The sequence below is a fragment of the Weizmannia acidilactici genome, from assembly GCF_008974225.1.
GTDB classification, from domain to species: Bacteria; Bacillota; Bacilli; order Bacillales; family Bacillaceae_C; genus Weizmannia; species Weizmannia acidilactici.
This window is the reverse complement of record NZ_BKZR01000031.1, coordinates 1-43,059: the sequence shown is the minus strand read 5'-3', so window position 1 is coordinate 43,059 and position 43,059 is coordinate 1. Positions and strand designations below refer to the sequence as shown.

Annotated in this window: 37 protein-coding genes, 2 tRNA genes, 3 pseudogenes and 2 riboswitches; of the genes and pseudogenes, 30 read left to right on the top strand and 12 right to left on the bottom strand. The window is 45.6% G+C overall.

Features of this window, described 5'->3' with window-relative positions; genetic code table 11:
* Positions 1-133: 133 nt before the first annotated feature.
* The 18 genes from rpsF (at position 134) to GBH70_RS11720 (ending at position 18,302) form a co-directional block, all read left to right on the top strand.
* Positions 134-421 (top strand): 30S ribosomal protein S6, encoded by a 288-nt coding sequence (rpsF, locus tag GBH70_RS11805; protein ID WP_151681237.1) that lies wholly within the window; start codon positions 134-136, stop codon positions 419-421.
* A gap of 62 nt (positions 422-483) precedes the next feature.
* Complete coding sequence (gene ssb / locus GBH70_RS11800; RefSeq protein WP_151681236.1) at positions 484-978, top strand: single-stranded DNA-binding protein; 495 nt, start codon at positions 484-486, stop codon at positions 976-978.
* Between the two features lie 48 nt (positions 979-1,026).
* The gene (gene rpsR, locus GBH70_RS11795) at positions 1,027-1,266 is read left to right on the top strand and encodes a 30S ribosomal protein S18 (protein WP_151681235.1); all 240 of its coding nucleotides are present in this window, start codon (positions 1,027-1,029) and stop codon (positions 1,264-1,266) included.
* A gap of 160 nt (positions 1,267-1,426) precedes the next feature.
* The gene (locus GBH70_RS11790) at positions 1,427-2,368 is read left to right on the top strand and encodes a YybS family protein (RefSeq protein ID WP_151681234.1); all 942 of its coding nucleotides are present in this window, start codon (positions 1,427-1,429) and stop codon (positions 2,366-2,368) included.
* Between the two features lie 55 nt (positions 2,369-2,423).
* Positions 2,424-4,397: a DHH family phosphoesterase gene (locus GBH70_RS11785; protein WP_151681233.1), complete on the top strand. Its 1,974-nt coding sequence runs from the start codon at positions 2,424-2,426 to the stop codon at positions 4,395-4,397.
* A complete protein-coding gene (gene rplI, locus GBH70_RS11780; RefSeq protein WP_151681232.1) occupies positions 4,394-4,837 on the top strand; it encodes a 50S ribosomal protein L9 in 444 nt (147 codons plus the stop codon). The genes GBH70_RS11785 and rplI overlap by 4 nt, the downstream gene beginning before the upstream one ends.
* A 234-nt stretch (positions 4,838-5,071) precedes the next feature.
* A complete protein-coding gene (dnaB, locus tag GBH70_RS11775; protein ID WP_151681231.1) occupies positions 5,072-6,427 on the top strand; it encodes a replicative DNA helicase in 1,356 nt (451 codons plus the stop codon).
* A 183-nt stretch (positions 6,428-6,610) separates the two neighbouring features.
* Positions 6,611-7,900, top strand: a complete 1,290-nt coding sequence (locus tag GBH70_RS11770; protein WP_151681230.1) for an adenylosuccinate synthase — start codon at positions 6,611-6,613, stop codon at positions 7,898-7,900.
* Between the two features lie 234 nt (positions 7,901-8,134).
* A tRNA-Asp gene (locus GBH70_RS11765) sits at positions 8,135-8,210 on the top strand.
* Positions 8,211-8,257: 47 nt separating this feature from the next.
* A tRNA-Phe gene (locus tag GBH70_RS11760) sits at positions 8,258-8,330 on the top strand.
* Between the two features lie 488 nt (positions 8,331-8,818).
* Positions 8,819-9,529 (top strand): response regulator YycF, encoded by a 711-nt coding sequence (yycF, locus tag GBH70_RS11755; RefSeq protein ID WP_151681229.1) that lies wholly within the window; start codon positions 8,819-8,821, stop codon positions 9,527-9,529.
* Between the two features lie 4 nt (positions 9,530-9,533).
* Positions 9,534-11,354: a cell wall metabolism sensor histidine kinase WalK gene (walK, locus tag GBH70_RS11750; protein ID WP_151681228.1), complete on the top strand. Its 1,821-nt coding sequence runs from the start codon at positions 9,534-9,536 to the stop codon at positions 11,352-11,354.
* Complete coding sequence (locus GBH70_RS11745) at positions 11,351-12,640, top strand: YycH family regulatory protein (RefSeq protein WP_151681227.1); 1,290 nt, start codon at positions 11,351-11,353, stop codon at positions 12,638-12,640. The genes walK and GBH70_RS11745 overlap by 4 nt, the downstream gene beginning before the upstream one ends.
* Positions 12,627-13,406 carry a two-component system regulatory protein YycI gene (locus tag GBH70_RS11740; protein ID WP_151681226.1) on the top strand — a complete coding sequence of 260 codons (780 nt, stop codon included), beginning with the start codon at positions 12,627-12,629 and terminating at the stop codon, positions 13,404-13,406. The genes GBH70_RS11745 and GBH70_RS11740 overlap by 14 nt, the downstream gene beginning before the upstream one ends.
* A gap of 16 nt (positions 13,407-13,422) precedes the next feature.
* Complete coding sequence (yycJ, locus tag GBH70_RS11735; protein ID WP_151681225.1) at positions 13,423-14,217, top strand: exodeoxyribonuclease YycJ; 795 nt, start codon at positions 13,423-13,425, stop codon at positions 14,215-14,217.
* A 233-nt stretch (positions 14,218-14,450) separates the two neighbouring features.
* The gene (locus GBH70_RS11730; RefSeq protein WP_151681224.1) at positions 14,451-15,725 is read left to right on the top strand and encodes a S1C family serine protease; all 1,275 of its coding nucleotides are present in this window, start codon (positions 14,451-14,453) and stop codon (positions 15,723-15,725) included.
* A 308-nt stretch (positions 15,726-16,033) separates the two neighbouring features.
* Positions 16,034-16,513, top strand: a complete 480-nt coding sequence (gene rlmH, locus GBH70_RS11725; RefSeq protein WP_151681223.1) for a 23S rRNA (pseudouridine(1915)-N(3))-methyltransferase RlmH — start codon at positions 16,034-16,036, stop codon at positions 16,511-16,513.
* Positions 16,514-16,799: 286 nt separating this feature from the next.
* Positions 16,800-18,302 (top strand): malate:quinone oxidoreductase, encoded by a 1,503-nt coding sequence (locus GBH70_RS11720; RefSeq protein WP_151681222.1) that lies wholly within the window; start codon positions 16,800-16,802, stop codon positions 18,300-18,302.
* A gap of 373 nt (positions 18,303-18,675) precedes the next feature.
* On the opposite strand, the pseudogene GBH70_RS11715 reads toward GBH70_RS11720, so the two are convergent.
* Positions 18,676-18,885: pseudogene (locus tag GBH70_RS11715) on the bottom strand (transposase); the annotation flags it as partial.
* A 248-nt stretch (positions 18,886-19,133) separates the two neighbouring features.
* A riboswitch (SAM riboswitch) is annotated at positions 19,134-19,238 on the top strand.
* Positions 19,239-19,478: 240 nt separating this feature from the next.
* Between GBH70_RS11715 and GBH70_RS11710 the strand changes: the two are divergent.
* The 4 genes from GBH70_RS11710 to GBH70_RS11695 are packed head-to-tail and all read left to right on the top strand — an operon-like array spanning position 19,479 to position 22,418.
* The gene (locus tag GBH70_RS11710; RefSeq protein ID WP_151681221.1) at positions 19,479-20,138 is read left to right on the top strand and encodes an amino acid ABC transporter permease; all 660 of its coding nucleotides are present in this window, start codon (positions 19,479-19,481) and stop codon (positions 20,136-20,138) included.
* Positions 20,119-20,808 carry an amino acid ABC transporter permease gene (locus tag GBH70_RS11705; protein WP_151681220.1) on the top strand — a complete coding sequence of 230 codons (690 nt, stop codon included), beginning with the start codon at positions 20,119-20,121 and terminating at the stop codon, positions 20,806-20,808. The genes GBH70_RS11710 and GBH70_RS11705 overlap by 20 nt, the downstream gene beginning before the upstream one ends.
* Positions 20,801-21,538: an amino acid ABC transporter ATP-binding protein gene (locus tag GBH70_RS11700; RefSeq protein WP_151681219.1), complete on the top strand. Its 738-nt coding sequence runs from the start codon at positions 20,801-20,803 to the stop codon at positions 21,536-21,538. Before GBH70_RS11705 ends, GBH70_RS11700 begins: the two co-directional genes overlap by 8 nt.
* Before the next feature lie 31 nt (positions 21,539-21,569).
* Positions 21,570-22,418: a cysteine ABC transporter substrate-binding protein gene (locus GBH70_RS11695; RefSeq protein ID WP_151681218.1), complete on the top strand. Its 849-nt coding sequence runs from the start codon at positions 21,570-21,572 to the stop codon at positions 22,416-22,418.
* A gap of 19 nt (positions 22,419-22,437) precedes the next feature.
* On the opposite strand, the gene GBH70_RS11690 is transcribed toward GBH70_RS11695, so the two are convergent.
* From GBH70_RS11690 to GBH70_RS11670, 5 genes and pseudogenes are all read right to left on the bottom strand, one after another.
* On the bottom strand, positions 22,438-23,580 hold the full coding sequence (locus tag GBH70_RS11690; RefSeq protein WP_151681217.1) for an alanine/ornithine racemase family PLP-dependent enzyme: 1,143 nt from the start codon (positions 23,578-23,580) through the stop codon (positions 22,438-22,440).
* Positions 23,580-24,656, bottom strand: a complete 1,077-nt coding sequence (locus tag GBH70_RS11685) for an N-acetyltransferase DgcN family protein (RefSeq protein WP_151681216.1) — start codon at positions 24,654-24,656, stop codon at positions 23,580-23,582. Before GBH70_RS11685 ends, GBH70_RS11690 begins: the two co-directional genes overlap by 1 nt.
* A 275-nt stretch (positions 24,657-24,931) precedes the next feature.
* Positions 24,932-26,059 carry a carboxynorspermidine decarboxylase gene (nspC, locus tag GBH70_RS11680; RefSeq protein WP_151681215.1) on the bottom strand — a complete coding sequence of 376 codons (1,128 nt, stop codon included), beginning with the start codon at positions 26,057-26,059 and terminating at the stop codon, positions 24,932-24,934.
* Positions 26,059-27,258: a saccharopine dehydrogenase family protein gene (locus tag GBH70_RS11675; protein ID WP_151681214.1), complete on the bottom strand. Its 1,200-nt coding sequence runs from the start codon at positions 27,256-27,258 to the stop codon at positions 26,059-26,061. Before GBH70_RS11675 ends, nspC begins: the two co-directional genes overlap by 1 nt.
* 1,078 nt (positions 27,259-28,336) lie before the next feature.
* Positions 28,337-29,797 (bottom strand): annotated as a pseudogene (locus GBH70_RS11670) (alpha-amylase).
* A gap of 364 nt (positions 29,798-30,161) precedes the next feature.
* Here GBH70_RS11670 and GBH70_RS11665 point away from each other — a divergent pair.
* From GBH70_RS11665 to GBH70_RS11635, 7 genes and pseudogenes are all read left to right on the top strand, one after another.
* Positions 30,162-30,992, top strand: a pseudogene (locus tag GBH70_RS11665) (MMPL family transporter); the annotation flags it as partial.
* Positions 30,993-31,076: 84 nt separating this feature from the next.
* Complete coding sequence (locus GBH70_RS11660; RefSeq protein WP_151681213.1) at positions 31,077-32,504, top strand: amino acid permease; 1,428 nt, start codon at positions 31,077-31,079, stop codon at positions 32,502-32,504.
* Between the two features lie 17 nt (positions 32,505-32,521).
* Positions 32,522-32,722 (top strand): hypothetical protein, encoded by a 201-nt coding sequence (locus GBH70_RS11655; RefSeq protein WP_151681212.1) that lies wholly within the window; start codon positions 32,522-32,524, stop codon positions 32,720-32,722.
* A gap of 58 nt (positions 32,723-32,780) precedes the next feature.
* A complete protein-coding gene (ytxJ, locus tag GBH70_RS11650) occupies positions 32,781-33,104 on the top strand; it encodes a bacillithiol system redox-active protein YtxJ (RefSeq protein WP_151681211.1) in 324 nt (107 codons plus the stop codon).
* A 57-nt stretch (positions 33,105-33,161) separates the two neighbouring features.
* Positions 33,162-33,207: riboswitch (PreQ1 riboswitch) on the top strand.
* 119 nt (positions 33,208-33,326) lie between these two features.
* Positions 33,327-33,827 carry a preQ(1) synthase gene (gene queF / locus GBH70_RS11645; RefSeq protein WP_151681210.1) on the top strand — a complete coding sequence of 167 codons (501 nt, stop codon included), beginning with the start codon at positions 33,327-33,329 and terminating at the stop codon, positions 33,825-33,827.
* A 12-nt stretch (positions 33,828-33,839) separates the two neighbouring features.
* Entirely contained in the window at positions 33,840-34,490 is a 651-nt protein-coding gene (locus GBH70_RS11640) for a queuosine precursor transporter (protein ID WP_151681209.1), read from the top strand.
* Positions 34,491-34,624: 134 nt separating this feature from the next.
* Positions 34,625-36,121 carry an aldehyde dehydrogenase family protein gene (locus tag GBH70_RS11635; protein ID WP_172967475.1) on the top strand — a complete coding sequence of 499 codons (1,497 nt, stop codon included), beginning with the start codon at positions 34,625-34,627 and terminating at the stop codon, positions 36,119-36,121.
* A 58-nt stretch (positions 36,122-36,179) separates the two neighbouring features.
* On the opposite strand, the gene GBH70_RS11630 is transcribed toward GBH70_RS11635, so the two are convergent.
* Genes GBH70_RS11630 through deoC form a run of 3 tightly spaced genes read right to left on the bottom strand, consistent with a single transcriptional unit; the run spans position 36,180 to position 37,834 of the window.
* Positions 36,180-36,410 (bottom strand): hypothetical protein, encoded by a 231-nt coding sequence (locus GBH70_RS11630; protein WP_151681208.1) that lies wholly within the window; start codon positions 36,408-36,410, stop codon positions 36,180-36,182.
* 26 nt (positions 36,411-36,436) lie between these two features.
* Positions 36,437-37,114 (bottom strand): ribose 5-phosphate isomerase A, encoded by a 678-nt coding sequence (gene rpiA / locus GBH70_RS11625; protein ID WP_151681207.1) that lies wholly within the window; start codon positions 37,112-37,114, stop codon positions 36,437-36,439.
* Between the two features lie 15 nt (positions 37,115-37,129).
* A complete protein-coding gene (gene deoC, locus GBH70_RS11620; protein ID WP_172967476.1) occupies positions 37,130-37,834 on the bottom strand; it encodes a deoxyribose-phosphate aldolase in 705 nt (234 codons plus the stop codon).
* A gap of 441 nt (positions 37,835-38,275) precedes the next feature.
* Here deoC and poxB point away from each other — a divergent pair, with 441 nt between their 5' ends.
* Entirely contained in the window at positions 38,276-40,000 is a 1,725-nt protein-coding gene (gene poxB, locus GBH70_RS11615) for a ubiquinone-dependent pyruvate dehydrogenase (RefSeq protein ID WP_151681205.1), read from the top strand.
* Positions 40,001-40,052: 52 nt separating this feature from the next.
* On the opposite strand, the gene GBH70_RS11610 is transcribed toward poxB, so the two are convergent.
* The 3 genes from GBH70_RS11610 to uraA all read right to left on the bottom strand — a co-directional run bounded on the left by GBH70_RS11610 (position 40,053) and on the right by uraA (position 42,751).
* Positions 40,053-40,568 carry a DinB family protein gene (locus tag GBH70_RS11610; RefSeq protein WP_151681204.1) on the bottom strand — a complete coding sequence of 172 codons (516 nt, stop codon included), beginning with the start codon at positions 40,566-40,568 and terminating at the stop codon, positions 40,053-40,055.
* Between the two features lie 135 nt (positions 40,569-40,703).
* Positions 40,704-41,120, bottom strand: a complete 417-nt coding sequence (locus tag GBH70_RS11605) for a YjdF family protein (protein ID WP_151681203.1) — start codon at positions 41,118-41,120, stop codon at positions 40,704-40,706.
* A 350-nt stretch (positions 41,121-41,470) separates the two neighbouring features.
* The gene (uraA, locus tag GBH70_RS11600; protein WP_151681202.1) at positions 41,471-42,751 is read right to left on the bottom strand and encodes a uracil permease; all 1,281 of its coding nucleotides are present in this window, start codon (positions 42,749-42,751) and stop codon (positions 41,471-41,473) included.
* Positions 42,752-43,059 lie beyond the last annotated feature (308 nt).

Below are 43,059 nucleotides of genomic sequence, written 5' to 3'. Positions count from 1 at the left end.
GGCCTTAAAACATACATTGATTTTGCCTGCGTATTATGGTATACTTACGACTTGTGAGTAATGAACGCATGAACCATTGCTCCTTGCCCTTTTCCAAAAAGGGCCGCATAGTCCATAAGGAGGTGACAAACAGATGAGAAAGTACGAAATTATGTACATTATCCGCCCGAACATTGAGGATGAGGCGAAAAAAGTGCTTGTTGAGCGTTTTGATAATGTTTTAACATCCCAAGGTGCGGAAATCATCGAATCAAAAGAGTGGGGTAAACGCCGCTTTGCATACGAGATTAAGGACTTCCGTGATGGTTACTACCATATCATCAACGTGAATGCTGAACCGGCTGCGGTCCAGGAATTCGACCGCCTTGCAAAAATCAACGGCGATATTATCCGCCACATTGTTGTAAGAGAAGAAGAATAAGATTTGAATATACACACGTTTCACGTGAAACGGACTTTGAATAATGAGAGGGGTTGATTCTGATGTTGAACCGTGTTGTCCTCGTAGGCAGGCTGACAAGAGATCCAGACTTGCGCTATACGCCGAGCGGAGTAGCGGTTGCCACTTTTACTCTCGCTGTGAACCGGACGTTTACGAATCAGCAGGGGGAAAGGGAAGCCGATTTTATCAATTGTGTCGTTTGGAGAAAACAGGCTGAAAATGTGGCTAACTACTTGAAAAAAGGAAGTTTAGCAGGCGTTGACGGCCGCCTCCAGACACGCAATTATGAAGCCCAGGATGGCCGGCGCGTGTATGTGACTGAGGTGGTGGCAGACAGCGTCCAGTTCCTTGAACCGAGAAGCGTTAGTCAGGAACGCAGCAGCAGCCAGGATTACGGGAATAATCAGGGGAATCCATTTTCCGGTTACAACCAAAATCAGAATCAACGTAACCAAAATTATTCAAAGTTTGACGAAGATCCATTTTCAAATGATGGACAACCGATTGACATCTCGGATGATGATCTTCCATTTTAACAGGGGATTATGCCCCCGCTGAAATCAAATTAAAGGAGGGACATGAAAATGGCAGGTGGACGCAGAGGCGGACGTAAACGTCGTAAAGTATGCTACTTTACGGCAAACCATATTACCCACATTGACTATAAAGATGTGGATTTGCTGAAAAAGTTTATTTCTGAGCGCGGCAAAATTTTACCTCGCCGTGTAACAGGAACAAGCGCAAAATACCAGCGCAAATTGACCACTGCGATCAAACGTGCGCGCCAAATGGCGTTGCTCCCGTATGTCGCAGATGACAAATAATATGAATAAAACAAAATAAAACAATTGGATTCTTTCCTTTTGTGTTGAAAAAAGACATCCTGTAAAGGTTGTCTTTTTTCATTCCATAATCTTTTTGTTTCATGTGCCGGTTATGGTAAAATGAGGGGAAATGACAGGTTATTTTGAAGGGAGCATGCATGTGAAAAAAACAAAAATGCTGACTGAAGGGGCGATGCTTGCAGCGGTTTTTGGGGTATGCCTGCTGATCGCGCTTTATGTCCCGTTAATCCGGCTCGTCGCTATCATTTTTCTTGTGTTGCCTTTTATCATTTTTTGTTCCAAATACCCTTTGAAATATATTATTGTGTTTTCTGCCGTGTGTTTGCTCGTTTCTGCATTGATGGGAACTGTGGCTTCGCTGCCTGTTGCCGTTTTATTCGGAAGCACCGGTTTTGTAATGGGATACTGCATCCAACTGAAAAAGACCAAATTTTTTACATACGTTGCATCCAGCCTGATGTTTTTGACCGGTATGATTACCATCATGTTCTTTTCTTTAAAATTTTTTCACTTGAATATTATCGCGGAAAACTTAAAGACGATGCAGCAGTCTATCGAACAATCAAAAGCGATTTTATCGGCATTGGGACAAGAGTCTGCTTATAAGGAAAGATTCGCGCAAATGGCCGATTCCGTAAGTTTGGTTTATACGGTTTACTTGCCGAGCTTTCTTTTGCTGTCCGCCTTTATCATGGTTTTGATCTTGGTGGCAATCAATTTTCCGATTGCCAAACGCTTTGGTGTTCCTGCATCGAAATGGAACCCTTTTCGCGAATTGCGCCTGCCGAAAAATATTTTATGGTATTACATCATTGTCATGGCTGCATACTTGCTGATGCGCGCGGATACAAGCAGTTTTTTGGCAAAAGCGGTCCTTAATTTGATGCTGATATTTCAAATTCTTATCCTGCTGCAGGGATATTCCCTATTGAACTTTTTCAGTTATACAAAAAAATGGCCAAAAGGCATATTTGCTTTAGCGGTGATTTTATCGCTTATGTTCAGCCCGCTTCTTTATCTTGTCATGATATTCGGTATAATGGATTTAGGGTTTGATTTCAGGCAGATGATTCAAAGGTGATACATAGATTGAAAAAAAAGCCTTTTCTTAGTTTCTCTATATAGGAGCTGAAGATATGCCTTCTTACTACAATAAACGGTTAATGCGCTATCCGTTATACGGTTTAATTGCGGTGTCTTTGGTTCTGCTCGGCATCATATTCTTTTATTATTGGTGGATTACGGCAGCCGGCCTTCTCGTGCTCGGGGCGTTATTCTATTATGCCTTCTACGTGGAACAGAGGTCCAATGAGGAAATTGAGCAGTACATCTCTACCCTCTCCTACCGTGTCAAGCGTGTCGGGGAAGAGGCGCTGATGGAAATGCCGATTGGAATTATGCTTTATAATGAAGATTACATCATTGAATGGACGAACCCGTTCATGGCTTCCTGCTTTAATGAAGATACGCTTGTCGGGCGTTCCCTTTATGATGTCGCGGAAGTGCTCGTGCCTTTAATTAAGCAGGAAATGCATTCCGAGACGGTCAGCTTAAATGAAAGGAAGTACCGTGTCGTCCTCAAATTGGAAGAGCGCCTGCTTTACTTTTTTGATATTACCGAGCAGGCCGAAGTGGAACAATTATATGAAAATGAACGGACGGTCATTGCGATTATTTATTTGGACAACTACGATGAAGTCACCCAGGGAATGGATGACCAGTCCGTCAGCAGCCTGAACAGCCTTGTCACCTCTATTTTAAACAAATGGACGATGGAATTCGGTCTGTTTTTTAAACGGATCTCGTCCGATAAATTTATCGCTGTTTTCAATGAACGGATTTTGCATGAACTGGAAAATAATAAATTTGCGATTTTGGATGAAGTACGGGAAGCAACTTCCAAACAAAATGTTGCGCTGACGCTGAGCATCGGGGTGGGCGCAGGGGTCCCTTCCCTGCCAGAACTTGGGGAATTGGCGCAATCAAGTCTTGATATTGCACTCGGGCGCGGCGGAGACCAGGTTGCCATTAAACAGGCGAACGGAAAAGTAAAATTTTACGGCGGTAAAACGAATCCGGTCGAAAAACGGACAAGGGTCAGGGCCCGCGTCATTTCCCATGCATTAAGGGAGCTTATGATGGAGAGAGATAAGGTAATGATCATGGGCCATAAATTTCCGGATATGGATGCTGTTGGCGCAGCGATCGGCATCCGCAAAGTCGCTGAAATCAACCAAAAAGAAGGCTATATCATTTTAAATCTGAATGAAATCGATACTAGCGTCAAGCGGCTTCTCGATGAAATCAAACAATACCCGGAGCTGTATGCGCGTTTCATTACACCGGAAGAAGCGCTTGAAATGGCGACCGACGATACGCTGCTTGTCGTGGTGGATACGCATAAGCCTTCACTCGTCATAGACGAAAGACTTGTCAGGCGGATTGAAAATGTCGTTGTCATTGACCACCATCGCCGCGGGGAAGATTTTATCAAAAATCCGCTGCTTGTCTACATGGAACCGTATGCTTCTTCCACGTCCGAGCTCGTAACGGAATTAATGGAGTACCAGCCGAAAAATGGAAAAATCAATATGCTTGAAGCAACTGCCCTTCTTGCTGGTATAATAGTGGATACTAAAAGTTTTACACTGCGGACGGGATCGAGGACGTTTGATGCGGCATCGTACCTGCGCGCACAAGGCGCCGACACTGTCCTTGTACAAAGATTTTTAAAAGAGGATCTGCGTTCGTATATCCAGCGTTCAAGGCTTGTCGAAACGGTGAGATTTCCGCTGAACGGCATTGCCATTGCAAAAGGAAAAGAAGATGCCATTTATTCGCCGGTTTTGATGGCGCAGGCTGCCGACACAATTTTAACGATGAATGGGGTCGATGCGTCCTTTGTTATTGGCCGGCGCAGCGAGGATGAAGTCGGGATCAGCGCAAGGTCACTCGGAAATGTCAATGTGCAGGTGATCATGGAAGCCATGAACGGCGGCGGACATCTTTCCAATGCGGCAACACAATTAAAAAATATTACTGTCGCCGAGGCGGAAAAACAACTGATCCAAGTGATCGAAGAGTATATGGAAGGGAGCCATCAGTCATGAAAGTCATTTTCCTGAAAGATGTAAAAGGCAAAGGAAAAAAAGGCGACATCAAAAATGTTGCAGACGGTTACGCCCATAATTATTTGTTTAAAACCGGGGCAGCAATTGAAGCGACACCGGCCAACTTAAAAAATATGGAAGCACACAAACGGAAAGAAGAAAAGCTTGCACAGCAGGAACTGGAAGAAGCAAAAAAACTAAAAGAAAAGCTTGAAAACCTGACCGTTGAACTAAAGGCAAAATCGGGTAAGGACGGGCGCCTGTTCGGTTCTGTTACAAGCAAACAAATTGCCGAACAGTTAAAGATGAGTTTTGGCATTAAAATTGACAAAAGGAAAATAGAATTGCCGGAAGCGATCCGCACATTGGGCTATACGAAAGTTCCGGTAAAACTGCATCATGACGTAACCGCAACGCTCAATGTCCATGTCTCCGAATAGAAACGTATTTTACCAGCTTCTTTTTGTCCGTCCGCGTGTTACAATAGATTTATGTGCAGAAAAATGTGGTCATTTTGTCGCGATCACATTTTTTCTATTTGGAAGGGAAAACCCAATTCCCCTAAAGGGTTTTTCATCAGGACGTTAAGCCGGCTAAACTGCCATCGCCTCTCCGGAACCCTTGTATTTACAGCAGGGGCCCGGATATATATTCGTTAAAATGGAGGGTTCAAAATGAATGAGTTGGCAGATCGCATTCCTCCCCAAAATATAGAGGCAGAACAAGCGGTGCTCGGTGCCATATTTTTGGAGCCTTCTGCATTTATTACGGCTTCGGAAATTTTGACGGCGGAAGATTTTTACCGGAACGCCCACCAAAAAATATTCCAGGTTTTTGTGAAGCTGAATGATGCCGGGAAGGCTGTCGATCTTGTGACGGTCGCGGAAGAATTATCCGCCACCCAGCAGCTGGAAGATGTGGGCGGTCTGTCGTACTTGAGCGAACTGGCGACAAGTGTCCCGACCGCAGCCAATATCGCCTATTATGCCCGGATTGTTGCCGAGAAATCTTTGCTGCGGCGGTTGATCCGGACGGCAACGAATATCGCCCAGGAAGGCTATACGCGGGAAGATAATGTCGATGAACTGCTCGATGAAGCCGAACGCAGCATTATGGAAGTCGCCCAGCACAAAAACGCCGGCGATTTTAAACATATTAAAGATGTACTAGTGAGCACGTATGACAATATTGAAATGCTCCATAACCGGAAAGGCGATGTCACTGGTATCCCGACTGGATTTTACGAGCTTGACCGGATGACGGCCGGTTTCCAGCGGAATGACCTGATTATCGTGGCGGCGCGCCCGTCTGTCGGGAAAACGGCATTTGCGCTAAATATTGCGCAAAATGTCGGAACGAAGACAGGGGAAAATGTTGCGATTTTCAGCCTTGAAATGGGTGCGGAACAGCTTGTGATGCGGATGCTTTGCGCGGAAGGAAATATCGATGCGCAGCGCCTCCGGACCGGTGCACTGACGGATGAAGACTGGCGGAAACTGACGATGGCAATGGGAAGCCTCTCCAATTCCGGCATTTATATTGACGATACGCCGGGTGTGAGGGTGAGCGAAATCCGCTCAAAATGCCGGCGGCTGAAACAGGAGCACGGGCTTGGCATGGTGGTCATTGACTATTTGCAGCTGATCCAGGGCAGTGCCCGTTCCCGTGAAAACCGGCAGCAGGAAGTTTCTGAGATTTCCAGATCGCTGAAAGCTTTGGCACGGGAACTTGAAGTGCCGGTCATTGCGCTTTCCCAGCTTTCCCGGAGCGTGGAGCAGCGCCAGGATAAGCGCCCGATGATGAGCGACATCCGCGAATCGGGGAGCATCGAGCAGGACGCCGATATTGTTGCCTTTCTTTACCGGGAAGACTACTATGAGCAGGATACCGAGAATAAAAATATCATTGAAATTATTATCGCTAAGCAGCGGAACGGCCCGGTCGGCACTGTCCAGCTCGCTTTCGTCAAAGAATATAATAAATTTGTAAATTTAGAGAGAAGATATGATGATGCCCCTGTCCCGGCATAGTTATTAGGCAAGGCAGCCCGAACCGTGGACGGGCTCCTTTTTATTTGCCGAATAGGATAATTTTACGAATAAAAATAACGATAAAATATATAAATGTTCGGGTTTTCGTTGACTGATGTATAATGAAACTGGTAAAATGGTGGATGAAAAGCATAATTTGCAAAAAATGCGGAGGTGCACACAATGTCGTCAGTTGTCGTGGTAGGAACACAATGGGGAGACGAAGGAAAAGGGAAAATTACCGACTTTCTCTCCGAAAATGCGGAAGTTGTTTCCCGTTACCAAGGCGGAAATAACGCGGGGCATACGATCCATTTCAATGGCGAAACGTATAAATTACATTTGATTCCGTCCGGGATTTTTTATAAAGATAAAATTTGTGTAATCGGAAACGGCGTGGTGGTGGATCCGAAAGCGCTTGTAGAAGAGCTTGATTATCTCCATGAGAAGGGGATTTCCACGGATAACCTGCGCATCAGCAACCGTGCGCATGTGATTCTTCCGTACCATATCAAATTGGACGGCCTCGAAGAAGAACGGAAAGGCAGCAATAAAATCGGCACAACGAAAAAAGGGATTGGTCCGGCTTATATGGATAAAGCGGCAAGGGTCGGCATCCGGATTGCCGATTTGCTCGATTACGATGAATTCAAAGAAAAATTAATCCGCAATCTGGAGGAAAAAAACCGGTTGTTTGAAAAAATTTATGAAACGGAAGGCTTCACTTTGGAAGAAATTTTGGAGCCTTATTACGAATATGGGCAGCATTTTAAACAATATGTCTGCGATACATCCGTAGTCTTAAATGATGCCCTGGATGACGGCAAACGTGTGCTTTTTGAAGGCGCCCAGGGGGTTATGCTCGACATTGACCAGGGGACTTATCCGTTTGTAACGTCTTCCAATCCGATTGCCGGCGGGGTGACGATCGGTTCCGGCGTTGGCCCGTCTAAAATCAACCATGTTGTCGGGATTGCAAAAGCATATACGACCCGGGTCGGAGACGGTCCATTCCCGACAGAGCTGCTCGATGCGACCGGGGACAGGATCCGGGAGGTCGGCCATGAATACGGCACCACAACCGGAAGAGCACGCAGGGTCGGCTGGTTCGACAGCGTCGTTGTCCGCCATGCGAGAAGGGTTAGCGGCCTGACAGACTTATCCGTGAACCTGCTCGACGTACTGACAGGTATTGAAACATTGAAAATTTGTGTCGCCTACCGTTATAAAGGGGAAATCCTTGAAGAGTTCCCGGCAAGCTTAAAAGTGCTGTCCGAATGCGAACCGGTTTACGAAGAACTGCCAGGTTGGACGGAAGATATCACCGGCTGCCGTTCACTGGACGAACTGCCTGAAAATGCCCGCCACTACCTGGAGCGCATTTCCCAGCTGACTGGTGTTCCACTCTCCATATTTTCAGTCGGCCCGGACCGCCTGCAAACGATTGTGGTACAAAGTGTTTGGCGCGTTTAATGAAAGGCGTTGTTTTTGGAGCTCCGCGGATCGGAGCTTTCACATACTAAATATTGTGGGTAATCAAAAAGTGCTGCTAGGACCGGCAGCACTTTTTTGATCGGTGATGAACAGATTGGTGTGAATGTTTGGTTGCATTTAAATTACATTTATCTAAAAAATTTGTAGAAATATGTTGCAATGTAAAATAAAGTTATGGTAATATTACATTTGTTGTTACAAAAAAACATCAATGGTCCCGTAGTGTAGCGGTTATCACGCCTGCCTGTCACGCAGGAGATCGCGGGTTCGATTCCCGTCGGGACCGCCATTTTTTCATTACATATCGATCACGGTTACATATCGATCACGGTTTTCGGCTCGGTAGCTCAGTCGGTAGAGCAAAGGACTGAAAATCCTTGTGTCGGCGGTTCGATTCCGTCCCGAGCCATTTACTAAAAAGCACTGCGATGACTTTAGACTCTCGTAGTGCTTTTTTTAATGAATAGGCGTCTGTTTGGCGGCGATGAATTTCATTTTTATGCGGCCCGTATCGGGTGCTTTCCTTATTTTAAATGCGCGGTAAGTCTGCAATCCGATCCAAAAGTAAAGGACAAAGGGCATTTACAGGCGCTTTTGTTAAAGATTTCCATGCAGCGCAGTTTCAATACGATTGGACAATTTTTGTGGAAGTACGTTAAAATTGTAATAGTATGGCTTAAACAGCCGTCCTGTTTATGATATGAATATTTTTTATATAGAGCATTGATGCCTCTAGAAAGTCTAGAGGCATTCCTGTTAGCCCGCGCTTCACATGGCCGCGGGCAGAGTGGCCATACGATATTGTAATTTTTTAACATAAAGATGATAGACAATTGTAGATAGATATTTTCTTTTCTTACTGAGAAACGACGTTATTTTCATAAAGGAGTAAGGACGATGGATAAAAAAATCTTGGTCGTTGATGATGAAAAGCCGATTGCGGATATTTTACAGTTCAATTTAACGAAAGAAGGCTATACGGTTTACTGTGCCTATGACGGCGATGAAGCATTGGAAAAGGTTGAAGAAGTGCAGCCGGATTTAATCGTGCTGGATATTATGCTTCCGAAGCGGGACGGTATGGAAGTTTGCCGGGAAGTCAGGAAGAAATACGAAATGCCGATTATTATGGTAACGGCGAAAGACTCGGAAATTGATAAAGTGCTCGGCCTGGAGCTCGGCGCGGATGATTATGTCACGAAGCCTTTTAGCACCCGCGAATTGATTGCACGCGTGAAAGCCAATTTGCGCCGGCACCAGCAGTCCCCGCAGTCCCCGGCTGAAGAAGAGGAATCGAATGAAATTACAGTCGGTTCGCTCGTTATTCAACCGGATGCTTATGTTGTCTCAAAGCGCGGGGAAACCATTGAATTGACGCACCGCGAGTTTGAACTGCTCCACTATTTGGCAAAACATATCGGGCAGGTTATGACGCGCGAGCATCTACTTGAAACGGTATGGGGCTATGATTATTACGGCGATGTCCGTACAGTGGACGTAACAGTAAGGCGGCTCCGCGAAAAAGTGGAGGATAACCCGAGCCACCCCGAATGGATTGTAACAAGGCGGGGTGTAGGCTATTATTTACGTAACCCTGAACAGGAGTAAGTAAATGAGGAAAGTCAAATTTTTTCAATCTATCCACTTTAAGTTTGTCTTGATTTATATGCTGCTGATTATTGTGGCAATGGAGATCATCGGTGTCTATTTTATCAATAAGCTGGAAAACCAGCTCGAAACAAACTTCAAAAAGTCCATATACGATCAGGTCAATGTGCTCGAATACAGTATTGAGGATTTGCTGACGAAAAAGCAAAACCAGGCCGCGGACATCACTTCGGAAGTGAGAAAGGTTTTGGGTGATTTCAAAAGCACGGATGTTTCTGAAATCCGGCTGATTGATGCGCACAGCGGTGTGATTTTAGGCACTTCTTCCAACAACCAGAGCATTGTCGGCCAAAAAACAACGGAGGACATTGTTAAACGGGCCCGTGTAACCGGCCAGCAGGAAGACCAAATTTATATGGACAAGCAGACCGGCGAAAAGATGTGGGTGCTCGCTTCCCCGATTAAATCAAACGGTGAGGTGATTGGGTTTATTTACCTTGTCTCCAAAATTGAAACGGTCTACCGCCAAGTACAGGCGATCAACCAGATTTTTATGACGGGGACTGCAATTGCAATGCTGATTACAGCAGTTCTTGGGATTATTATTGCGCGTACCATTTCAAGGCCGCTTAGTGATATCCGCAAGCAGGCAATGGCGATGGCGCGGGGGAATTTTGCCCGGAAAGTTAAAGTAAAAGGGAATGATGAAATCGGGCAACTGGCCTATTCGTTTAACCACATGACGAAAAAGCTGCAGGAAGCCCAGGCGAGCACAGAAGGTGAAAGAAGAAAACTTGATTCCATCCTCACCCACATGACGGACGGCGTGATTGCGACTGACCGGAGAGGGCGGATCATTTTAATCAATGAGGCGGCTGCTGAGATGCTGGATGTTTCACGTGAAACGGTGCTTTCCCAGCCGCTCATTTCCGTGTTGAAAATAGAAAAAGAACACCGGTTTGAGGATTTATTAACGGAGCATGATTCCTTGATTCTCGATTTCAGTACGGATGAAGAGCCGTATATTTTGCGCGCAAACTTTTCGGTGATCCAAAATGAAGCCGGTTTTGTCAGCGGTCTGATCACGGTTCTGCACGATGTAACCGAACAGGAGAAAATCGACATGGAACGACGCGAATTTGTGGCCAATGTTTCGCATGAATTAAGGACGCCGCTGACGACGATGAGAAGCTATTTGGAAGCTTTGGCGGACGGGGCCTGGAAGGATGAAAAAATTGCACCCCAGTTTTTAAGTGTCACGCAAAATGAGACAGAGCGGATGATCCGGCTTGTGAACGACTTACTGAAACTGTCAAAAATGGACAGCAAAGACGAACATTTAAATAAAGAATGGGTCAATTTTGTGGAATTTTTCCACCATATTATCGACCGGTTTGAAATGGCAAAACAGCAGAACGTCACATTTAAACGCAAACTGCCGAAAGCGGAAATTTTTGTGGAAATCGATGAAGATAAAATGACGCAGGTTTTGTATAACATCATTTCCAATGCATTGAAATATTCACCTGAAGGCGGCCAAATTACGTTTAAGGTAAAAGAGCTGAATGAAAAAATAGAAGTCAGCATTTCCGACCAGGGTGTAGGCATACCGAAAGAAAACTTGAAGAAAATCTTCGAACGCTTTTACCGTGTTGATAAAGCACGCAGCCGCAAGCTTGGGGGAACGGGGCTCGGGCTTGCGATCGCCAAAGAAATGGTGAAAATGCACGGGGGAAACATTTGGGCAAGCAGCAAAGAAGGGAAAGGCACAACCATTTACTTTACCCTTCCTTATGAACCTGCGCAAGAGGATGAGTGGCTATGAATCTTGAAAAAGCAAAAACCTTCATATTGACGTTGCTCGTGCTCTTCAGTGTTTTTTTAACGTGGATGATTTGGAACAATCAGCCGAATTATGATTGGCTGAATTTAAAGGACTTGGACAATATCGCGATTGCCAAAGAAAAAAAGGTATCCGATGTCGTCCTCCCCGTGAAGATCCTCTACCATGAAAATAGCCTGACAACCGGGACAGTCCATGACGGCGAGATTTCACGGGTCATGAATCTGCTCAAAACCTGGACTTTCGATATGAGCAGTTCACGCCTCCTGCCGAAAAAAGATCTTTACGGCTTAATGTCCGGCAAAAACAGGATTGAACTGGATTTTCCGAATCCCGTCCCGTTCAGCGTGTACCAAAACGTGTTGAATTTTGCCAACAAAAAAATACCGAATGGCAATTTTGACCATATTGTCGTGGAACTGAACAAGGGAACAAAAAATTTAAACCATGTTTACTTTATTTCTCTGGTATCGAATAAGGTGTATGAGGCCAGTACGGACCAAAAAGCGATCCAAGTTTTTATCGCCAAATTAAATGAGAATCATGATTTGTACAAGCCTTATGAAGAATTTTCCCTGTCCGGTTCGAGAAAAGTGTATTTGCCTGCCGGAAACCCGGTGATGAACCAATATAAATACGCAACAACGGAAATAGATATTGATAAATTTAAAAAAGCGCTGTTTGTGGACCCGAATTTTGTGAAAAGAGTGGCGGGTGAATATACGAATGGGATCAGCCTTTTGAGGACGGATGAATCGAATAAAGTCTTAACATACGTGAACCCCGGGGAAAATATCGGGTACAGTATGGATCCGAACCATCTTTTAACGCGGGCAATTGATTTTATCAACCAGCACAGCGGATGGACGGACCAATATCAATATTTCGAAATGAACGAGAAGGAAAATAAAGTCGTTTTCCGTCTCTTTAAAGACGGGTATCCCGTTTTTAACAATGACGGCATGGCGGAGATCCAGGAATATCAGGGAAAAAATGAAATTTATAAATATGTCCGTCCATATTACGCCCTATCGCTGAATCTGCCGATTAAATCCGCTGCTGTCCAGCTTGCTTCGGCCAGGAATGTGATCGCCCAATTACAGAAAGACCCTTCCATTCAAATGGATAAAGTGACGGATATTGCTGCCGGCTACCGTCTTATCAAAGAAGAGGGGAATGAAGGGATCGTTTCATTAAAACCTGCCTGGTATTATTGCTATAATGGGACTTGGAGAATGGTAGGGGGGGATGAAGATGGATTGGAGTAAGACGAAAACAATTTTTATCCTTGTTTTCCTGATCCTCGATCTATTTCTTTCCTACCAGTTGTATCAAAAACACGTGAAAAACCAGTTGGAAGTCATCGACCCAACCGGTGAACAAAGCTTGAAAGCTGCCAATATTACATATGTCGATCTGCCGAAAGGAAAAGAAAAGCGGCCTTATATCAGCGCCGAAGAAAAAGTTTTTACTACGAAAGACATTAAAAAATTGAAGAACCAACAGGCGAAAATTGTCAGCCGGAATAAAATCAGTGCTGCTTTTGACAAGCCGGTGAAGCTCGGCAAAAAAGTGGAGGCGAACCAATTGGAGGCGGTTGTGCGGGAAAATATGCTTTACGGCAGCCGCTATAAACTTTGGAATTACGATCAAGACCTGAACCAGGCTGTCTTTTATGAAACGTATAACGGCAAAATGATTTTTAACAATAAAAGCGCACAATTGACGGTATATTTGGATGATCAGAATGAAATCGTGTCTTATGACCAGACGTATTTAACCAATATAAAAAAATATCGGGAAGAAGAAGAAACTTTGTCGGCGATAAAGGCACTTGAAGCCCTGTACAAGAAAGGCATGCTGAAGCCGAACAGCAAAGTAACGAAAGCGGAACTCGGATACTATACAAGGGTGCCCGAGCTGCAGGTACTGGTGCCGACATGGCATTTTACTGTAGAGCATGATAATGAAACCGAGCACCTGTTTGTCAATGCCTTTGAAGGACAAGTCAATCAGCTGGAGAATGATCAATAATATTGGGGAGGATAACATGTCAATGCAATTTAGCGTACTCGCAAGCGGAAGTACGGGCAATGCAGTATATGTAGAAACAGAACAGCATGCCTTTTTAGTGGACGCAGGCCTGAGCGGAAAGCAAATGGAGCAGCTTTTCCGGCAAATCGGCCGAAATATTGCGGATTTAAGCGGGATTCTTGTCACGCACGAACACAGCGACCATATTAAAGGAATCGGGGTGCTGGCGCGGAAATACCAGCTCCCGATTTATGCAAATGATAAAACATGGTCGGCCATGGAAGGCATGATTGGAGAGATTCCAACCGACCTGAAGTTTTCTTTCGGCATGGAGTCTGTCCAATCGTTCGGGAGCCTGCAGATTGAATCATTCGGCGTTTCCCATGATGCCATCCAGCCGATGTTTTATATTTTCCATGAAAACGGAAAAAAATTAGTCATTATCACGGATACCGGGTATGTCAGCGATCGCATGAAGGGCACGATTGCAAATGCGGATGTCTTTATTTTCGAAAGCAACCACGATGTTGAAATGCTCAGGATGGGGCGGTACCCGTGGAGCGTCAAACAGCGCATTTTGAGCGATGTCGGTCATGTGTCCAATGAGGATGCCGCCCTTGCAATGAGCGAAGTAATCGGCGACCGCACAAAACGTATATACCTGGCCCATTTAAGCAAAGATAACAACATGAAAGAACTTGCGCGTATGGCTGTATCCCAAACTCTCCAGCAGCAGGGCTTGGCAGTCGGCGAAGCATTTGAGTTATACGATACGGACCCGAAAATCCCGACAAATTTAACTGCTGTGTAAAAGCAAAGAGTTTGAAAATCGCCTGATTTGGAAATACAATACGTGTCAGGGAAGTTTTCTTTTTATTTAGACGAAAAAGCAAATGATTTTTTAGTAATTTTTAATAATCGGCACTTATAATGAAATCAAGAATATTGGAGAGTCGGCGGCTAAAGCGGGGTGGTTTTACAGAAACGCTTGCGCTGCCCTTTCCTTTCAGATTTTTCTCACCTTTACAGAAAGGATGGTGCGCAATGGGATATTATGATGACGATCAAAACGGTCAAATGAGATCAAATGAGAGAGGGCGACGCGGAGCCAAATTCGGCTATTTTCTCTCCAGTTTAATCGGCGTCATTGTCGGGGCATTAATTGTAGCGCTCCTTTTCCCGAGCATTTTAGGGAAAACTGGGACGGAAACAGATTCCGCATCTGTTGAATCAAATTCTGCAGCGAATACAAGCACTGCCACGCCGACCACTTCAAAATCGGTATCCCTGAAAGTCACAACGGATATTACGAAAGCTGTCTCAAACGCGGAAAAAGCTGTTGTCGGCGTAACGAATATCCAAAAACAGAGTATTTGGTCAAACCAGGATTTTTACGGCCAGGATTCGAGTTCTTCCTCTTCCTCTTCCCAAGAAGCAGGATCCGGTTCAGGGATTATTTATAAAAAATCCGGGGATAAGGCATATGTGGTCACGAATTACCACGTCATTGAAGGGGCCAATTCTTTAGAGGTAACATTGTACAACGGCAAAAAGCTTTCCGCCAAATTAGTTGGCGGCGATAAATGGACCGACCTGGCTGTGCTTGAAATTGACGGCAGCAACGTGACAACGGTTGCCCAATTCGGCGATTCGGATGCATTAAAACTTGGGGAAACGGTCATCGCGATCGGGAACCCGCTTGGTGAAGAATTTGCTGGATCAGTGACGCAAGGAATCGTATCCGGGCTTAACCGCACTGTCCCAGTTGATATAGATGAAGACGGAACGGAAGATTGGCAGGAAGAAGTCATTCAAACCGATGCCGCGATCAACCCTGGGAACAGCGGTGGTGCTTTAATCAATATTTCCGGCCAGGTTGTCGGCATCAACTCAATGAAAATTTCAAATGAGTCTGTTGAAGGGATCGGTTTTGCGATTCCGATCAATTCGGCGAAAACGGTCATCAACCAATTGGAAACAAAAGGTAAAATTGTCCGCCCGGCGTTGGGAGTTGGAATTGAAAATGTCTCTGATATTTCGGCTTACCAGCAGCAGGAAACATTAAAACTGCCGAGCAATGTTACAACCGGTGTTGTAATTGGAGCAGTCCAGAACGGCTCCCCAGCCGATAAAGCGGGCCTGAAAGAGTTTGATGTCATCTATAAATTGGACGGCCATAAGATCGACAACATCATTGGATTGAGGAAATACTTGTATGAACATAAACAGCCTGGAGATAAGATGAGCGTCACCGTGTACCGGAACGGGCAATCGAAAACATTTACATTGACGTTAGCGACAGCTTCAGGATCCAACTAATAGAATGGGGAGGAAAGGCGAAATGCTTTTCCTTCCTTTTTTGGGATCATGTAGTGGGTTTCCTGTGTGGATAAGTAAAATAAGGCAATGAGGCCAGGATAAAGGGGCCATTTTTGAAGAAAAATGGTAAGGAAATAATAATATTTGTTGAAATTGCTCGAAAAAAAGAATATTAACAGCCTGTGAACAGCGAAAAATGATGGAATATATCTTGTATGGAACGGGTATTCCCACACAAAATGTGGATAGTTTTTGTGAATATGTGGATAACTTATGTCAATAGCTTGTGGGTAAGGTGGGGGTAAGTTGTGAATATCTCGATTCTTTCAGTAGGAAAATTGAAAGAAAAATATTTAAAACAAGGGATTGGAGAGTATTTGAAAAGGCTTTCTGCTTATGCAAAAGTGGACATCATCGAAGTTCCGGATGAAAAAGCGCCAGAAGTGTTGAGCGAAGCCGAGATGGAAATTGTGAAACAAAAAGAAGGCGAAAGGATTCTCGCCAAAATCAGCCCGGATACCTATGTGATCACGCTTGCGATCGAGGGTAAAATGAAAACATCGGAAGAATTGGCGGATATGATTGATCATTTGGCGACATACGGCAAAAGCAAAATCACTTTTGTCATCGGCGGCAGCCTTGGCTTAAGCCGTGAAGTCATGCAGCGGGGCAACGAAAGCCTCTCCTTTTCCAAAATGACCTTCCCGCACCAGTTGATGCGCTTGATTTTACTGGAACAGATCTACCGCGCGTTCCGGATTATCAGGAATGAACCGTACCATAAGTAACGTCGATAATGGGACGATGCAGGTTGTAGCGTAAACCAAAGCCTTAACCATTTTAAGAAGTTGAGTTAAGGATTTGGTTTTTTGTGTTTCTCGGTCTTTGCAAAAGACTTCTTCCTCATATTTCCATTGTCAAATTGTTTATCATTATTCTAAAGAATTATAATAAAATATGATATTATTATATTAAGACTCATAAAGCGTTTTCCCGGGTTGCACCTGCCATTTGTGTAACGGGAAGGAGCGCCTGGATCATATTGCAAATACAGGGGATAAGGAGAAGGTTATCATGAGTAACAGACAGGAAAAAACAGACGCTATCTTAATTGGTGCCGGAATCATGAGCGCGACTTTAGGAACATTGTTGAAGGAGTTAGCACCGGAATGGGAAATCACAGTGTTTGAGAAACTCGCAAACCCAGGGGAAGAAAGCTCAAACGAATGGAATAATGCGGGTACGGGCCATTCTGCGCTGTGCGAACTCAACTATACACCCGAGAAATCTGACGGATCTGTAGATATTCGCAAGGCTGTAAAAATTAATGAACAGTTTCAGCTTTCAAGACAGTTTTGGTCTTATCTTGTAAACAGCAAGCTGATCAGTAATCCGCGGGACTTTATCAGGCCAATTCCTCATATGAGTTTAGTTCAAGGGGAAAAAAATGTTACTTTTTTAAAAAAACGTTTTAAAGCGCTGTCAAGCCATCCCCTGTTTAAAGGGATGGAATTTTCAGATGACCCGGAAAAACTGAAGGAATGGATTCCGCTTATCATGGAAGGCCGTACATTGAATGAACCGATAGCGGCAACAAAAATCGATTTCGGGACTGATGTCAATTTTGGCGCTTTAACACGCATGTTGTTTGACCACTTAAAGAATACAAACGTCGAGGTCAACTACAAGCACATCGTGAAGGATATTAAGCGTACCCGCGAAGGCTTGTGGGAAGTGAAAGTGCATGATATCAAAAACGGTAAAATCGAATACCACACTGCAAAATTCGTCTTTATCGGTGCTGGGGGCGGAAGTCTGCCTTTACTGCAAAAAACCGGTATTCCTGAATCAAAACATATTGGAGGGTTCCCGGTAAGCGGATTATTTATGGTATGCAAAAATCCGGAAGTTGTAGCGCGGCATCATGCAAAAGTATACGGTAAAGCGAAGGTCGGTGCTCCTCCAATGTCGGTTCCGCATCTTGATACAAGATATATTGATCATAAAAAATCGTTGCTGTTTGGGCCTTTTGCCGGCTTCTCGCCAAAGTTCTTAAAAACAGGTTCAAATTTTGATTTATTAGGTTCTGTAAAACCGAATAATGTTTTCACGATGTTAGCGTCAGGTGCAAAAAACGTCCCATTGATAAAATACCTGATCCAGCAGCTTTTGTTATCAAATGAAAAGCGTCTGGAAACGTTACGGGAGTTTATCCCGAACGCCAAACTTGAGGACTGGGATATCGTGGTAGCCGGCCAACGAGTACAAGTGATCAAAGATACTGAGGCTGGCGGTAAAGGAACACTACAATTTGGTACGGAAGTTGTCACTGCCGCTGATGGATCGGTAGCTGCATTGCTTGGTGCTTCTCCGGGTGCTTCGACTGCTGTTCACGTGATGCTTGAGGTAATCGAAAAATGTTTCCCGCAACATATGAAAGCGTGGGAACCGAAAATAAAAGAAATGATTCCTTCTTATGGCGTGTCACTGGCGGAAAATCCGGAGCTTCTTCAAGAAATTCGTACTACGACAGCACAGACGCTTGGCCTGAGCGAAAAAGAACCGGTTTATCATTAATGCTTTGGATGCGGAACAAAGGGACTGAACGAAAAAGTTAAACAATTTTTCTTCAATGGACAATTGTTTCTACTTAAAGAATTGGAATAGAACATCATTGAAAATAAAACATAGAACCATTGATCAATCTTTGGATTGAAGGTTCTTTTTTCAATATTCGCAGTTAGAGAGGCTTCCGGAATCATATAATAAATGTAATGGCGAATGGATTTACTCTCTGCAGCTTATTCTTAAGTCAGTGTACAAAGCCCAAGCAATGACATTGACGAAAGTATCATTTCGATAGTATGTTTGGCCTGTTTTTTCAATAAATTAAAAAATGTTTTGGCTTTTCCGTAAAATTGTTTAAAGTAAATAGGGCTTGCTGAATGAATCAGATGCAAGCCAAAATTCGGTTATCAAAAGACAAAATAGTGTTTTGTAAAAACTTCAAAAAAAGAACTCTGAGCTTTCGCTCCAGGTTCATGATGAGAAATTGGAGAGCTACAACTGTTTCACTTGTCTCCTGAAGGCGTGCTCGAATAAGGTCCAGCCCGTATTTACGCTTGCCTTCACCAAATTTGCCTTCAACGGCATTACATTCAGAAAAGGTGCCCCCTTTCTTGGTTTTTTAGTTTTGGTTAAACTCAATTATACCAAAGGATGGGGCCCTTTTTTTATTTTAAATTACAATTTTACTTTCGTAATTGGGATCATATTTCTTTTTTACCCTTGCTGCAATCACCATGGCGGCTGTTCCTGTGTGAGACAAATCCGATAAAATCAATTGGAATATATTGATTTTTATATTCAGATTCAGTAAAATAAAGATGTTGCTAAAATAATGAATATTTCTTATCAAGAGTGGTGGAGGGACTGGCCCAATGAAACCCGACAACCAGCATTTTTAAATGTATGGTGTTAATTCCAGCAGATATCCATCTGTAAAGATAAGAAAACAACAACATACTCGAAAAGAGTAAAGTCGTTTTCTTATGCGGGAAACGGCCTTTTTTGTGTCTGCTGGATGGGAAAAGAAAGGAGGGAGGTGAAATTCGGAATATTCGACAAAGCAACATTTTTATCTCTACATATCTGGTTTGTTGAGTGCATGAGCACGGATTCCACCTAGTGTCTGCATTTTGCAGTCCAGGCTGTTCAACTGCTATATGGGATTTTGCCAAAAGGAGGGATGAGATGGACTGGACCGTTATACAGCAAAGCATGCCTATATTTATTAAGGGATTCTGGCTGACTTTGCGGCTTTCGTTTTTCGGCATTCTTGGTGCGGCCGTTGCAGGCTTGTTGTGCAGTTTTGTTCAGTATTTTAAGGTTCCGGTATTGCGGCAGATCGTTTCGGCTTATGTAGAATTGTCGCGGAACACGCCATTATTGATTCAGTTATTTTTCCTTTATTACGGTCTGCCGCAGGTCGGGATAAAATTTCCCGCTGAAATCTGCGGGATTATCGGCCTTATTTTTCTGGGGGGCAGTTATATGGCTGAAGGGTTTTCCGGCGGACTGAACGGCGTGCCGAAAACACAGGTTGAGTCAGGGCTCGCGATTGGGCTGAACCAGTTTCAGCTGGCACGCTATATCGTTTTTCCCCAGGGATTGATGCTCAGCGTCCCTGCGTTTGCCGCAAACGTCATTTTTTTAATCAAGGAAACTTCCATTTTTACAGTCCTTGCCATTCCGGAATTGACCAATACGGCACTTGACTTAATCGGTATGTACTACCACACAAACGAGTACTTGTCATTGCTCGTGCTGGCGTATGCTGTCATTTTAATTCCGCTGTCCATCATACTGACATGGTTAGAAAAGAAGGTGCGTTATGGGACATTCGGGAATTAATATCTTCTTTGAAGGAGCCAACTTTATACGGTTATTGGGCGGATTATATGTCTCGGCTAAAATTGCCCTTTTGGCCATTCTCTTTGGCGGTGTGCTTGGCATTGTTTTAGGGGTCTTGCGGACATTGCATAATCCGCTGCTGAGGATGATTCTGCGGCTGTATTTGGAATTTTTCCGCATTGTGCCGACCATTGTACTGCTGTTTTTGTTTTATTATATTCTGCCGCAAAGCTTTAACATTAATTTCAAGGCAGATACGGTCGGGACACTCGTATTCAGTTTATGGATGGCTGCTGAAATGAGCGATATCGTCCGCGGTGCGTTGATTTCCGTTCCCCGGCACCAAGTTGAAGCCGGAAAAGCAATCGGTTTAAATCCATTTCAGCTCTACCGGTACATCCTTCTGCCGCAATCGGTCCACTTGATGATTCCGGCTACCATTAATCTAATGACCAGAATTATTAAAACGACCTCCCTGCTGCTGTTGATCAGCGTGGTGGATGTCATCAATGTCGGGCAGCAGATTATTGAAGCCAACAGCCACCGTTATCAGGACGGCGCTTTCTGGGTTTACGGTTTTATTTTTATTTTATATTTTATTTTATGCTATCCGCTTTCCCGTCTGGCAAGGCGATTAGAGAGGAGGGGCAAGGTAGGAGCAAATGGCTGAACCTTTACTGAAAGTAGAACATTTACAGAAATCTTACGGCAATAAACGCGTGCTGGAGGACATCAGTTTTGAAGTCGATGAAGGCAGCGTCGTCGTCCTTTTGGGTCCGTCCGGGTCGGGAAAAAGCACATTGATCCGATGCTTAAACGGGCTTGAAGTATTTCAATCCGGATCGATTGTTTTCAACGGGGAAACCGTTCAGTCGTCGCAGAAAAACTGGCGCCGGCTGCGGCAGCAGATCGGGATGGTTTTCCAAAGCTATGATTTATTTCCGAATATGACGGTGATGGAAAATATCCTCCTTGGCCCGATGAAGGTCCAAAAGCGGAAGAAAGACGAAGCCGCTCGGCAGGCATTAAGCCTGTTGAAAGAAGTTGGGATGGAACAGTATGCAGAGGCTTATCCGCGCGAATTGTCCGGCGGGCAGAAACAGCGGGTGGCGATTGTCCGCGCGCTTGAACTGAATCCGAGACTGATGCTCTTTGATGAGGTCACCGCATCGCTTGACCCGGAGATGGTCCGCGGCGTTCTCGAAATCATTCTACGTTTAGCCAAAGAAAATATGACGATGATCGTCGTCACGCATGAAATGAATTTTGCCCGGCAAATTGGTGATAAAATCCTGTTTCTTGAGGACGGAAAAATTCTCGAGCAAACACCGGGCAGCCAATTTTTTGCCAGACCGCAGACAGACCGGGCAAAAAAATTCCTGGAAAGCATGGATTTCTAGAATATTTGTATCTCAGCTAGGAGGTAAGATTATGAAAAAGCATCGTTCATTGGTATCAGGTTTAATCTCATCTTTTGTACTGATATTGGTATTGGCGCTTGCAGGCTGCGGCAACAGTTCAGGCAGTTCATCAAGCAGCAACCCGTCCAGTGTATCCGCCATTAAGAAAAACGGCACGATTAAGATTGCCGTTTTCGGTGATCTTCCGCCTTACGGATGGGTGGATAAAAACGGGAACCGGACCGGTTATGATGTAGCACTGGCCCGGCAAATTGCCAAAGATTTAAACGTGAAAGTGAAATTTGTGCAAGTGAATGCCAACAACCGCGTTGATGCATTGAAATCCAACAAAGTCGATCTTGTATTGGCCAATTTCACCGTAACGCCTGAACGGAAGCAGGTTGTGGACTTCGCCAATCCGTACATGAAAGTCTCGATTGGCGTTGTTTCGCCTAAGAAAAATCCGATTACCAATGTGAACCAATTGAAAGGCAAATCTTTGATTGTAAACAAAGGGACAACGGCGGAAAACTATTTTACCAGCAAATATAAAGATATCTCTTTGCAAAAATATGATTCAAAAACAGAGCAGTTCAATGCGCTGAAAAATGGCCGGGCAGCGGCATTGGCGGATGATAACTCTTATCTGTATGCTTGGGTGAAAAATCATCCGGACTATACGGTCGGGATTAAAACGCTTGGGCCGAACCAGTATATTGCCCCTGCGGTGAAGAAAGGAAATCAATCGCTTCTGAAATGGGTCAATAAGGAAATTACGAAATTAAACCATAATGGCTTCTTTAAAAAGGATTACAACGAGAATTTGAAACCGTATTTCGGCAGCGACATCACAGCAGAAGATATTATTATCACAAAATAAGAAAAAACGGGCGTATGATTCATGCGCCCGTTTTTTCCTGCTTAGCGACACGGGAAAGGATAAACTGCTGCTTGTACCATTCGCGGGTCTTGGCGTCTGGATATACATAAGTTTTATGGACATACGGGGAAGTCATGGCCGTCAGCACTGCCCCGTAGTTCATGTAAAACCTTACTTCATCCCCCGGTTTAAGGATGGCATCTTTTGTATCGAGGATGATATGGTCGCTGCTGGATCCGAGGATTTCAAACGGTTGGACAGGGGTAAGGCCCGGCACGAGCACATCATGCCGCCCTGCCCCAACAATCGTCCTCCGCCTGTTTCCCCTGTCTTGGAAGGAAACCCGTTCCCCAAACGCATTTTTTCCAATCATCCCGTATGGCACGGATGGTTTGATTTTGGATTCAATGACTTCTGCAACGAAACAAAACGCATCCTGGTATAAAGACGGGATGGCACGCCCACCTGATGTTTCCCGGCCCAGTAAAATCGATTCCCCGAGCCGGATGTTATTGACGGCGCCGGCATCTTTCGTTTTCATCACCCAGTTGTAGTTGGCGGAATTGCCTCCGGAAACATAAGGAAGTTTGAGGGAAAACAGCTCCTGCATGGCACGCACAAAGCGGGAAAACTCCCTCATTTTTTGTTCTGTCGGCAGCACGCCTCCAAAGCAGGCGAAGTTTGTGCCGATCCCTGCTATTTCGATATCGGGATATTTCAGCACTTCGTGGATCATGGCAGGGGCATCTTTTAATAAAATGCCTTCCCTCAAATCCCCCATTTCCACCATTAAAATGATTTTGTGCTTTTTCTTCTGCCTTGCCGCTTCTGCCGACAACGCCCGGATGACATCGAGTTCCGTATTCATGCTGGTGTCTGCGTATTGAACGGTTTTTTCCACTTCACTGATGCCGGGGGAGCGCAATAAGATCAGGTCCGCTTTGATGCCGGCTCTTTTCAATTTTATGATATTGGCAATTTTTGAGTCTGCCAGGCTCGTAATGCCGCATTCCACCAAAGCAGCGGCAATCTTCAAGTCGGCAGCAACCCCTTTTACAACGCCTGTAACATCGATTCCTTTCCTTCCGTATATTTTTTTTAATGTTTTTGCATTGTGTTTGATTTTTTCAAGATTGATTTCTACCCGCGGCAAAAGCACCATCAGGAAACCACTGCCTTCTTCAGGGAAGGGAAGAAATCGATAATGGCATCAATCATTTTATCCGTGCCGGTTTTTAACACATCGGAAACAGGAAGATGGTATGTTTCTTCATATTCACGGATCGTCTCTTCCAGTTCGCCGTCTGTCATGCTTTCATGGTTCAGAGTAATCCCGATGACTTTTGTTTTTCCAAAGTGTTCAATCAAGCTGATTTCATCTTCTACTTTCGGCACTTCAGCAAACGGGAAATCTGACAAAATTTTCCTTTTTGGGGCATGCTGCAAAATAACAGCTTGCGGCCTTGCACCTTTTAAAATGCCGACCGAGCTCGCATATGCGGGGTGGCTGAGCGCCCCCTGCCCTTCCACAATGATGATGTCCGGATGCTCGTTTTTATTGGCTCTTAGGACTTCACGCTCCAACTCGCCAATCAAAAACTGCAGCGGAAAAGCATCCATGGCGAAGCCGTATTGGGCCCCCTGGATCAAGCCGGTTTGGCCGGTTGCAATAAAGGCCGGTTTATAGCCTTTTTCTCTGAATCCCCTTTCAAGGAATTTCGCGGTAGTCCGCTTGCCGCAGGCGCCGTCTGTGCCCAGCACCGCAACAACAGGCGTATTGATGTTTAATATTTCACCCGTAAACAAGGTCCACTCTTTTTTCGGCCTCGGTTTGCGGATGTCCCGGATGGTTACCCCGCATTCCCGTGCGCAGGCCATCATTTCTTCATCATCCGTCAAAAATTCCTGAAGCGGGTTGATGATGTTTAATCCGGCTTTCATTGCCTCGATAATGACTTCTCTTTCTTCCGGTTTCAAAAAGGCGTTTGTCGGCGCAATGCCGAAAATGAAATCATCCGGTGTTTGTCCTGAATGGAGAAGTGCATCTTCCAGGTCTTTGCAAATCGGGATGCTGTTAAACTTGTTGTCGAGATATCGCCCGGCATCCTGCCCCTGTTTGCTGCTGTCAATGACGGCGGTAATGATATAATTGCCGGGTTCGCGGATCAGCCCGTTCGCTGTTTTTCCGTCTGTTGTGCCAAATTGATTTTCGCAATAAACAATTGCCCGTTTTTTCATTGCCATCCCTCCATATATTGAAATTCAGGCAACATAAAAAAGAACACCTAATGGCTTCAAATAGTAAAAATACTAAAGAAGATAGCTGTTCGAAAGTGATATTATATGGGCAGGCCTGCAAAACCAGGAGACGATGATGGAAGCTTGCAAATATAATTATAATTACGATTACTTAAGTTGGGAAGCAAGATGCTCTTAAGGAGCAGGCCTGCGTGATTTTTCATTTAAAAAAAGAACCGGACCTCATTCCGAAGCCCGATTCTCTTATTAACGGATTAAGCCAACCGCATTTTAAAATCTTCGTACCCGAATTCGCGGACGACCTTGCAGTCCCCGTTCCGGTCCCGGATGGCGATGGCCGGGAGCGGCATGCCGTTAAATGTCGTGTTTTTCACCATCGTATAGATGGCCATGTCGCCAAATACAAGCCGGTCGCCTTCTTTTAACGGCCGGTCGAAAGAATAATCCCCGATCGTGTCGCCGGTGAGGCAGGTCTGGCCGCCGAGACGGTACGTATACGGTTTTTCCCCTGGTTCCCCGGACCCGAACAGCGGCGGGCGGTACGGCATTTCGAGCACATCCGGCATATGGCAGGAAGCGGATGTGTCGAGAATGGCAATATCCATGCCGTTTTTCACCGTATCGAGCACTGTCGTGACGAGATAGCCGGCATTCAAGGCAACGGCTTCGCCAGGTTCGAGATATACTTCCAAGCCGTATTGGTCCTGCATCCGTTGAATGCATTTTTCCAGCAAAGGGATATCGTAATCTTCCCTTGTAATATGGTGGCCGCCGCCGAAATTGATCCATTCCATTTGCGGGAGCCACTCGCCGAACTTTTGTTCAACAGCATTCAAAGTTGTTTCCAAATCATCCGCGTTTTGCTGGCAGAGGGTGTGGAAATGCAGCCCGGAAACGCCGTCCAGCAATTCGGGACGGAAATGTTCTTTTGTCACGCCGAAGCGGGATCCCGGGGAACACGGGTCATAAATGGCGTGGCCGACCTGGGTGGAACATTCCGGATTGATGCGCAGGCCGATCTTTTTGCCGGCTTTCAGCACTTTATCCTTAAATTTCTCGAGCTGCGAGAAGGAATTAAAAATAATATGGTCACAGATCGAGATAATTTCATCGATTTCATCATCACGGTAGGCAGCCGAAAAAACATGGTTTTCTTTACCCATTTCCTCATAGCCGAGGCGGGCTTCATACAGGCCACTTGCCGTTGTGCCGCTTAAGTACTTCCCAATGAGCGGATACAGCGTATACATCGAAAAAGCTTTCTGGGCCAAGACAATTTTGCATCCGGTCCGTTTCATGACGCCATTTAAAATTTTCAGGTTGTTTTCAAGTTTCTTTTCATCAATGACATAGCACGGGGTTGGCAGTTGTTCGATCTTCATCAGTCCACAAGCTCCGGATCAAAGCTTTCTTTCCACGGCAGGCCCCATTTGTTCAGGGCTTCCATGAACGGGTCCGGATCAAACTCTTCGATGTTGTAGACGCCTTTGTAATCCCATGTGCCGGTCATCAGCATCATTGCGCCGATCATTGCCGGAACGCCGGTCGTATAAGAAACCGCCTGCGAACCCACTTCTTTGTAGCAGGCTTCGTGGTCGCACACATTGTACAAATAGTATGTTTTGTCTTTGCCATCTTTTTTTCCGCGGAAGATGCAGCCGATATTCGTTTTGCCTTTTGTGCGCGGGCCGAGTGAAGCGGGATCCGGCAGCACAGCTTTTAAGAACTGGAGCGGCACGATTTGTTTGCCTTCGAATTCAATCGGTTCAATGGAAGTCATGCCGACATTTTCGAGGCATTTCAGGTGCGTCAGGTAGCTCTCGCTGAATGTCATGAAGAAACGGATCCGCTTGATGCCCGGGATGTTCAGCGCGAGGGATTCAATTTCTTCATGGTGCAACAAATACATATCCCGCTCGCCGATTTCAGGGAAGTTGTAAACGCGCTTGATTTCCATCGGCTTCGTTTCGACCCACTTGCCGTTTTCCCAGTAGCTGCCGTTTGCAGAAACTTCGCGGATGTTGATTTCCGGATTGAAGTTTGTTGCGAACGGGTAGCCATGGTCTCCGGCATTGCAGTCCAAAATATCAATATACTCAATTTCATCGAAATGGTGTTTCAACGCATAGGCGGAAAAAACGCCGGTCACGCCCGGGTCAAAGCCGCTCCCCAAAAGTGCGGTAATGCCGGCTTCTTTAAAGCGTTCGCGGTAAGCCCACTGCCATTTGTATTCAAACTTTGCCGTATCCTCGGGTTCGTAGTTGGCTGTATCGAGATAGTTTGTTTTTGTGGCGAGGCAAGCTTCCATGATGGTTAAATCCTGGTATGGCAACGCCAAGTTCATGACAACATCCGGTTTTTCTTTTTCAATTAGAGCAATCAGCTCTTCCACATGATTGGCATCCACTTGCGCCGTGGTGACTTTCGTTTTGCCGCCGTCCAGTTTTACTTTTAACGCATCACATTTCGATTTTGTCCGGCTTGCAATGCAGATTTCTTCAAATACTTCGCTGTTTTGGCAACATTTATAGGCAGCTACCGAGGCCACGCCGCCGCAACCGATAATCAATGCTTTTCCCATTCTCTTATCTCCTTCAAAATAGATTTTAAACTTGTGGCATGCCGGAAAAAGGCAAACAAAAAAGCAAGTGCAGATCGCGGGCCCGCGCACAACACTTGCTTCATAAAAATCATCATATTAAAAAAGCATACGAATATCCGGGATAAACGGATATCCATCTGCCATAAAAGTCCTGGGACATTATGGAAGAAAGCTTTTTAATATTCAAATCGGATCAGAGTCTATATAGCAAATAATTACTTTTACCACTCTTATTGATCGTTTCACAAGTTGATGTGCACACGCACCGGTTGTAAAGTAACCAACTTATAAAATTTGAGCTTCCAACTCAATCAATAAGGCAACCAAAAGTTGCCGATTCGGCATTTGACCCGGCTGTCCGTATGGCCTTAACTTCCTTGGTCAAAATTATCTGCTTGGAAAGACTCTTGACGTTGAATATTCGCTTTCCAAATCATACTCTTCTATCCTATCAGCATGCAGGCAAAATAGCAAGGAGAAATTTTTTCAGTATGTGTCAAGTTTTTCTCGACATCGTTTAAAAATCAGTGATGTCCAGCCACTCTTTTTGTACGCTTTTGGCTACCGCACTTTGCTTGCTTCCCTGGATAAGGGCAATCCAAAAAGCCTTTAAACCGGGAATATGGGCACCTCTTTTTGATGATCGCGAAATTTACTCGCTTTCCGCAAGCGTCGCGAGCCTCCTCGCTCGTCCCTCAAGCACACTGGGTCTCTTCTTGCTCGCTTTTCCCGCAGGAGTCTCAGAAATTAGCGATCATTATATATCCTCAGCTTTTTATAGGATGTTGGAATTGCCCCTTATCCAGGTGAAGATATGACAACCTAAAAATCTTGCTTAAATTCCCTATTGCCGATGAAGTGCTTGTATACAGGCTGATCGATCCCTATTTTTCCCTCGAAAAATATTTTACACATACGGCATAAAATATGGTGCCCCTCGGCATGGGGATCACGGTTTCGGGCTTCTGCGTGATGTCGCCAATATGAATGATTTGCTGGCGGCGGACGGCCACAATATGTAAAAGAAACAGCCAATGTTTTGTTGGCCGGCCGCCGACTATTTATTTTCTTCCTCGATCCATACGGAAACGCTGCCCCCGTTGGCCGGGAACCTGGCAAAGCCTTCTTCTTCGATCGTAATTTTCTCCTTCCTTGCACCTGTTACATCCACCCAAATTTCCCCGGCGCGTTCTTTTCCGACAAACATTCTTTTTTCCCCGCCGTTACCGTTTGAAATGACAACAGCACAGCCTGAATGCGGCAGTTCCGAAACGCCGCGGCGCACCCAACCAATCGTATTTGGGTGGTCAAAATAGTCATCCTGTTCGCCGTAAACTTTTTCCAGGCGCACATATAATAGCGGCGCAATAGCATCTTTCTTGCCCGGAATCGGATGGTCTCCGTCGATTCCGTAAAAGTCCCCGTAAAATACACACGGGTAGCCGTCTTTCCGGAGAAGAATCAGGGAATAAGCACTCTGCTTAAACCAGTCTTCCACCCATGATTCAAGGGATTCGCTCGGCTGCGAATCATGGTTGTCGACAAAAGTGACGGCATTCAGCGGGTGTGTTTGGACGAGTGTTTCATCGAAAATGGTTGTTAAGTCAAAATCCCTTCCCTTAATGGAAGCATCGCGCAATTTATAATGCAGCGCGACATCGAACAGGTCGATTTTAAATTCTACATGGTCCAAATATTTTTGGCATGCTTCCAGCTGCGGGTTCCAAAACTCGCCGACAAAATAAAAATTTTTCCCGCGGTGCGCCATTAATTCGGAGGCAAAATCGCGGATAAAATCAAAATTGATATGTTTAATGGCATCGAGCCGGTAACCGTCGCAGCTGGTCGTATCGGCAAGCCATTTGCCCCATTCAATCATTTCCCTTTTGACGTCCGGATGGTTGTAGTCAATATCGGCGTACATCAAGTAATCGAAATTTCCGAATTGGCTGTCCACATTCTCGTTCCAATGCTTATTTTCGCCGACAATGCGGAAAATGCCATTCCGCCCGGTCCGCTGGTCATAATCCACGCCGCTGAAATGGTTGAAATTCCATTTGAAAGAAGAATACTGGCCGTGCCGGTTTTCGAAATTGAATTTCGTCCATCCTTCTATTTCAAACGGTTCTGAGATCTCTTTATTCCGGTCCATTGGGTCGACTTCCACTACCTGAAAAGCTTAGGTTTCATCCGCCCCCGCTTTGTGGTTCATGACCACGTCGATATAGACGCAAATTTCATGCTCGTGGCATGCCCGGATGGCCTCATGCAGTTCCTGTTTGGTTCCGTACTTCGTTCTGACCGTGCCTTTCTGGTCGAATTCACCGAGGTCATAATGGTCATAGACGCCATAGCCGTTGTCTTCGGCTGACTGCCCTTTTGTGACAGGCGGAAGCCACACGGAATCAATCCCGCCCGCTTTTAATTCGGGTGCCAGCTCTTTCAGGCGGTTCCAATGTTTTCCGTCCGCTTTCGTGTTCCATTCAAAAAACTGCATGATCGTATGATTCCGTTCCAAAAGAATTCCCCTTCCGAAAGAAAGAATAGATTGATGATGGGCTTAGTATAATTTTTTATAAAAAATATTCAATAAATTAAGATTTTAATGGCAAAAAAGTCCCGGATCAAAGCTGTTAATTAAATTAGGGTACTATTCCCGGTTTTACCCCGGGAAATCATCTTTTAAAAAGACACAAAAACCCGTTAAAGAACGGGCCTGGTCATTTACGCGGCGATTCTCCCGAAAAATCCTTGCCAAAATACGGTTATAATACGGTTTGCAGCCGTTTCGGCAGAAGGGAACAGGCGGGATCCGTCGGCCTGTTTATGGTTTCCGGTTTTAATGAGGGCGAGATAGGCATAGGCGGCAAACGTTTTACAACCTTATTGTTAATACGGAAGGAAAAGATGCGGATGTAAAAGGAGCGTTGGAAAAGCTTTTGTTTGTTGACGAGGTGACAGGTCCGGAATACGGGAAGAATAAACATTATGAGTTTTATGAAGTTTCCTTGAAGCAAAATCCATATGACAAAAAATCGATTGAATCGATTCCGAAGATCAAAAAACAGGCAGTAAAGGCTTTGCAAGATGCGGGCGTGGCAGGAACCAGCCATCTTTGGATCGGCGGGGTGACGTCTTCCCTTTATGATACGGCCAACACGACGGAAAGGGATATGAAAATATTATGCCGTTTGTCATTTTGATCATTGCGGCGCTTGTATTTGCGTTCGCTTGTCGCCATGGTGTACTTGATTGTGACGGTGTTCTTGTCTTATGTTTCCGCTTTGGGTGCCGGCTGGCTCCTCATCCATTACGGTTTGGGCATTCCGGCCATCCAGGATTTGATTCCGTTCTATGCCTTTGTCTTTCTTGTCGGGTTTGGGGAAGATTACGATATCTTTATGATTTCAAGCATTTGGAAAAATAAACAGCGGCTGCCGCACAAGCGTGCAATTGTGCTCGGTGTGACGGAAACAGGCGCTGTCATTACATCAGCAGGGCTCATTCTTGCCGGCACGTTTGCGGTGTTGACCGTCCTTCCGATCCAGATTTTATTGCAATTCGGGATTGTCACCGCCATCGGTGTCCTGCTGGATACGTTTGTCGTCCGCCCGCTCCTGGTGCCGGCGATTACAACGGTGCTCTGCCGCTATGCGTTCTGGCCGGGGAAATTGTTTGAAAAAGAAGAAGAACCGTTAAAAAGCACAGAATAACTGCTGACCCCTTCTATGTATGATTCGCAGGCGTTCGGAGATACTTCTCCATAAAGACGCCATTCATAGAAGGGGATTTTTACTGTGAAATATCATCAAACGTTTAAACAGGCTGTCCGCCATCAGCAGGAAAAGCAGGCAAGAAAGGGGAAAGGGCGCGGACTTCCATGGTGGCAGCTTTCCCTGATTGGCATCGGCTCCATTATCGGTGCGGGGTTTTTCCTCGGCACTGGGCTGTCGATCCGCCTTGCCGGTCCGTCCATTTTAATCGGCTATTTGTTTGCCGGGGTAACGGCGTATTTTGTGTTCAGCGCGCTCGCAGAAATGACGGTTAATGACCCTCAGCCGGGCTCGTTCCGGACATACGCGAAAAAAGCATTCGGCAGTCCGTACGGTTTTGTCATCGGCTGGATGTACTGGCTGTCCGGCATTCTGATCATGTCGAGCGAAATTGTCGCCCTTTCCACTTTTACGCAATTTTGGTTTCCGCATACCCCGCTTTGGATTTTTACGATTGTATTTGCCCTCCTTGGCTTTGGCATCAATTTGATGGGCATGCAAAATTTCGGGAAAATTGAATCGCTGTTTGCGATGATTAAATTATCGACATTGGTCGTTTTCATTGTTTTCGGCGTGCTGTTTTTACTGGGCGCCATCCATCCGTCGGCGGGCAATACGGTCAGGTCGCCGGGGAACTTTCAGCTTTTTCCGAACGGCATCACAGGGCTGTGGTCTGCGCTGATTTTTATCTTTTTTTCCTTCGGCGGTATGGAAGTGGTCGGTGTGGCATCCGCTGAGCTGAAAAATCAAAAAGATATTCCGAAAACCGGATACGGCCTTTTGATCACGCTTGTCGCCATATATGTGCTATCTTTGCTGTTTGTCGTGCTGATGGCAGGTTGGCGGGCGGTCAATGCTTCGGAAAGCCCGTTTGTGACGGCATTATCGGCTTTCCATATTCCTTATCTCGATTCCATATTCAACGTGATTATTATCAGTGCTGCGTTTTCCACAATGGTCGGCGCGCTGTTTTCCATTACACAGATTTTAGTGGCGCTTGCCGATGACGGGGACGCGCCGAAAAAGCTGGAAGAGAAAAATAAAAGAGGGGTGGCCATTTATGCTTTGCTGCTGACGGCTGCAGGGCTTGCGGTTTCCGTACTGTTTTCCTTCCTACTGCCAAAAACACTGTATGAATATGTCACGACCGCGGCAGGTGTACTCTTGATTTTAAACTGGGTCAATATTTTGGCTTCCCATATTAAATTGCATCCGACGTATGCGCGGAAACAGGGAACGTATAAGGTATTTGGTTATCCCTTCACTTCCTTTGCCGGGATCGCCTTTATATTGGCGGTGATTTCAGGCGGGCTTCTGCACAGAAACGAAAGGATCGGCCTGCTCGTCAGTTTCGGCCTGATGTTTGCCATTTTCCTGTGCAGCAAATGGATGCGCCGCAGAAACCGCGCAGCAACGCCCCGCCCGGAACCGGATGGGCCTGTTTTTGAATAGGATGAAAAGGATTAATATTGAAACCCGATTTCAAGCTTTTTGTACGATTGATCCCGGGTAATGGAACCGGTATGTCGGAAAGCAACCAGACGGCTGCCGTCTACGAAGCGGAAACGAGCCTGTATATAGAAATCGTGATGGTTTTGGCCATCGTCGTGATTGTCGCTGCTTCCCTCGGCCGGCATTTTTCACATCCGCACAGAAAGCTTCTCCCGTGATTAGATCGGCTTGTATTGGTACACTAAAAGATGAACTTTTAAAATGGGAGGAATCACAATGGCAGTACAACAGCTCCACACAGTGGAAGAACTGGAACAATTTGTTCAGGGAAGCGGCAAGCGCCTGCTTTTTAAGCACAGTACAAGATGCCCGATCAGCGCAAAAGCCCACGAAGAATTTCTCGGATTTGTAAAAGAAACGGATATCCCGGCGGCCGAGGTGTTGGTCATTGAAGACCGGCCTGTTTCCAATCACATTGCGGAAACGTTCGGCATCCGGCACGAGTCCCCACAAATTTTTCTCCTTGAAAACGGGGAAGTGCGCTGGAATGAGGACCATGCGAAAATTACACGCGAAGCCATCCAACAAGCCGTACAGTAAAAGGGGGTTTACATGCCCGGCAAAATTTTTTAAAATAGGAACGAAACAACTACCCGATCGGGAGAGGTTCATAGCTCAACCCTCTATAAAAAACTATGGATAAATGGAATGTACCGCCATGTCCATAAAGGATATGGCTTTTTTTCATCTTATTCGGAAAATAAGGGTTCGGGATCTCTCCTGGAAAAAATGGCGGGGAACATTTTTTCGAGGAGGTTTTTTATGGCTGGAAGAAAGCAAGAAGAAGGATTGAAGGATTTAACGCTGCTGGGGAACCAGAAAACAAAATACCCTACGGACTATGATCCGGGTGTATTGGAGGCGGTCAATAACCTGCATGCAGACCGTGATTATTTTGTGAAATTTAACTGCCCGGAATTTACGAGTTTATGCCCGCTTACCGGCCAGCCGGATTTTGCAACGATCTATGTTTCCTATATCCCGGACAAAAAAATCGTTGAAAGCAAATCTTTAAAATTGTATTTGTTCAGTTTCCGAAACCACGGCGATTTTCACGAAGACTGCGTGAATATCATTATGGACGATCTTATCAAGCTGCTTGATCCCCGATATATCGAAGTCTGGGGGAAATTTACACCGCGCGGCGGGATTTCAATCGATCCTTGGTGCAATTACGGGAAACCGGGAACAAAATACGAAGAAATGGCCCATTACCGCTTGATGAACCATGACATGTATCCCGAAAAAGTGGATAACCGGTAAGGGGGGACAAGGATGAATGCTTATTTGAACGGGATATTTGTCGGGCTCTTGATTTTATCGAACATCGTATCCGTTAAGCTTTTCCATATCGGTGATGCGATTGTGCTGCCGGCCGCCGCCGTTATTTATATTTTTACTTATCCGCTTGTTGATGTGACTGTGGAAGTTTACGGGAAAAAAGCAGGCAGGGCGACGGTCCAGGCCGGGTTTATTACACAGATTTTGGCGATGATTTTTATTCTGATCACGATCCATCTGCCTGCAGCGCCTGCATTCGGGCACCAGGATGCGTTTGAAACGATTTTAAGCGGCAGTTTCCGTGTCATTCTTGCCAGCCTCGTTTCCTATATCATCAGCCAAAACCTGGATGTGTTCGTCTTCAATAAATTGAAGAAAAAGCACGGCAGAAAAAAGCTGTGGCTGCGCAACAATGCTTCTACAATGCTGAGCCAATTGATTGATACATCCATTTTTATTACCATTGCTTTTTACGGAACGGTGCCGGTCCGGGTACTCGGGACGCTGATTTTTACCCAATATATATTTAAATTTGCGGCTTCCATTGTGATGACACCGGTCGTTTATTTGCTTGTCGGCATGATACGCAAAGCCAAGAAAGATAGTGATCCACAGGTTGGCCGGGAAGTGCTTGAAAAAATTTAATGTTTCGCCCCGCTCGATTGGCGGGGTTTTACAATTTTGTGAATTGGGAGCGGTTTCCTTTGTGTGTTGATCGGCCCGGAGTAAAATAAAATTGCGGCATTTTTTAATCCCGAAACAGAAAGGAAGTCTTCTTCATGAGCATGGTTTTACATGATATGAAACATGCAGTAGATGAACAGTACAAGCTTTATATCGGCGGCAAATGGGTTGAAGGGACAAGCGGGAGGAAAATCACAAGTTACAATCCGGGCAATGGCGAAAAACTGTCGGAGTTTGTCGATGCAAGCCATGCAGATGTGGATGCTGCTGTTGAAGCGGCAACGGAAGCTTTGCAATCCTGGAAAAAGACTAGCATTCTTGAAAGAAGCCAAATGCTGTTGAAAATAGCGGATTTGATCGATGAAAATGCGGAACATCTCGCTTTGGTCGAAACGCTCGATAACGGCAAGCCTTTAAGGGAAACAAAAGGGATTGACATTCCTTTAAGCGCCGACCATTTTCGCTATTTTGCCGGCGTGATTCGCTCGGAAGAAGGAACGGCAAAAGCATTGGATGAAGAAACGATCACGATCAACTTGAAAGAGCCGATCGGCGTTGTCGGGCAGATTGTCCCTTGGAACTTCCCGCTTTTGATGGCAGCGTGGAAAATTGCGCCGGCGATTGCGGTGGGTAACACGGTTGTCATCCATCCGTCATCCTCCACATCGCTCAGCCTTTTGGAACTGGCAAAGCTTTTGGATCAAGTGCTGCCGGCCGGGGTTGTGAATGTCGTTACAGGCAGAGGGTCGGATTCCGGGAATTATATGCTGGAACACCCGGGCTTCAGCAAATTGGCGTTTACCGGTTCAACAGAAGTCGGCTACACAGTGGCAAAAGCGGCTGCTGATAAATTAATCCCGGCAACTTTGGAACTGGGCGGCAAATCGGCCAATATTATTTTTGATGATGCACCATGGGAACAAGCACTTGAAGGGGCACAACTCGGCATTTTGTTCAACCAGGGCCAGGTCTGCTGCGCCGGGTCGCGGATTTTTGTGCAGGAAGGCATTTATGATAAGTTCCTGGCTGCTTTAAAAGAAGCTTTCGAAAAAATCAAAGTCGGCCTGCCGTGGGAAGACGGTGTGCAAATGGGCGCGCAAATTAACGAACGGCAGCTTGAAAAAATATTGGAATATGTGGAAATCGGCCAAAAAGAAGGCGCCCGGCTTGTAACGGGCGGACGCAGATTGACGGAAAACGGCCTGGATCAAGGCTTCTTTATGGCGCCGACCATACTGGCGGATGCCACAAATGATATGCGGATTGCACAGAAAGAAATTTTCGGCCCTGTCGCAACCGTCATTAAATTTAAGACTGAGGAAGAAGTCATCCGCATGGCGAATGATTCGGAATACGGCCTTGGCGGCGCGGTCTGGACGGCCAATTTCAACCGCGCTATGAGGGTAGCGCGCTGCGTCGAAACCGGGCGCATGTGGATCAATACGTATAACCAACTGCCTGCCGGCGCCCCGTTCGGCGGCTATAAAAAATCCGGTATCGGCCGTGAAACGTATAAGAGCATTTTGGATGCCTACACGCAAACGAAAAACATATTCATCAATTTGAAAGAGTCTCCATACGGATTATATTAAAAAGCAAGAAAACCCGTTGGGAAATTCATTTTCCTCAACGGGTTTTCTTCGTTTCAGACTATGTTTTTGCAGTGGGGCTTGGCTTCTCCCTCGTTTTTTTTCGAATTGCCGATTTCAGGTCGTTTTTCGCTGATTTAAATGATGTTACCGCCGATTTCTCGGGGAAGTCCGCTGATTCTTCTGCCGCTGATTCCGAAAAAAGGAAGTCCTTTTGATCATTGAGAAATTCACTCGCTTTGGAGCCCCGCCTGATCCGCTTTTCTTGCAGGAGTCCCGTAAATTTTGCCATTCCACGGTTTACCGACTTTTAGGATATTACAGCTTTTCGACAACGCGGATGCCGGATTCCCCTGCAATCAGCGCTTTATTGGCTACACCGACGAACAAAGAGGTGTCCACGACGCCCGCGATATGATTCAAATCATGGTCAAGCTGCTTAATGTTTTGAACATTCGAAAACCGGACATCCATGAGTAGGTGTCCGTAATCCGATACGGTAATACCGTCTTTTGCATTGCTTCGCCTCAAACAAGGTTCCCCGCCGAGCACGCGGACTTCCTTTTCAACATACGAAAGCGCATCTTCTAAAATCTCAAGGCAGACTGGATGCTTAAAAGCCAGCGTTTCTGCAAATTTGCTTTCGTCTGCGAGCAATATGTATGTGTCTGCCATGGTACCGATTAATTTTTCTTTCGTATGGATGCCGCCGCCGCTTTTTAAGGCATGGAGCTGTGCATCCACTTCGTCGCACCCGTCAAAAGCAATAGCAATGCGGTCCACCGAAAAAGTCGGGATAACATGCAGCCCCTTTTCCAGGCAGCGCATTTTTGTTTGGAAAGAAGGCGTAACAACTCTGACATCGAGTTTTTCTATCCGAATCAAATCAATCAGGTGTGAAATGGTGCTGCCACCACCAAGGCCTATTACTGTGTTGTTTTGAATATAACCCAAAGCTGCTTTGGCACAGTTTTTTTTCATTTCTGCTCCATCCATGGAATCCGTCCTCCTTTAACCGATTGTAATGATACCATTTTCGGCTTTTTCCTGCAGGCTGTTGATAATCTGGACGCCCGAACTTGTGCCGATCCGCTCGGCCCCGGCTTCAATCATGGCCAGGAAAGTTTCGGCATCCCGTATCCCGCCGGCTGCTTTTACTTTTATTTCATCCCCGACGATTTCTTTCATCAGCCGGACGTCGTCTATGTTTGCCCCGCCTGTGCCGAATCCGGTTGATGTTTTAATAAAGTCCGGTTTTACCTTTTTAGCGATCCGAGCGAGCATTTCAATTTCATGTTTTTCCAAGTAGCAATTTTCAAAAATGACCTTCGAGATGACGCCTTCCTGCTTGCAAATGCCGACAATGGTTTCCATCTCTTTTTCGATGTAGCGGTAATTTTTGTTTTTCAGTTCAGAGAGATTGACGACATAGTCGATTTCATCCGCGCCGTCTTCAATCGCATCAGATGTTTCAAAAGCTTTCGTTTCTATTGTCGTTTGCCCGAGCGGAAACGAAATGGCCGCCCCGACATGGATATCCGTGCCTTGCAAAAATGTTTTGCAGAGGGCGGTTTGGACGGAGTTGATGGCGACCATTTTAAAATGGTACTGGCGCGCTTCATCACAAAGTTTTTTCATCGTCGTTCCGTCTGCGTACGGTTTTAAATTCGTATGGTCAATCATTTGGGCCAGCTGGTCAATCGTGTAGACCGTCATTTTTTTCATTCCTTTCTTTGGAAATGTCTATTTTTATCATAACGTAAACGGGGCGTGCCGGTTTTGTCTATTTTGTGGTATCAGGAGAAAAAATGCAACCGCTTTAAAAATGTGTACTAATATTTATTAAATATTGACTAATACAGTTTTGTGTATTTAAGTTAATTTGTTTATTTTTAAGTGCAAAAACCTTGTTTTTACTATGATTATAGGTTTAATATATAAATGTAAACTTTTTGTGACCATTATAGTACAGTTTGTATTCATACTATAACAGTTTGTGCGGACATGTCCGGAAAATTGTTTAATTTTGCATCCGGGAGGAAAACTAACGGGAAAGAAGGGATTTGAAAAAGCTTTTGGTGCACAAATGAAGGAAAGGAAATTTTTAGTCAGCTGTTTGGGGATTTTCTAGAACATTACGACAGAAGGGGATAAAACATGGCAAAAACAATTGCAGATTTGCTGATTGATTCATTATTAAATGCAGGTGTGAAAAGAATTTACGGGATTGTTGGGGATTCGCTGAACGCGGTGCTCGACTCAGTAAGGCGTTCGGGCCGGATCGAGTGGATTGGTGTGCGCCACGAAGAAGTTGCAGCTTTTGCGGCCGGCGCTGATTCTTTGCTCAATAACAGCATTGCGGTTTGCGCAGGTAGCAGCGGCCCGGGAAACCTTCATTTGATCAACGGCCTTTATGATTGCAACCGGTCGCGCATTCCGGTGCTGGCGATTGCTGCCCATATTCCGAGCAGCGAAATCGGGAGCGAATATTTCCAACAAACGCGCCCTGAACTGATTTTCAAAGACTGTGCCCATTTTGTTGAAACTGTACAGCGCCCGGAACAAATGCCGCTGATGGTCAATATGGCAATGCAGCAGGCAATTGCAAAACAAGGTGTTTCGGTACTCGTTCTTCCTGGCGATGTTGCCGGTTTGGACGACAATGCGGCTGTTCCTGAAGTTCCGGTCCATGTGGCAAAACCGGTTGTCAGGCCGTCGGATGAAGATCTCAATCGACTGGCTGCCTATTTAAATGAAGGCAAAAAAGTTACGCTGCTTTGCGGTGCAGGCTGTGCAGGCGCCCATGACCAAATCATGGAACTGTGCAACAAGCTGAAATCTCCGATGGTTGTAGCTTTGCGCGGAAAAGAATTTTTGGAATATGATAATCCTTACTACGCCGGTTTGACAGGCTTGATCGGGTATTCTTCCGGCTATGACGCGATGATGGAATGCGATACGCTTCTTATGCTTGGAACGGACTTCCCGTACCGCCAATTCTATCCGAAAAATGCGAAAGTCCTGCAGGTGGATATCCGTTCTGAACATTTAGGCCGCCGTACCCCGCTTACACTCGGGGTTGTCGGGGATGTAAAAGACACTGTTGAAGCTTTACTCCCATTGATTGAAGAAAAGAATAACAGCAAGCACCTGGATAAACATGTCAAAGCCTACCAGAAAGTAAGGGAAGGTCTTGATGAGCTTGCAGTGGGCAAACCAGGGCGCAAACCGATCCACCCGCAATATTTAACAAAACTTGTAAGTGATTTGGCGGACGAGGATGCTGTGTTCACCTGCGATGTCGGCACGCCGACTTTATGGGCAGCGCGTTATTTGCAGATGAACGGTAAACGGCGTTTGCTCGGTTCGTTTAACCACGGGACGATGGCCAATGCGCTTCCGCAGGCGATCGGTGCGGCCATTGCGCAGCCGGGCCGGCAGGTTGTTGCGCTTTGCGGCGACGGCGGATTATCCATGTTAATGGGTGACCTTTTAACACTCCGCCAGCATAAATTGCCGGTTAAAGCGGTTGTATTTAACAACACGGCATTAAGCTTCGTTGAACTGGAAATGAAAGCAGCCGGTTATCCGGAAACCGGAACAGGCCTTGACAGCCCGAACTTCGCAGCCATTGCCGAAGCGATGGAAATGAAAGGGATCCGTGTGGAAGACCCGGCTGATCTTGAAGGGGCGTTGCGCGAAGCATTTGAACATGACGGTCCTGCCATTATTGACGTTGCCGTAAACCGCCAGGAATTGTCCTTGCCGCCGAAAATTACGTATGAACAGGCGCACGGCTTTACGCTCTGGATGCTGAAAGCCGTCTTAAACGGCCGCGGTAATGAGCTGATTGAATTGGCGAAAACGAATTTGATCCGATAAGCATCAGAAAAAGGCCCGGTATCCGAAATGGAGCCGGGCTTTTGTCATGTTTCTAACGGAGATATTTTTCTTTCAGCACTTTTATGTGATGAAGCTCATGCCCTGCGATGACATAAGCGATCCCCCGCACGGTCATCTCCGCTTCATTGGCGGTTCCTTTCCGCATCCAGGCATTTCCATCCAGCCCTTTGAGCAGATGCAAAGTGGCTTGCCGGACAGCTGCGAAGTGATCAATCAAATCAGCAAATGGCTGTTCGTCAAATGCTGCATTGGCCACATAAAGATCCTGGTCAAATCCCGGGAGTGACACGGTTTCCCCGCGGGCAATGCTGAGCAGCCGGTAAGCCATGATACGTTCTGTATCTGCCATATGCCCCACTACTTGCTTCATGCTCCATTTTCCCGGTGCATAACGGTATGAGGCCTGTTCTTCTGATATTTTTTTCAATAAGCTAACAGTATTATGGATTTGTGTTTCTAAAATTTCAGTAATGGCTCCATCAGGTACAAGGCTTACATATGCTGCATAGTAAGCCGCATACTCGGTTGGATCCGGCCGGTTTGGCATTGCTCCTCATCCTTTCTTCATAACGGAATGGTACAATTATAATATAATTTCCGCGAATATTGGCAAAAGCTGAACTTTTAATTACAAAAATAGGCGCCTCATTCCTAAGATGAATAAAGCACCCTGTAGCCTTGTTTAATGCCCGCGATGTTTTTCTTTTGCTTTTTTCTTTTTTATTTCTCTTTTGAGCTTCTTCTTTTTTTCTTTTTTCTCCCGATAAATCCTCTTCTTCTCTTGTTTTCTTTTTTCGTACTCCATTTGAATAGCCTGTTGCGCGTAGGTAGAGACGCCTTTAGTTTTCATTTCCTTCGAAACTTGGCGCGCAAGGCGTTTTGGATTGACCTTCCTTTTGTAGCTTCCTTCCAATGCTACGCTTTGTGTAAGCTTTTGAATGAAATCAGCTAAATGATTATGGACAAAATCAAGAATCTCCTCGTCTTTTGGCTCATTGCCAAACACGAACCGGCCGGCCTTTAAGTGATTTTCACCTTCAACGAATTCAATCACGCCCACCCAAAACGGTTCTTCGTAAAAAACAACAGTTAACTTCATATAAATCCCCCTCTTAAATAAAGAAGGAACGATGGACATCCCGAGGGGGGGAAGGTTACTGGCATTTCATTAATGCGTTTGGACTACCAACCAAACTGTGTTTTTACGTTCCTCAGCTATTATATCAAGATTTCAAAACGAACCAAATAGATGCCAGTAAAAATTTTTATAATTGGGACTTTTTTGCCGGGAGTATTCCCTCAACCGGTCCGGGCAAACAGCCAGCACCATAGCTGACAGCATTCCGGAAACCAGGGCATTTTTTAGTTGATGGTAAAACATGAAAGGGTAATAAAAACTTAAGGGATGTCCCCTGGTCAGATACTGACTTTCGAGACATCCCCGTGTGTTCATTCATTTGCCAATTTAAAGATATTCAGCAGCTTAAAGAAGAGGCTTAAGATGATGGCGACGACGGTTGCGAGGCCCATTCCGCTTAAAGAGGCAGTACCGATATTGATTGTTGCGCCGCTTAAGCCAACAGCCAAAACAACACAGGTCAAAATTAGATTTTGCGATTTTCCGTAGTCCACTTTTTGTTCCACGAGCATCCGCAAACCGCTTGCCGCAATGACACCGAACAACAGCAGGGAAATACCGCCCATCACCGGCTGCGGAATCGACGAAATCAGCGCCGCGAGTTTCCCGCAGAAGGAAAGGATAATGGCAATCACCGCAGCTCCGCCGATTACCCATGTCGAATATACGCGCGTAATGGCGAGCACCCCGATATTTTCACCGTAAGTCGTATTTGGCGTCGCGCCGACAAAACTGGAGATGATGGTGGAAATCCCGTTCCCCATCAATGACCGGTCAAGGCCCGGCTCTTTTGTCAAATCCTTTTTGACAATATTGCCCGTCACGATTAAATGACCGATATGTTCCGGAATGATGACGAGCGCCGCCGGAATAATGATCATAATGTCGGACCAGTTGAATTGAATCGGGTAGTAAGTCGGCAAAGAAATCCAGGCCGCTTTATGGACGGCCGAGAGATCAACGATGCCGAACGCCAAAGAAATCAGGTAGCCGCATATAATGCCGATTAGGATCGGGATGATTTTTAAAAAACCGCGTAGTGTAACCCAGCAGACGACCGTTATCGCCAGCGTCAATAGCGAAACGGTAATCGTCTGCGGATCCGGGCTCCAGTTTTTTACGGATGCATCAGAATTAACAAGACCCGCCATCTGTGCTGCAGTCGGGACAAGCTGAAGCCCGATAACGGCCACGATCGCGCCCATTGCGGCAGGCGGGAAGACAACATCGAGCCAGGCGGTTCCGGCCAGCTTAATAATGAGTGCAACAAGCACAAGGATAATGCCGACAAACAGGAAGCCGCCCAATGCATAGCTGTAGCCGTGGATGCCCGAATATTTTGCCAGTACTGCGAAAACCGGTGAAATGAAAGCAAAGCTGGACCCGAGATAAGCCGGGATTTTCCCTTTTGTAATGAAGATATAAAGCAGCGTCCCGATTCCGTTCATTAATAAAATAGTCGCAGGATCGACTTTAAACAATACAGGGACGAGGACCGTTGAACCGAACATCGCAAACAAATGCTGGAAACTCAGCGGCAGGCTTTTGAGAAACGGCAGTTTTTGGTCGACTTGAATTTCGTGCTGTTCCATGTTTTTCTCCCCTCATGTAATATGAAAATTTTAAGATACGAATTTCCGGAAAAGCCTTTTGTTTCTTTTTTGATGAATGCCCTTTTTGCATAAATAAAGCACCTTGCCCAAAGTAAGGCAAGGTGCAGGCATGCACACATTTATCCGGAACCTTGCCAGCCTCACGGGACTGTTTTTAAAGGTAAATATTCATCTTTTCTTAGCTATTATGGCAGTTTCACAGGGGTTTGTCAATTCTTTTTTAAACAGGGTATGTGTCAAGTTTTTCTCGACACTGTTTAAATATCGGGTACACTTTCGGCTACCGT

What these genes read in the sequence shown, in the direction of transcription:
- rpsF (WP_151681237.1), top strand. Translation starts at nt 134, where the DNA reads ATGAGAAAGTACGAAATTATGTACATTATCCGCCCGAACATTGAGGAT.
- ssb (WP_151681236.1), top strand. Translation starts at nt 484, where the DNA reads ATGTTGAACCGTGTTGTCCTCGTAGGCAGGCTGACAAGAGATCCAGAC.
- rpsR (WP_151681235.1), top strand. Translation starts at nt 1,027, where the DNA reads ATGGCAGGTGGACGCAGAGGCGGACGTAAACGTCGTAAAGTATGCTAC.
- GBH70_RS11785 (WP_151681233.1), top strand. Translation starts at nt 2,424, where the DNA reads ATGCCTTCTTACTACAATAAACGGTTAATGCGCTATCCGTTATACGGT.
- rplI (WP_151681232.1), top strand. Translation starts at nt 4,394, where the DNA reads ATGAAAGTCATTTTCCTGAAAGATGTAAAAGGCAAAGGAAAAAAAGGC.
- dnaB (WP_151681231.1), top strand. Translation starts at nt 5,072, where the DNA reads ATGAATGAGTTGGCAGATCGCATTCCTCCCCAAAATATAGAGGCAGAA.
- GBH70_RS11770 (WP_151681230.1), top strand. Translation starts at nt 6,611, where the DNA reads ATGTCGTCAGTTGTCGTGGTAGGAACACAATGGGGAGACGAAGGAAAA.
- yycF (WP_151681229.1), top strand. Translation starts at nt 8,819, where the DNA reads ATGGATAAAAAAATCTTGGTCGTTGATGATGAAAAGCCGATTGCGGAT.
- walK (WP_151681228.1), top strand. Translation starts at nt 9,534, where the DNA reads ATGAGGAAAGTCAAATTTTTTCAATCTATCCACTTTAAGTTTGTCTTG.
- GBH70_RS11745 (WP_151681227.1), top strand. Translation starts at nt 11,351, where the DNA reads ATGAATCTTGAAAAAGCAAAAACCTTCATATTGACGTTGCTCGTGCTC.
- GBH70_RS11740 (WP_151681226.1), top strand. Translation starts at nt 12,627, where the DNA reads ATGGATTGGAGTAAGACGAAAACAATTTTTATCCTTGTTTTCCTGATC.
- yycJ (WP_151681225.1), top strand. Translation starts at nt 13,423, where the DNA reads ATGTCAATGCAATTTAGCGTACTCGCAAGCGGAAGTACGGGCAATGCA.
- GBH70_RS11730 (WP_151681224.1), top strand. Translation starts at nt 14,451, where the DNA reads ATGGGATATTATGATGACGATCAAAACGGTCAAATGAGATCAAATGAG.
- GBH70_RS11720 (WP_151681222.1), top strand. Translation starts at nt 16,800, where the DNA reads ATGAGTAACAGACAGGAAAAAACAGACGCTATCTTAATTGGTGCCGGA.
- GBH70_RS11710 (WP_151681221.1), top strand. Translation starts at nt 19,479, where the DNA reads ATGGACTGGACCGTTATACAGCAAAGCATGCCTATATTTATTAAGGGA.
- GBH70_RS11705 (WP_151681220.1), top strand. Translation starts at nt 20,119, where the DNA reads ATGGGACATTCGGGAATTAATATCTTCTTTGAAGGAGCCAACTTTATA.
- GBH70_RS11700 (WP_151681219.1), top strand. Translation starts at nt 20,801, where the DNA reads ATGGCTGAACCTTTACTGAAAGTAGAACATTTACAGAAATCTTACGGC.
- GBH70_RS11695 (WP_151681218.1), top strand. Translation starts at nt 21,570, where the DNA reads ATGAAAAAGCATCGTTCATTGGTATCAGGTTTAATCTCATCTTTTGTA.
- GBH70_RS11690 (WP_151681217.1), bottom strand. Translation starts at nt 23,580, where the DNA reads ATGGTGCTTTTGCCGCGGGTAGAAATCAATCTTGAAAAAATCAAACAC.
- GBH70_RS11685 (WP_151681216.1), bottom strand. Translation starts at nt 24,656, where the DNA reads ATGAAAAAACGGGCAATTGTTTATTGCGAAAATCAATTTGGCACAACA.
- nspC (WP_151681215.1), bottom strand. Translation starts at nt 26,059, where the DNA reads ATGAAGATCGAACAACTGCCAACCCCGTGCTATGTCATTGATGAAAAG.
- GBH70_RS11675 (WP_151681214.1), bottom strand. Translation starts at nt 27,258, where the DNA reads ATGGGAAAAGCATTGATTATCGGTTGCGGCGGCGTGGCCTCGGTAGCT.
- ytxJ (WP_151681211.1), top strand. Translation starts at nt 32,781, where the DNA reads ATGGCAGTACAACAGCTCCACACAGTGGAAGAACTGGAACAATTTGTT.
- queF (WP_151681210.1), top strand. Translation starts at nt 33,327, where the DNA reads ATGGCTGGAAGAAAGCAAGAAGAAGGATTGAAGGATTTAACGCTGCTG.
- GBH70_RS11640 (WP_151681209.1), top strand. Translation starts at nt 33,840, where the DNA reads ATGAATGCTTATTTGAACGGGATATTTGTCGGGCTCTTGATTTTATCG.
- GBH70_RS11635 (WP_172967475.1), top strand. Translation starts at nt 34,625, where the DNA reads ATGAGCATGGTTTTACATGATATGAAACATGCAGTAGATGAACAGTAC.
- GBH70_RS11630 (WP_151681208.1), bottom strand. Translation starts at nt 36,410, where the DNA reads ATGGCAAAATTTACGGGACTCCTGCAAGAAAAGCGGATCAGGCGGGGC.
- rpiA (WP_151681207.1), bottom strand. Translation starts at nt 37,114, where the DNA reads ATGGATGGAGCAGAAATGAAAAAAAACTGTGCCAAAGCAGCTTTGGGT.
- deoC (WP_172967476.1), bottom strand. Translation starts at nt 37,834, where the DNA reads ATGACGGTCTACACGATTGACCAGCTGGCCCAAATGATTGACCATACG.
- poxB (WP_151681205.1), top strand. Translation starts at nt 38,276, where the DNA reads ATGGCAAAAACAATTGCAGATTTGCTGATTGATTCATTATTAAATGCA.
- GBH70_RS11610 (WP_151681204.1), bottom strand. Translation starts at nt 40,568, where the DNA reads ATGCCAAACCGGCCGGATCCAACCGAGTATGCGGCTTACTATGCAGCA.
- GBH70_RS11605 (WP_151681203.1), bottom strand. Translation starts at nt 41,120, where the DNA reads ATGAAGTTAACTGTTGTTTTTTACGAAGAACCGTTTTGGGTGGGCGTG.
- uraA (WP_151681202.1), bottom strand. Translation starts at nt 42,751, where the DNA reads ATGGAACAGCACGAAATTCAAGTCGACCAAAAACTGCCGTTTCTCAAA.